This window comes from Rhizobium sp. NLR8a (genome assembly GCF_019685235.1).
In the GTDB taxonomy this organism is placed as follows: domain Bacteria; phylum Pseudomonadota; class Alphaproteobacteria; order Rhizobiales; family Rhizobiaceae; genus Rhizobium.
The window spans coordinates 56,090-111,067 of record NZ_JABDWI010000008.1 but is presented as its reverse complement, the minus strand read 5'-3'; the positions used below and the strand labels follow the sequence as shown (position 1 = coordinate 111,067).

Sequence of the window (54,978 nt, the reverse complement as noted above, 5' to 3'; positions counted from 1 at the left end):
GGATGTTCCAGCGCGACATTGATGGCGCGGATCCGGTCCGATCGCTCCGGATGGCCGGCGGGCGTCACATGTTCGAGGAAGATCGGGTGTTCATAAAGACGGGTGCTCATGGAGACACTCTATCGGCCGCTTCTGTCATGATCCACAGCAGATGGGGCATTGCCCGCCGATTTCAACAAGTGCTCCCGCGGCGGTTTCGCACGCTATCGGACGCGAACCGTTCAGCCCATTGTTTGCACCGGTCGCATCGTCGCACCGGCGCGCCTTCAACAACCTGCAAGCCAGGCTCTAACGCTTTGAATCAAATCTGTTTCGATCCAATCAATTATGCAGTAATGTCGGTTTGGGGGAATGTTGTAAGGCAGTATTGTTGATGAGTGAGTCAAAGCGTCCTGGGGTGACGGAAATACGCGTGCCGTTTCGCGATGTCGATATGAACGGCAAGATGTTCCTGGCCTCCTATATTTCTTACGCTGAATCCGTTATTGCGAGCTTCTGGTCGGCACGGCCCGATGTAGACGACGAACCGCTCTATAGCGCCAGCAAGATCTCCTGCATGCTTCACCGCCCGCTGCACCATGACGAGCCGGCAATCTTCACCGCCGCCATCGACAAGATCGGCGTGCGTTCCATCGGCTTCCTCGTTTCGATCGACACCGGCGAGGAGCGCGCCGCCGAAGTCGAGATCATCTGGCAGGCCCGCAACAGAGAGGACGAGCAGCCGGCCTCCCTGCCGGAGGAAACGCGCGACTGGCTGTATGGGTTTTTGGATTAGGGGCGTTGCGGCGGGTAGCGATGAAGGACGAGCGAGAGACCGGTCGGTGGGACGCCGACGACGTCGTGACGTTCATGTATGGAACACAGAGAGCCGCGCAGCTTCTGGCGCTGCGGGATTTCTGGAAAGCACTTCTCTCGGCCTGGCCCAATAAGAAAAACATTTTCGTTTCCCCGCATCGCGGAGATGAACCTCAAGAGTAAGAGCCCGGTGCTTGCGGTTTTTACGCAGATGGTTTCCTTGATCTCCGCGATGCGCCTCGGCTTTCCGCCGGCTGAAATTTGGGCCTCTCGTCATCTCGACGCCATGCTGGCCACCAGATCGCTGAACCTCTCGCCCTGAATGCCGACATGCGTTCGCAGCAGGCGGCGGGCGGCATCTCCATCTCCGGCAAAGATCGCGTCGACGATGGCGCAATGTTCAGCGAAGGACGTCGAGAGCCGATTGCGTACGCGCAGCTGCAGACGGCGATAGGGTCGCAGGCGTCGATGCAATTGCTGGCATTGCTCCTCAAGGAAATCGCTGCGGCTTGCCGCGTAGATCGCCTTATGGAATTCCTCATTGTCGTAATAATAGGCATCGCTGTCGCCGGCGCCGGCCGATTGTTCGCAGCGGCTGTGGGTGGCGGTGATCGCTTCACGGGAGGCCTTGTCCAGCCGGCGTGCGGCGAGCGATCCCGCCAGGCCTTCGAGTTCCGCCATCACCTCGAACATCTCATAGATCCGGTGCGGCCCGGGATCTATCACGATCGCACCGCGGCGCGGGCGGATTTCGATCAGCCCGATGGCGTCAAGCTGCATCAACGCCTCGCGCACCGGCGTTCGCGATACGCCGAACCGATTGGCAAGCACCGTTTCATCAAGCCGTTCACCGGGGGCGAACTCGTAGGAAAGTATCGCGTTTTCAATCTCATCCCGAAGCCACCGACCGGCATTCTCTGACATTTGTCTCGCATCCTTCATACACAAGCGCCATTCTTGTATACACGAATGTTGACGCCGTGTACGAAAGATGACACTCTACATACTACCGATGAAGCCCGACGATGGGAAGCAGATCGTCTGAATGGCCGCACAATACGGCTGGTCTTCGGAAGAGAGGAGAATGGCATGCCCGAGGCGTCTTTCTTCACCGACATGCTGCAAAGCATCACGGATCACGGTCGCCAGCTTTTGTTTTCCGGCTCACGCAACACGCAGGCCGCCGCCAAAGCCGATCTTCAGACCCTCTGTGAAATGCTGCTGTCGAGCCGGGGCGAAGCATCCGGCATGGCCCTTGCGGCCGAGATACTCGATCGCTGGGAGGCCCTCGACAGCGAGGGCGCGCAGACATTCCTCCAGATGCTTCACGAAAAATTCGGACCTGATGCGAGCAAGCTCGACCAGGCGATTGAACGCTACCGCACCGACAAGAGTTCGGCCGCCGTTATTGCGCTCCACCAGGCAGCCGAGCCGCGGCGGCAGGAGCTTCTGCGCCGGTTGAATCACGCGCCGAACGGTACCGCCACGCTCGTTCGCATGCGTCAGCAGCTGCTTGCTTCCAAAGACCGATCAGAAGCCTATGACGCGCTTGATGCCGACTTCACGCATCTGTTCGGCTCCTGGTTCAATCGCGGCTTCCTGACGCTGCGACCCATCGACTGGTCGACGCCGGCAAACATCCTGGAGAAGATCATCAAATACGAGGCCGTGCATGAGATCGCCAGCTGGGAGGAGTTGCGCCGTCGCTTGGCGCCGGCCGACCGTCGATGCTTTGCCTTTTTCCATCCGCGACTGGCCGACGAGCCGCTCGTCTTCGTTGAGGTGGCGCTTACCCGATCCGTGCCGAAGGCGATCGCCGATGTGCTCGATGAGGGCAGGGAGCAGATCAATGCCGACGAGGCGACGACGGCCGTCTTCTATTCGATCTCCAACTGCCAGGATGGCTTGCGCGGGATCTCCTTCGGCAATTTCCTGATCAAGCAGGTGGTGGAAGACCTGCGCCGGGACCTGCCCGACCTGAAGAATTTCGTCACACTCTCGCCGGTCCCGGGCTTTGCCCGTTGGCTTGCCAAGGTGCGCGCCGCGGCAGACGGCTTGGTTCTATCCGAAGCGGTCCTGAAAATGCTGGCCTTGCTCGACGATCCGAACTGGCCCGGCAAGGAGAACGGCGCGGCCGAAGTGGAGCGCATATTGCTGCCGCTTGCGGCGCGCTACTTCCTGACCGAGCGGACGCCGGAGGGCCGTCCCGTCGATCCCGTTGCCCGCTTCCATCTCGGCAATGGCGCGCGGCTTGAACGATTGAATTTCCTCGGCGACCGCTCGCCCAAGGCTATCCAGCAGGCGCACGGTCTGATGGTCAATTACCTCTACAAGCTCGACGACATCGTCGCCAACCACGAGGCGCTGGCGCAGCGCGGCGAAGTGATCGCCTCGCCCGCCGTCAAAAACCTGCTCAGCCAGAGCGATGACGGCCGCCGCGGCGGCCATGGCCAGCAGGGCTCTCGAGCATTCGTACAACTGATGAATTCCACGCTTGGAGGAGGGCGAAAGTGAGCAACCATCTTTTCGACGCCATGCGGGCCGCCGCGCCCGGCGACGCAGCGTTCATCCGGATCGATAGCACCCGCCTATGGACCTATGACGACGCCTTCGCTCTTTCCGGCCGCATCGCCGGCGCGATGGACACGCTCGGCATCCGTCCCGGCGACCGGGTTGCGGTGCAGGTCGAAAAAAGCGTCGAGGCGCTCATCCTCTATCTCGCCTGTCTTCGCAGCGGTGCCGTCTACCTGCCGCTCAACACCGCCTATACGCTGGCCGAGCTCGATTATTTCATCGGTGATGCGGAGCCGCGTCTGGTGGTCGTCGCCCCGGCCGCACGGGAAGGCGTGGAGACCATCGCCAAACGCCACGGCGCGATCGTCGAAACCCTCGACTCCGACGGTAGCGGCTCTTTGCTCGATCTTGCGCGCGACGAGCCGGCCGACTTTGTCGATGCCTCGCGCGCCGCCGATGATCTGGCCGCGATCCTCTACACCTCGGGAACAACGGGCCGTTCGAAGGGAGCGATGCTCACCCATGGAAATCTGCTCTCCAACGCCCTGACCCTGCGGGACTACTGGCGCGTCACATCAGATGACCGGCTGATTCATGCCCTGCCGATCTTCCACACGCACGGGCTCTTCGTCGCCACCAACGTCACGCTGCTCGCCGGCGCCTCGATGTTCCTGCTGCCGAAGTTCGACGCCGATGAGGTCGTTTCGCTGATGCCGCAGGCAACGATGCTGATGGGCGTGCCGACCTTCTACGTGCGTCTCCTGCAAAGCCCGCGCTTCGACAAACAGGCGGCGGCCAACATTCGCCTGTTCATCTCAGGCTCGGCGCCGCTGCTGGCAGAGACGCATACCGCGTTCCAGGCGCGGACAGGCCACGCGATTCTCGAGCGCTACGGCATGACCGAAACCAATATGAACACGTCGAACCCCTATGACGGAAAGAGGATTGCCGGGACGGTGGGCTTGCCGCTGCCTGACGTGACGGTGCGGGTGACCGATCCCGCCACCGGACAGGTGCTGCCGCCTGAAGAAACCGGCATGATCGAAATCAAGGGGCCGAACGTCTTCAAGGGCTATTGGCGCATGCCGGAGAAAACCGCGGCCGAATTCACCGCCGACGGCTTCTTCATCAGCGGCGATCTCGGCAAGATTGATCGGGACGGCTATGTCCACATCGTCGGCCGCGGCAAGGATCTGGTGATTTCGGGCGGCTACAACATCTATCCGAAAGAGGTCGAGAGCGAGATCGACCAGATCGACGGTGTGGTCGAAAGCGCTGTGATCGGCGTGCCGCATCCCGATTTCGGCGAAGGCGTCACCGCCGTCGTCGTGTGCAAGCCTGGCGCCGTCCTGGATGAAAAGAGCATTGTCAGCGCCCTCCAAGACCGCCTCGCGCGCTACAAGCAACCCAAACGCATCATCTTCGCCGACGACCTGCCGCGCAACACGATGGGCAAGGTTCAGAAGAACATCCTGCGGCAGCAATACGCCGATCTTTACACCAGGACGTAAGGCGACCGCCCTTTGGGAGGAGGCGTGTCGGCATCCGCATCAAACTTGAACGCAACAGCTACGGCGCTGGAGGCGCCGGAGGGAGGGGAATCATGGGTATTGAAATACTGGCCATAGGCCTGCTGGTCGCGATGTTCATCATTGCGACGATCCAGCCGATCAACATGGGCGCGCTCGCTTTTGCCGGCGCCTTCGTCCTCGGCTCCATGACAATCGGCATGAAGACCGGCGATATTTTTGCCGGCTTCCCGAGCGATCTGTTCCTGACGCTCGTCGCCGTCACCTACCTCTTCGCCATCGCGCAGATCAACGGCACCATCGACTGGCTGGTCGAATGCGCCGTCCGCCTGGTGCGTGGACGCATCGGTCTGATCCCCTGGGTTATGTTCCTCGTCGCCGCCGTCATCACCGGTTTCGGCGCGCTTGGGCCGGCCGCAGTGGCCATTCTCGCCCCTGTGGCCCTGAGCTTTGCCATTCAGTACCGCATTCACCCGGTGATGATGGGTCTCATGGTGATCCACGGCGCCCAGGCAGGCGGCTTTTCACCGATCAGCATCTATGGCGGCATCACCAACCAGATCGTCGCGAAGGCCGGCCTGCCTTTCGCTCCGACGTCGTTGTTTCTCTCGAGCTTTTTCTTCAACCTGGCGATATCAGTGCTGGTGTTCTTCGCCTTCGGCGGCGCAAAGGTCATGAAGCACGCGCCGGCAACATCACCTGGCCCCTTGCCCGAACTGCATCCCGAGGGCGTGTCGGCCTCGATCAGGGGCCACGGCGGCACGCCGGCAAAGCCGATCCGGGACCATGCCTACGGCACTGCGGCCGATACGGCGGCGACGCTGCGTCTGAACAATGAGAGAATCACCACCCTGATCGGCCTGACGGCGCTCGGCATCGGCGCCCTGGTTTTCAAGTTCAATGTCGGTCTGGTCGCCATGACCGTCGCCGTTGCGCTGGCGCTGCTGTCCCCGAAGACCCAGAAGGCGGCCATCGACAAGGTCAGCTGGTCGACCGTGCTTTTGATTGCCGGCATCATCACCTATGTCGGCGTCATGGAGAAGGCCGGTACGGTCGACTATGTCGCGAACGGCATATCCAGTCTCGGCATGCCGCTGCTGGTGGCGCTCCTGCTTTGCTTTACCGGCGCCATCGTCTCGGCCTTTGCATCCTCGACCGCGCTGCTCGGCGCCATCATCCCGCTTGCGGTTCCGTTCCTCATGCAGGGACATGTCAGCGCCATAGGCGTGGTCGCGGCCATCGCGATTTCGACGACGATCGTCGATACCAGCCCCTTTTCCACCAATGGCGCTCTTGTGGTCGCCAATGCGCCGGATGACAGGCGAGAGCAGGTCCTCAAGCAGTTGCTGATCTATAGCGCGCTGATTGCCATTATCGGCCCGATCGTCGCCTGGTTGGTGTTCGTCGTGCCGGGGCTGGTTTGACGGCCACCGCCGAACCCATCGCTTTCCGCCCCGGCCCATCGCCCGCGGCGGCGAAAAAACCTGAACGGCGTGGTGTGCGGTATTGGTCGCGGGGCGGGGCGGCCGGCTCAGTATTCCGAACCGCTTCTATTGCTTAGATCGTGACGTTCCGTGCCATTCAATGGTGGATTGAAGACGCTGACGAGGATGAGATCCTCATCCTTGCCACCCCGCAAATAGTGCCGATCGTGTTTGTCGAGAACGTAGATATCGCCGGCGCGGATGGGGAAGACATTGCCGTCCATATCCTCGACCTCGCCTGCTCCCTGGATGCAGTAGCAGGCCTCCAGATGGTTGCGGTACTGCAGCAGGGCTTCGGTGTTGGCGCGAACAACGGTGTGGCAGACGGTAAACCCCATCCCGTCATCCCTGGTCAGCAGACGATGGCTTGTGCCATTGCCCCAATCGACGAAACGCTCGGTCTGCTCGACTTCTCTCAGGCTTCTCACAAACATGTTCGTCTCCTCGCGAATGGCTGAGATGTGTTGATCTCCGTGATCCATTAGGCACTGCAGCCGCGACTCTTTCAAATGATCTAATTTGAGAGACTTGTTAGAATATTCTACACATAATCTGGCGCGGGCCGAGGGCGATCGGATATTCTCCGGCACGTTCGAAGCGATACTAAAAGATTTGACATATCGGGCGGCCAATGGATCCTGCTGCTTATGTGAGGAATTCGAACATATGCAATTGCCGCCGCTGAACGCATTGAGAGCCTTCGAAGCAACCGCCCGGCTCATGAGTCTTTCAAAGGCCGGAGACGAACTGCACGTGACCCATGCCGCGATCAGTCACCAGGTCAAACATCTGGAGACATGGATGGGACGCAAGCTGCTGCAAAAATCCGGACGCGGCGTTGCACTGACGCCGGCGGGCGCCGAATATTATCTGGCCGTCTCGGGCTCGCTGGCCGCCATCGCCCACGCCACCGGCAACATGCGCAGAGACCACAATATGCGTTCGATAACCGTGGGATGCATTCCTTCGATCGCGTCGCGCTGGCTGGTTCCGGCACTTCCATCTTTCCGGGAGAGCGATCCTGATCTTGATGTCAGGATCGTCTATGCAAAAGCGGAAGAGCGCTTCGATGACGAAAGCCTGGATGTTCTCATTACCATGGGAGAAGACGTGTCAGGGGGACGGGAGAGCCGCCTGCTTTTCTCCAGGCGCAACCAGCCGGTGGCCAGCATTCATTATCTGGCAAAGCGAAACTGGACGGCCGACGGCGTTCCCTTTGCGGCAGCCGAGCTGCTGCACGATGAATCCATGGACGGCTGGAAAGAATGGTTCCGAAAGGCTGATATAACGGCGCCCGACCCGCTTCGCGGGCCGATATTCCAGGACTTCAACATTCTTGCCACGGCGGTAATCGCTGGGCATGGCGTCGCACTATGCCCTGTCGAAGTGTTCCGGCGAGAGATCGATCGCGGCGACCTCGTTGTGCTCTCGGACATCTCGACGGCAGAGACTCAAGGCTATTACCTGATCACCAGCTCCTGGGCGAAGAAGCCGGTTCGCCGCTTTGCGGAATGGTTCACGGCGGAGTGTCGATCCGGCGGCCCGCCGACCATGGAATAGGCTGGAAACCACGGGCACGGTTCGTTTTGACCCGAGCTGAAATGTCATGAAAGTTTCATATTGGTGCTATTGCGGCGCTTGAAAAATAATCTACACTTTTGATCAGGAAACGCGATTTCCTGAAGCAAACGAAAGGAAACTGATTGGATTCATATCTTCTGACGACCATGCTCGTTGCAGGCCTCCTCGCTTTCGCCGTAACCGCGGTAAAAGCCGGAACAACTGCCCAGACCACCGAAAATACCAGGCGCAGTCCCGATTCGGGTGGCGATGGCGGAATTGGGTTCGAGGCCTCTGATGACGGGGGCTGCGATGGCGGCGACGGTGGAGGAGGAGACTAGATCAACGGAAATCGATAGAACGCCCGACCGCCTCAAGGCGGTTTTTTGTTGCCCGAACAAGACTCTGTTCCAGCCCGGCAAAACAGGCCGCAATCTCAGACGCGCGGGGGTTGCAGAACTGATCCGACGGGCCTAGACGAACGCATCACGCAATGCATTTTTGGGTCGTCGCAGGAAATGTGCGCCCTATCTCAGTCGAGGCGGTGCCGGGGCATAAGTGTTGGAGACAATCAATATGGCAAAATCTGAAGCTGGAAGCCCGTATATTTACGGGATCGACGCACTGCGATTTGTATGCGCGCTGATGGTGACCGTATTTCATCTTGGATTTGCTTCCTGGGCTTCGCCTTTATATCTCCGACCGTATCCAATGCCCGAGATCGAGAACATCGCCCAACCCGGCTGGGTTGGCGTCGAATTGTTCTTCGTCGTATCGGGCTTCGTCATCGTTAACTCCGCAGCTTCCGCCAGCGCCTTGTCCTTTCTCAAGGGGCGCATTCTGCGGCTCTACCCAGCGGTATGGATCTGCGCATCGCTGACGCTGATCATCATCGCGACGCAAGACGTCAACAGACGCATCCTCTGGAATTATCTGCGCTCGATCACGCTCTATCCCGGCGGGCCCTGGATAGACGGCCAATATTGGACGCTGGCATGTGAGATCTGTTTCTACGCCATCGTCTTCATCATGTGCGCGGCTAGGCAAAAGACGAGGATGCCCGCCCTGGCGCTAGGCCTGTCGCTGTCCAGCACGGCATTCATTGCACTGTTATACGCCTTTCCCGATGCAGCCATCCCGTCGATATTCACCGAGACGGCCTGGCGGGCCATTCCCTTCTATTATGGCTGCCAATTCGCTATCGGCATCTACATATGGCTGCTCTCTCAGGGTCGGATGAACCGAATTTCCTGGCTGGGTTTCCTCTGCGCCCTGGCGACGGGGGCTGTTCAGATCTACATGGCAGGCGAGAACACCAGCAATCGTACGCTCGCCGCTGCGGGCCATGGCTTCTCGTCGTTTCCCGCAATCGCTATCTGGGCGGCCGGGCTGGCGTCGATCGTTGCAAGCGTCGGCTACAGCAAGCGGATCAGTCACCTGCCGGCCTCCTTCCTTCAATCGGTGAAGACCCTCGGCTCGATGACCTATCCGCTCTATCTCCTGCATTTCGCCATCGGCGTCCAGCTTCTCGACTGGTTGACTGCTCTGGGATTGGCGCCGCTCCTGGCAATGGTTCTAGCCGTCGCGATCGTCTGCGCAATGTCGCTTGCGGTGTGCAAATGGGGAGAGCCGCCGATCCGGAGGATCTTGCGAGGGTTCCTCGACCGGCTTGGGCAGCGCGCTGCCGAATTTCAGGCGAAGGAGTCTCGGGCTTAGGTGTGAAATCGAGGAGGCCGGGCGCGCAATGACGTCCGATTTCCCCGTCTCGGTTCTTGCCTTGGGGTTTACCCCACTCTCCGTCCTGCTCGGGCTTGACCCGAGCATCCATGTGGCCTCTTGCAGCACGAGGAATGGATTCCAGGCTCAAGGCCTGGAATGACGGAGGTTGAGGAGAGCGATCGGCAGGCCCCCCGCTCAAGGCCCCTGCCGCAGAGCTCACTCCACCCTTGCTCCTGCTCAGGCTTGACGCGCGCATCCACGCGACTTCCTTCAACGCACAGTGGCCGCATTCGGCGGAAGGCGGCCATTGTCGGAATGCTCAGCAGGTATCGGCCGTTACGCGGCTCAAGCGCGCGCCGGCAGCAGGGGATAGCCGACCATGACGGCGCGGCCGAGGAGGGCAGCGACGACGGCCTTGATCACATCGCCCGGGATGAAGGCCATCGAGCCGACGAAGGCTTTCGTGAAGCCGAGGCCTGCGACGGTTGCGAGATAGGTGATGCCGAAGGCGTAGAGCACGATGATCCCGCCGATCATGGCGGCGAGGAAGAAGCTCACCGTCTGGACCAGGCCGGACTGCTTGTCGTTGACCAGCCGTTCGCTGAGATAGCCGGTCACGAAGGCGGCAAAGATCCAGCCGACGAGAAAACCGGCTGTCGGCGAGGCGAAGATCGCGAGGCCGCCGCGGCCGCCGGAAAGCACCGGCAGGCCAATCGCGACGAGCAGCAGCACGATCAGAACGGCGATCGCGCCGCGCCGGGCGCCGAGAACGACGCCGGCCATCATGACGCCGAGCGACTGGGCGGTGATCGGCACCGGAATGAAGCCGAGCGAGATCGGCGGCAGCAGGCCGAGCGCCACGATGATCGCGGCAAAGAGGGCGGTAAGGACGAGGTCGCGGGTGCTCATCATGAACTCCGTATTAAAAAATCGTTAACTTCCATGCCGCCGAATGCGGCGCGCGTCAATCGCAGCGGCGACATTATCCGCGTCCTTCAGCGTCAGAATGATCAGCGGCGCGAGCAGGCTCGTCGGCCGGACCTTCAGCCCCCGAGCCCTGTGCGCCTCACGGATCGCCTGGTAACGGTTGACGATCTCAGGCACGAAGCGCAGCACCAGGCCGAGAGCGAGGCCGATATCGTCGGCCTGAACCCGGCCGGTGCGTTCGAGCGGGCGGGCGAGCGCCGTCACCTCGTCGATGAACTCGGTAATGGTCGTCGTCGCCGTCACGCTGGCGGCGAGAAGCATCAGCGCCGTCAGCCGCAGCACGGGCACGAGCGCTGCCTGCCATGGGTTGAAGATGAGGTTGAAAAGGGCGACGACCGCAATCGTCAGGAAGATCGGCCGCAGCCGTCGCAGCGCCTCGCCGAGCGGCAGGCCGACCGTGCCGTAGAGGACCGCCGCCACCAGCACGGCGCCCGAGAGCAGAAGGAGATTGTGGTTGATGAACAGCAGGATGGCGAAGGTCGTCAGCGACAGGAGCTTTGCCCGCGGCGAGAGCCGGTGCATGCGGCTGTTGCCTTCGACGTAGAGCGATTGCATCAGGCGGCGATCTCCCTGTAGCGCGCGATGGCTTCGGCCGCCGGCGCATCGGCGGCAAGCCGCCCTTGGTGAAACAGCAGAACCCGCTCGAACCCGGCGATCAGTTCGAGGTCGTGGGTGATGACGATGGCGCTTTCCGGCAGTCCGGCGATGATGCTCTCGACCAGTGCCCGGTTTTTGAGGTCGAGCTGGTTGGTCGGCTCGTCGAGGATGAGAATGCCGGGGCCGGTCGCCAGCACCGAGCAGAGTGCGGCCACCTGCAGTTCGCCGCCTGAAAGCTCGTGCGCGCGGCGATCGGCCAGCGCCTCGGCGCCGAAGCGGGCAAGCACGCCCTCGACCTTTGCCTCGATCTCCGCTTTGCTGAAGCCGCGCCGCTTCAGCCCGAAAGCGATGTCGTCCTTGACGATCGGCAGGATGATCTGGTTCTGCGGCGACTGGAAGATGAAGCCGACATCGGCGACAACAGTCTTCTCGTCGGCCGTGTCGCGGCCGTTGACCATGACGCGGCCACTGGTCGGCTTGGTCAGCCCGTTGATCAGCCGCGCAAAGGTGGTCTTGCCCGAGCCGTTCAGCCCGATGACGCCGATGCGTTTGCCGCGGATGCCGAGCGTCAGCGGCTCCAGCGCCACCCGTGCCCCGAAACTGACCCCGGCATTTTCGAATTGTATGTCCAAACCAGTCCCTCGCATTTTTCACGACAGGGTGATTGCCGACACCAGCCCCTCATCCGGCTACCGCCACCGTCTCCGCGCTTTCGGGGAGACGGGACAAGCCGCGAGCTCTCAGTTCCCATATGCCTATCGTATGGCACGTCCCCTCTCCCCGCGAGCGAGGAGAGGGTTAGGGTGAGGGGCAGCCGCTGGCGCCAACCTGATAGCAGTGCTTCTACAAAGAGCAAATCTCCCTGTCGATATCGGGTGGCTAGGAAGATTTTCCGGATTATGATGCGGCCATGACGAATCTGCTGTCCAATTCCGATGCCCGCCGCGTCTTTCTTGCCAAGCAGGGCCTCAGCGCCCCACCGAACCGCGCCTTGACCAAGGCCGGCCTGCTGCAACTCATCCACGATCTCGGCTTCGTCCAGGTCGACAGCATCCAGACGGTGGAGCGGGCGCATCACCAGATCCTGTTTTCCCGCAACCAGACCTATCGGCGCGAGCATCTGAAGGCGCTGCTGGAGAAGGAACGTGCGCTGTTCGAGCACTGGACGCACGATGCCTCGATCCTGCCCAGCGCCTTCTTCGTCTATTGGAAGCACAAGTTCCGCCACCAGGAGAAGGTCCTCGTCGAGCGCTGGCGCAAGTGGCGCGGCGAGGGTTTCGAGGCGGCTTTCGAGGAGACTTATGAGCGTGTGCGGCGCGACGGCGCGATGCTGGCGCGCGACGTCAAGGCCGATGGCCATGTCTCCGGCGGCTGGTGGAACTGGCATCCGAACAAGACGGCGCTCGAATATTTCTGGCACACCGGCAAGTTCGCCATCGCCGGCCGCTCGAATTTCCAGAAGATCTATGATCTGACCGAGCGTGTCATCCCGGCCGAATTCCGCGAGCCGGAGGTGAGCCGCGAAGATTTTGTCGACTGGGCCTGCCGCAGCGCGCTTGCCCGCCTCGGTTTTGCCACCCACGGCGAGATCGCCGCCTTCTGGAACCTGGTCTCGCCCGACGAGGCCAAGGCCTGGGTATCGGCCCATCGCGACGAGCTGACCGAAGTGCTGATCGAACCGGCGCTCGACGACAAGGCGCGGCCGTCCTGGGCCCTTGCCGATTTCCTCTCGACGCTCGACAGCCATCCCGATGCCCCGCCGCGCATCCGCGTGCTCAGCCCCTTCGACCCGATGATCCGCGATCGCAACCGAACCGAACGCCTGTTCGGCTTCTTCTACCGCATCGAGGTCTTCGTGCCGGAAGCCAAGCGCGAGTATGGCTATTACGTCTTCCCGCTGCTCGAAGGCGACCGCCTGATCGGCCGCATCGACATGAAGGCCGACCGCAAGAAATCAACGCTCGACGTCAGGCGGCTCTGGCTGGAACCGGGCGTGAGGGCGTCGGCCGGGCGGCTGGAGCGGCTGGAGGCGGAGCTCGAGCGGGTGGCGAGGTTTGCGGGGGTGGAGAAGGTGGTGCTTTTGGAGGGGTGGAGAGGGTAGTCGAATTACTCTCTGCCTGTCTCTCGCCTTTACAAGGGAGGCCGTCATGAGAGCCGGCCGAATGAAGGCGTTTCTGTGCGCCGACGGCGGTTTTGGCAACAACGCCAACCACACTCTCCGTCATCCCAGGCCTTGAGCCTGGGATCCATGCGACTGCTGCTGATGGATGCGGCGTGGATGCTCGGCTCAAGGCCGAGCATGACGGAGTGTGGGGTGCACACGAGGAACCCATTCACCGCGCAGAGGCCTGTTGCCAACGCCATCTGCTAGCGAAATCAGATAGCCAGTCGTGGCTTTGATGAGGGAGGAGAGGGCCTGGCCTCAGCAGATCTCCGTCTTGCTGATCTTGATCCCGAAACCTTCCAGGCCGACATAGTGGCGCTCGCGGCTGGTGAGCAGCCTGATCGAGCTGACGCCGAGATCCTTGAGGATCTGGGCGCCGAGGCCGATTTCCAGCCATTCACTCTCGCGCGTCTGCGCCTCGGCATGGGCTTCGCGGCCCTGGTTGCGGGCCTTGCGGCCGTTGTCGTAATGGCCAACGCCGACGGAGCCCTCTCGCAGGTAGACGATGACGCCGCGGCCTTCCGCAGCGATCTTCTCCATGTAGAAATCGACTGGGCTCTTCCTGCCGAAAAGGTCCTCGGCGACATTTTCCGGATGCAGGCGCACCGGAATGTCGACGCCGTCGCGGATGTCGCCGAAGACGACGGCAAGATGCTGCATCGGGTCCCAGGGCAGGGCATAGGTATGGGCCTTGGCCTTGCCGAACGGCGTGTCGATGTCGAAGCTCGCGCCGTGCTCAACCAGCGTTTCCTTCCGCTGGCGATAGGCGATGAGATCGGCGACGGAGACAAGCTTCAGCCCGTGCTTCTCGGCGAAATCGACCACCTGCGGACCGCGGGTGACGGTGCCGTCGTCATTGACCAGTTCGGAGATGACGCCGATCGGCGGCAGGCCGGCGAGCCGGCAGAGGTCGACGGCCGCTTCCGTATGGCCGGAGCGCATCAGCACGCCGCCTTCACGCGATATCAGCGGAAAGATATGGCCCGGACGGACAAAATCGGCGGCCCCGACATTCGGATTGGCGAGGTTGCGCACCGTCAGCGTCCGGTCGTCGGCCGAGATGCCGGTCGTCGTGCCGTGCTTGAAGTCGACCGAGACGGTGAAGGCCGTCGTATGGGCCGAATCGTTCTCGGCCACCATGGCGTTGAGGTTGAGGCGCTTGGCCTCCTCCTTCGGCATCGGCGCGCAGACGATGCCTGAGGTGTGGCGGACGATGAAGGCCATCTTCTCCGGCGTGGTATGCACGGCGGCAACGATCAGGTCGCCCTCGTTCTCGCGGTCATTGTCGTCCATGACGACGACAATTTCGCCGGCCTCGAAGGCCCTGATGGCGTCGACGACGCGTTTCTGATCGTAAGACATGGACGCTCCTATTTCAGACGGCCGGTCTGGCCGCGATCCCGAAGATAATGATCGGCAATGGCGCAGGCGACCATCGCTTCGCCGATGGGTACGGCGCGGATGCCGACGCAGGGGTCGTGCCGGCCCTTGGTGCGCACGTCGACATTCTTGCCATCGGCGTCGATCGACTGGCGTTCGGTCAGGATCGACGAGGTCGGCTTGACGGCGAAACGCGCGACGATCGGCTGTCCGGTCGAGATCCCGCCCAGAATACCGCCGGCATTGTTGGAAAGGAAGATCGGCGTGCCGTCATTGCCCATGCGCATTTCGTCGGCATTGTCTTCGCCGGAGGTTTCGGCGGCGGCAAAACCATTGCCGATCTCCACGCCCTTGACGGCATTGATCGACATCAGCAGCGAGGCGATGTCCTGGTCGAGCTTCGAATAGATCGGCGCGCCGAGGCCGGCGGGCACGCCTTCGGCGATCACTTCGACGACCGCGCCGATCGAGGAGCCGGCCTTGCGAATGCCGTCGAGATATTCCTCCCAGACCGGGACGATCGCCGCATCCGGCGAGAAGAACGGGTTCTGCCCGATCTGGTCCCAGTCCCAGTTGCGGCGGTCGATCTTGTGCTTGCCGATCTGCACCAGCGCGCCACGCACGGTCACGCCTGGCACGACGAGGCGGGCGATGCCGCCGGCCGCAACCCTTGCTGCGGTTTCGCGCGCCGAGGAGCGGCCGCCGCCGCGATGGTCGCGAATGCCGTATTTGAGGTCATAGGTGTAATCGGCATGGCCGGGGCGGTATTGCCGGGCGATCTCGCCGTAATCCTTGGAACGCTGGTCGGTGTTCTCGATCAGCATGGAGATCGGCGTGCCTGTCGTCGTCATCGTCTCGCCGTCGGCATCGAGCATCACGCCCGACAGCACCTTCACCAGGTCGTCCTCGCGCCGCTGCGTGACGAAGCGGGATTGCCCCGGCTTGCGCTTGTCGAGCCAGACCTGCAGGTCTTCGAGCTTGAAGCGCAGACCTGGAGGGCAGCCGTCGACGACGCAGCCGAGCGCCGGACCGTGGCTTTCGCCCCAGGTGGTTACGCGGAAGAGGTGACCGAATGTATTGTGCGACATGTGTTCCCACGGCGGCGCGCCAAAGCCGATCGCGCCATTGCTTGAAAAGGCGTGCCACTCATAGGCCAAAAAACCGCCGAGGCAAAAGCCTTTCTTTGCGTCAAACCGGCAGCGGCGGAAATGCTGTTTCGCTCCTTTGCCGAGGCATCGCCATCACGAAGCCAACCGCCATCCGGTTGCGGCCGCCTCAGCGGCGAAATCGTCGAAGGAGAGGGCCGGCGAGAAGGCATAACCCTGCAGCAGGTCGCAGCCGAGATCGCGCAGCAGCGTGGCATGGGCTGCCGTCTCCACTCCTTCGGCCACCGTCTCGACGCCGAGCGAGCGGGCGATGTCGATGATCGAGGTGACCAGCGCTCGCTCCTGCGACGCGCCGATGATCGGCTGCACCAGCTGGCGGTCGATCTTTAGCCGCTTCGGCTTCAGCTTCAACAGGCTGACGATCGAGGTGTGGCCGGTGCCGAAATCGTCGATCTCGATATCAATGCCGAGCGCCTTGATGCGTTCCAGATTGTGCGAGACCACGTCCTCGCTCTCGTCGAGGAAGATCGATTCCACCAGTTCGAAGGAGATCTCGCCGGGGCGGATATTGAGGCCGGCGAGGGATTCCATCAGGCTGCCGTCATGCAGCCGTCTGGCTGAAACATTGACCGCGACCTTGGGAACGACAATGCCCAGCGCCAACAAGCGGGCCTTGTCGCGCAGCGCCGTTTCCAGCACGATCCGGTCGAGCGTCTGCACGACATTGATCTCGTCGGCAATGCGCAGGAACTTGTCTGGCGTCAGCAGCCCCCTGGAGGGATGCTTCCAGCGCACCAGCGCTTCGACGCCGGTCAGCTCCATCGTCCGGGCGCAGAATTGCGGCTGATACCAGGCGGCAAATTCGCCATTATCGATGCCGGCGAGGATTTCATCGGCCGTGCGCTTGGTGTTGATGATATCGGCCTGAAGAGTGTGATTGAAGAATTCGAAGCGGTTACGGCCCGTGCTCTTTGCGCGGTAGAGGGCGATATCGGCATTGATCAGCACCTTGCGCGCGTCGACATGGATGCCGTTGGCGAGTGCGACGCCGATCGACACGCCGCAGCGGCAGGCAAAGCCCTGGAAATCGATCGGCTGGCGCATCTCCTCGATGATCCGCGTCGCAAGCTCCGCCATCTCCTTATCGCCGACATCGCAGGCGAGGATGACGAATTCGTCACCGCCGATGCGCGCCACGAGGTCGCTGCCGCGGACATTCCTGGCGAGCACCTTCGAAGCATGCACCAGCATCGCATCACCGGCGGCATGGCCGAGCGTATCGTTGATGTCCTTGAAGCGGTCGAGGTCGATGTGCAGGATGGAGAATTTCTGCCGCTGCCGGCGCCCGTCATTGGTCAGGCTTTCCAGCGCGATGTCGAGTTTGCGGCGGTTGGCGAGCGCGGTCAGTGGATCGTGCAGCGAATTGTGCTCGATCCTGTTCTTGGCAAGTTCGAGCTCGATATTCTTGGCGACGGCCTCGTCCTTGGCCGCCTTCAGCCGGATCGTCATCAGCATGTCCTCGGTGGCGTCGAAGGCGATGCCCATGATCTTCATTTCGCCGGTCCCGGTCTGGTAGACCTTGCCGACCGAGCGCACATAACGCACCGAGCCGTCGTCGGCGAGCGCCCGGCAGACGAGCGTATGCGTATCGCCGCTTCGCTTGAAGTGGCGCGCGCTTTCGAGCGCCAGCCCGCGATCCTCGGGGTGGATGCGGGAAAGCCAGGTCTCCTCGGTCATGAAGCCATTGCGCGGCGCCAGCCCGTATAGCTCGTGCATCCGTTCATTCCAGATCGAGCCGCCTCTATCCGGCCGCGCCTCCCATATGCCGCACTGATAGGAATTGAGCGCCAGGTCGAGCCGGCTCGAAAGCTCGGCGAGCTGACCCTCGCGGCTTGAAAGCTCTTCAAGCGCCAGCTCGAGCTCGGCATTCTTGACCTCACTGACATCCCTGGCCTTGCGCAGCGCCTCGGTGGCCTCCGCATCGGCGGTGACGTCCCAGACGATGCCGATCGTCTTGCCGGCGCCACCGACATCTCTGTAGAGGGCGCCGACAGAGCGCAGGTGCCGGATGCCGCCATCGGCAAGCATGATCCGGTACTGCGCCGTGCAGGCGGCGCCGGCGATGCTGCAGCTGAAGAAATGCACCTCGGCGGTCTCACGATCCGCCGGCAGGATCGCCGCCAGCCATTCGTCGAGCGGCCGGCTTCCTTCCTCCGCCGGCTTGCCGTGCAGTGCAGCGGCGCGTGCGTCCCAAAGGAGGCTGCTCGAATGATCCTGCAGCTCCCAAATGCCGATAGTGGACGATTCGAGCGCAAGGTTCAGCCGCTGCGACAGTTCCATGAGCTTTGCTTCGCGCGTCTCCAGTTCGGCAATGTTGCGGTTGCGTTCGCCGAGCAGCAGTGTGGCGAGGAAGATCGGGACGATGATGATGCATCCCGCGGCAACGACGATCAGCCGCAGCTCGCTCCGGTTTTCCGGTATTGCAGCCCAGCCGCCTTTGGGGACGGCGGAAAGCTCCCATTTGCCGCCGGCAAAGCTGATTTCGCGGCGGATCGGATCCTTGTCGTCGATGTCGGCCGAACCGAAGAACGGCGCGGAAAGCGCGGCGTTCCCGGTTGACCGGCCAATATCCCGCACCGCGATGGAAAGATGGTCGAGATTGGGATAGCGCTCCTGGTTTTCGCGGTCGCGCGCCGCCACCAGGCCGGTCGCCTCGTAAAAGCTTTTCCGGTCGATGGCGACCTCCACGGCGCCCCAGAGGCGCCGCTGGCCGCTCTCCTTGACGAAAACCGGGAAGAAGACGGCGAAGGCGTCCCGGCCGTCAACGCTGATCGGGCCGTAGAAGCGCGCCGTCTGGTCGCCGGCGGCCCAGGTCGTCGCTTGCTGCGAGATGGAGGTTTCGCGCACATCGCGGCCGATCCGCCCGCTGCCGGGGCGTTGCGGATAGAGGTCGCTGACGATGAAATCAGGCGCGACGGCGATATGGATGAAAGCCGGGTTCTGGATCAGCAGCCAGTTGATCTGGCGCTCCGTTTCCTCCCGGCTTGCAGCGTTGTTGACGGAGGTCAGATTTGCAAGATCGCGGACCATGGTGAGGCTCATATTGATCTCGGCCTTCACCCTGGCGCGCAACAGGTTCGTCTCGTTCTCGGTGCGGATGTGAAGTTCGCGCATATGAGCGGCAGTATTGGCGCGATCGAGCGCGAAGCCGACCATGGTGACGACGAGGGCGACAAACGCGGAAACCAGAAACGAGAGGCGGCTATTCTTCAAAACGCGTCGCAACCGCTTGCTGTCGCCCAGCCTGGATAGCAAAATGAGACCCCCATATTCGCGGTAACTCTAAAAGGCAGGGGTTAATTTACGATTGCCTGTTGTCGATGTTGAAAACCCGGCAGGCCGGACGGGCGTGGTTAACGCAGCGTCTTGATTATGTTTAAAATGCTATTCATCAATTAGGCGGGAAAAGCCATTCTTACGGGCAATTTTCGCCATATTCAGGAGATTATCTGTGGCAAGTGTTCTCGTGCAGCGTTTCAAGAGGATTGTTGCCATGCGTTTCGTCGTCGCCACGCTTTTGGCCACAGCAAGTTTCCTGTCGCCGATGAGCGGTTTTGCCGAGAGCGCCGATGTCGAGGCGACGATCAAGAAGGTCGACACGGCCAATCTCGTGCTGACGCTCGACGACGGCAAGACCTATCAGGCGCCGGAGGAATTCAATTTCGACGGCCTCGAAGCCGGCGTGAAGGTCATCGTCTTCTACACCGAGGTCGACGGCAAACGCGTCATCAACGATCTCGATATCGTCAAGTAAGCAGACTTCAAGAGAATGACTGGATGAGGTTTGCGCCCAATGGCTGCCCCTCACCCTCTCCCCGTAAAAGCGGGGCGAGGGGACATGTCCACGAGAGCTCAGCGGGGAACGGAGAGTTCGCTGCTTGTCCCTTCTCCCCACAGGCGGGAAGATGCCGGCAGGCGGATGAGGGGTAAAGCCAGTCGATCCCTTACAGCCAGACGATCGTCCGCTCGCTCGTATCGATCCTGACAATCCGGTCCTGCGGAATGCCGCCTTCGGCGGCGGTGCTCTTCGGCAGGTCGGCAATCGCCTGGAACAGCGTGCGGATAACGCCGCCATGGGTGACGCAGACGGTCGGACGCTCGACGGAGCGCAGCCATGCGCCGGTACGCCAGGAGAGGATTTCGTAGCTTTCGGCATCGTCGCCGGGCGGGATGAAATCCCATTTGGAGACGTTGCGTTCGGCCACCCGCTCGCGCTGCGTCGCCTTCAGCTCCTTGATCGTCGAGCCTTCCCAGTCGCCGAAGGAAATCTCCACCAGCCGCGGATCGGTGCGATAGGCAAGCGGCGGGAGGCCCATTGCGGCGCGCATGATTTCCATCGTTGCGCGTGTGCGTCCGAGCGGGCTTGCGACGAAATCGAATTCGCCGACCGTCTCACCGAGGATCTCGGCCAGTGCGATGCCGTTCTGCCGGGCCTGTTCCTGGCCCGTGGCATTCATCGGAACGTCTTTCTGGCCCTGCAGGCGACGCTCGGCATTCCAGTCGGTCTGACCGTGTCTGATCACGTAGATGAGCACGGTCTCGACTCCGGGGAACTTAGTCCTTGACGACCGAAATATCCGGCGCGTCGACCGCCTTCATGCCGATGACATGATAGCCGCTGTCGGCATGGTGCACCTCGCCGGTGACCGAGCGCGACAGGTCGGACAAGAGATAGAGGCCGACATCGCCGACTTCCTCGATGGTAACCGTACGGCGCAGCGGAGCGTTATACTCGTTCCACTTCAGAATATAGCGGAAATCGCCGATGCCGGAGGCGGCAAGTGTCTTGATCGGCCCGGCCGAAACGGCGTTGACGCGGATGTTCTGCGGCCCGAGGTCGACAGCGAGATATTTGACGCTCGCTTCGAGCGCGGCCTTGGCGACGCCCATGACATTATAGTTCGGCATCACCTTTTCGGCGCCGTAATAGGTCAGAGTCAGCATCGAACCGCCTTCCGTCATCAGCTTCTCGGCGCGGCGTGCGACCGAGGTGAAGGAGTAGACGGAAATCTGCATCGTCTTGGTGAAATTATCGGGCGAGGTGTCGATGTAGCGGCCGGTCAGCTCGTCCTTGTCGGAAAAGCCGATCGCATGCACGAGGAAATCGATCTTGCCCCACAGCTTTGCGACATTTTCGAAAACGGCGTCGATGGTGGATTCGTCGGCGACATCGCAGTGGCCGACGAGGGTCGCGTCGATTTCGGCTGCAAGCGGCTCGACACGCTTCTTCAGCGCATCGCCCTGATAGGTGAGCGCAACTTCTCCGCCCTGCGCATGAATGGCCTTGGCAATACCCCACGCAATCGAACGATTGTTGGCGACACCCATGATGACGCCGCGTTTGCCTGCCATGAGGCCGGATGCTTGAGCCATATTTCGCTCCCTAGGATTCTGATCGATCCTGCCTATGGCATAGGCCGTTAATCGGTTCAAGCTTGGCCTGGATCATCAACTGTTAGGGATCGTAACAAAGGGTGCGAATGTCATAAAAATTTCACAGGAACAGGCCTTCGCGCATGCTCCGCATCAGATCGGTGATCTTGTCGTCGGGTTTTTCCCACAGGATGATGCGCAATTCGACGACGAGATCGCCTCTGCTGCCGTCTTCCCGCGGCAATCCCTGGCCGGTAATCGCGATCGTCTTGTCCGAGCCCGACCATGCGGGAACGGTGATGTTCAACGGCCCGGCCGGGCCGTCGATGCGTGCCTCGGTGCCGAGCACGGCATTTTCGATGCTGATCGGGAGCACGGCGTGCAGGTCGAAACCATCGACGGTGAAGCGCGGGTCGGGGGCGATGCGGATATTGACGACGGCATCGCCGCGCTGCATGCCCGGCAGCTTGAAGCCCTGTCCCTTGAGCCTGATCTCGTGACCATCCGTGGTGCCGGCCGGCAGCGCGAAGCCGATTTCGCGGCCTTCCGGCAGCGACGCGGTGATCCAGCCGCTCTTCAGCACGTCGTCGATCGTCACCGTCGCCGTCGTCACCTCGTCGGGCGCTTTCTCGAGGCCCGCATCCTTGGCGCCGGTGAAACGGCGCACCAGCGATGTCAGAATACTGAGCGGCAGTGGCAGGTTGGCGCCGGCACTAGTTGGCGTTTCGCCGAGTTCCTCGCTGGCTTCGGTGGTCTCGCCATCCGCACGTCTGCCCTCTTCGGACTGGCCCTGGCCCTGCGTCTGCTGATTATGGGCCTGCTGGGCGCGGCCTTGCGCCTGGCCCCCCGCCGCAGCGCGCGCTTGCGCGCCGAAAATGCGCTCCACCATCTCCTCGGCGCCTTCGCTGGCGCCGGCCTGCTGTCTCTGACCGTCGGCCGCGGCCTTCTGGGCAGCCCGGGCAAGTTCTTCCATCACCCGCTCGGCATTGGCCTGCGCCGCCTTGGCGCGGGCCGCCGCCTCACGCGCGGCCTGGCGCTGCTGCATGATCGTCTGTTCCTGTTTCCTGGCTTCCGCCATCCGCACGGCATTGTCGAACAGGCTGCGCTTGCGCGGATCCCGCAGCGTTTCATAGGCGCGGCCGATCTCGGCGAACCGGGCCGTCGCCGTCGGATCGTCCTGATTGTGATCGGGATGGGCTGCTTTGGCCAAGTTGCGCCAGGCCGCCTTGATCTCGTCTGCCGCCGCGTCGCGCTTGACGCCCAGAATTTTGTAAGGATCGCGCATGTCAAAACCGCCGGTGTTGCGATGCGGGCGCCTGTCCTTGCCCGGCATCCCCGCCCAATATCGAAGTCCAATATCAACATCTGAGGCACCACCGCCCAAAGGCAGGGAGAGCCACTCTCGACACCGATCGTGCGGCCGAGTTGCTAATCACTTCTTATTTCTGTGGGGGGATAGGGAGTGTTTTGCCGTAAATGGTTAGCTCTTTGCTAAGCATTCGGCGGAAAACCGGTGGCCGTTAACCTGTCGCGCGCCGGATCGGTTCCGGCAGATCAAATTTCGGGCGCGATCAGGTTTTCCCGGATCAACTTTCCCGCCGGAACTGGCTTTCCCGCCGGAATTAACTTTCCCGCCGGAATTAACTTTCCGGCTGAAAGCTCAGCAGCTGCCAATTGCCGCCGCCGACGAGGCAGGTCTTGCCGTAGAATTTGGCGATTCCGACATAGGAATGCCGTGTCGTGCGGAACTGCCGGCAGACCTGGCCTGATTCGTTGTTTTCGACGATCGTATCGATGACACCGGCGCTGCCGGTCGATGCATTCGCCCAGGGAAGCGGCTGGCCTTCAAGCTTGTGCACATCGGCCGAAGTCACGGCATTGCGCACTGTCATCTCGTCCGAGAGCGTGTCGGTGCTCGGCGGCGTCTGCGGCACGGTGCCGGTGGCCACCGACCGGTCGACCTTGGCCTCGCTCAAGAAATCCATCCCGCCCGCAAGGCAGCCGGAAAGCGACAGCATTGCGGCGCCGACAACCAGGAAGGCGCTGCTGCGTTGCCGCAGGCCCTTTGTATGGCGATATGACTTTGCTATGACTTCCACCCTGCGTCCTGTCCAGTTATCAAAAGCTGGGCGAGTTTTGAATAATCCGGGGCATTTGAACCAATATGTCGGCAAACGAGTTAACAAGCGGTGACTTTACCGAAAGTGGCGAGCCCTTCAAGCTCTTTGCCGAATGGCTGAAGGAAGCGGAGGCCTCAGAACCGAACGATCCCAATGCCGTGGCGCTGGCAACGGTCGACGAAGATGGTCTTCCCAATGTCCGCATGGTTCTCCTGAAGGGATTCGACGATGACGGTTTCGTCTTCTACACCAATTTCGAGAGCCAGAAAGGTCGCGAAATCTTGGGGCAGAAGAAGGCCGCCATGTGTTTCCACTGGAAAAGCCTGCGCCGGCAGGTGCGGTTGCGCGGGCCTGTCGAGATCGTGAGCGACGCCGAGGCCGATGCCTATTTCAAGACGCGGGCGCGCGGCAGCCGCATCGGCGCCTGGGCCTCCAAACAATCGCGTCCGCTCGAAAGCCGATTCGCGCTGGAGAAGGCGGTGGCGGAATACACCGCCCGCTACGCGATTGGCGAGATACCCCGGCCTCCCTATTGGTCGGGCTTCCGCATCCGGCCGACGTCGATCGAATTCTGGAAGGATCAGCAGTTCCGCCTGCATGACCGCATCGAATTTCGCCGCCCGTCCCCAGTCGGGGCTTGGGAAAAGGTGCGGATGTATCCGTGAGCCGCTAGCGGCCCATGATTTTCAGCGGAATGCCGGAGGCAAGCGCCGAGATATAGCGCTGCTTCTGGTAGAAACCGTTCAGCGACATGCGCGGAAGATAGCCGGGCTTGCCCGCCGCCGGCAGCCCCGGCTGCGTCGTGACGGCGACCGAAAAGCCCAGCCGGCGGACAAGCGCTGCCTCGCGGGCGCTTGCCGCCTCCGGCGTGCCGTAGGGATAGGCGATCGTGGCGGGACGGATGCCGGTCAAGGCCTCGACGTAATCAGCCGAAACTTCCATCTCGATTCGCGCTTCGGCCTCCGGCAGGCGGGCAAGGGCGCGATGGCTGATCGTGTGGGCGCCGAGCGCTGCAAGCGGATGTCGGGCAAGCTGCTGCAATTGTGCCGGCCCCATCACCAGGTCGCGCACGATATCGGTCGGCTCGATGCCGTTTTCCCGCGCCAGCGTGTCGATCGCGGCGACGGCGCGGGCCTCGTCGAAGCTGTGGATATACCGGGTGAAGCGGTCGAAGGCATCCCATTGCTGCCGCGGGTCGGCGAGCGCCAGCCGCTCGCTGCCGCGGCCGAAATCGAAGCGGATGTCCTTTGCCTGGCGCAACAGGACGGCGAGCGTTTCCCACCAGATGCTGTGGGAACCTTCGGCAAAACCCTTGGTGACGAACACCGTGAAAGGCGCCCGATGCCGCTCGAACACCGGCAGCGCATGCTCCATGTTGTTGGCGTAGCCGTCGTCGAGCGTAAAAGCCGCAAACGGTCTGCCGCCCTCCGGCTCTGCCAACAGCGCCGGCAGCTCGTTAAGCGGCACGAAGCGATAGCCGTCGCGTGTCAGCCGCCTGAGCGCCGCATCGAGAAAATGCGGGGTGATTTCGAGATGCGCGTTCGGGGCAAAGGCCCGGGCTGCGTGCGGGCGAACATGATGCAGCGTGAAGATGACACCGCGCCCGCGCGCCTGCCGCATCAGGCCGGCCGCGGCGATCAGAAAGGACGCCTCGAGCCCGGCGCCGATCGCCGCCCGTTTTGCCAGTCGCTTCAATTGCCCCGCCATGCGCCGCCCATTGCCTTTTGCGGCAACCTAGCAACCGCAGCTTAAGCCTTGCTGAATCCCGGTTTCGCACAGCTTCTTTCGTTTTCTGTTAACCAAGACGATGAAAAGACTAGAAAAATGGTAGGCGTTGCCGCAAAGTCGCGCCAAACTTGCGGCTTCTGTCACATTGCGAGACATGGCCGGCCCGATCGAGAGCCAGCGCATCAGGGGGAACTCCATGAGAAAGCTTTTGGCGGCTGTTTTGACCGTGACGCTTGCCGTTTCGGCGCCGCTTGCGGCTCTTGCCGGCAGCGCCTCGCTGATCCTTGATGCCCGCACCGGCAAGGTACTGGCGTCCGAAAACGCCGACACGCTCAACCATCCGGCCTCGCTGACGAAGATGATGACGCTCTATCTCACCTTCGAGGCGCTGAAACGCGGCAAGATCGCCTGGGATACGCCGATCAAAATGTCGAGATACGCTGCCGCGCGGCCGCCGACCAAGCTCGGCGTCAAGGCGGGCGGCACCATCACGGTGCGCGAGGCGGTCTACGGCATGATCGTCAAATCCGCCAATGACGCCGCTGCCGCGATCGGCGAGACGCTCGGCGGCTCGGAGAGCGGCTTTGCCCGGATGATGACGGCCAAGGCCCGCCAGCTCGGCATGAGCCGGACCGTCTTCGTCAACGCATCGGGCCTGCCGAACAGCCGCCAGGTGACGACGGCGCGCGACATGTCGACGCTCGCCGTGGCGCTGATGAAGAATTACCCCAACGAATACCGCCTGTTCTCGATGGCAAGCTTCAGTTTCCGCGGCAAGACCGTGCGCGGCCACAACAATCTCATGTACCGCTACCAGGGCATGGACGGCATCAAGACCGGTTATACCAACGCCTCCGGCTTCAACCTCGTCAGCGCCGTCAGAGACGGCAACCGCCGCGTCGTCGGCGTGGTGCTCGGCGGCCGCACCGCCCGCAGCCGCGACGCCAGGATGGAAGCGCTGCTCGACCGCTATCTCGGCCGCGCTTCGTCGTCAGGCGGCGCAAGGCTGGTGGCGAGCGTCGGCGCCAGGGAGCCGGTCGAAGTGGCTTCCGCCGCCGATTCTTCCGACGTTCCGGTGCCGGCGAACGCGCCGCGTCCGGCCGACGATCTCGCGGCAAAGAGCCTGGCTTATGCCGATGACGCCGTCGTGCCGCTGGAGCGCCCGGTCGCGATGGACGAAATCCTGAACGCCGGCAAGACATCGAAGACCGCGGCGAAAAAGGCCGACGGCGACTGGCAGATCCAGATCTCGGCCGCCCCGAGCGCCGATGCGGCGCGGGCGCTTCTTGCCCAGGCGCAGTCGGAAGGCGGCGCGCCGCTCGTTTCCGCCTCGCCCTATACCGAAGCGGTCGGGCAGGGGGCCAACAGGATCTATCGCGCCCGCTTCGTCGGCTTCGCCAGCAGGGAGGACGCCGCCTCAGCCTGCGATGCGCTGAAGCAGCGCTCCTATGACTGCATGCTGCTCCCGGACCGCGGCTGATCGCAACGCCCCACTGAGGCAGTGCGCTCTGGACAAGCAGCGGGAATCAGCGTCTCCTCCATAAACAAAAGGAGAACATTGATGCTGCGCCGTCTTGCCGACCAGTTCGAAGCCGCTTCCTCCGCCCATGTCGCCGAGAGCGGCATCGAGCGCGACGCCGACTGGTTTCTGTTGAAGCTGCAGGAGGAGATGGGTGAACTGACCCAGGCATGGAACCGCCTGACCGGCCGCGGCCGTGCCAAGGGCCGCTCCCCTGAGGACATCAGGCGCGAGCTCGCCGACGAGACGGCCGACCTGCTTGGTCACCTCATGCTGTTTGCTCGCCGTAACGACATCGACCTCGCCGCCGCGATCGAACGGAAGTGGCGGTTTCAGCCGAGCTGGTAAGAAATCGGGAGCGACATCAGAAGATTTTGCTCAAGCCGGTCACCAGCCAGAACGAAACTGCCGAAATCATTGCCGCTGCCGGCAGGGTGATGATCCATGCGATGACGATGTTGCCGGCTAGCCCCCACCTGACGGCGGACACGCGCCGGGCGGCGCCGACGCCGATGATGGCGCCGGTAATGGTATGGGTGGTCGAGACGGGGATACCGAGCCAGGTGGCGCCGAACAGCGTCAAGGCGCCGCCCGTTTCGGCGCAGAATCCCTGCATCGGATTGAGCCTGGTGATCTTCGAGCCCATCGTATGGACGATGCGCCAGCCGCCGAACAAGGTGCCGAGCGCCATCGCTGCCTGGCATGAGATCACCACCCAGAGCGGCACGTGGAAGCTGCCGCCGAGGTAACCCTGCGAATAGAGAAGCACGGCAATGATGCCCATGGTCTTCTGGGCGTCATTGCCGCCGTGGCCGAGCGAATAGAGCGACGCCGACACGAATTGCAGGAAACGGAAGGATCGGTCGACGGCAAAAGGCGTCTGCCGGATGAAGGTCCAGGTCACCGCCAGGATGAGGAACAGTGCCAGGAGAAAACCGATCATCGGCGACATGACGATGGCGGAGACGGTCTTGAGAAGACCGCTCCAGACGATCGAGCTCAACCCCGTTTTGGCAAGGCCCGCACCGACCAGCCCGCCGACCAGAGCATGGGATGAACTGGAGGGAATGCCGAAGACCCAGGTCACGACATTCCAGACGATGGCGCCGATCAGGGCCGCGAAAATCACCTGCGGCGTGACGATCGCCGGGTCGATGATGCCGGTCCCGAGCGTCTCGGCCACATGCAGGCCGAAGAACAGGAAGGCGATGAAATTGAAGAATGCCGCCCAGAAGACCGCATATTGCGGCCTCAGGACCCGTGTCGAGACGATTGTCGCGATCGAGTTGGCCGCATCATGCAGGCCATTGAGAAAATCGAACAGCAGTGCGACGCCGATCAGGCCGACAAGAAGCGGAAGAGCGAGGGCGGCTTCCATCAGACATTCTCGATCACGATGCCGCTGATCTCGTTGGCGACGTCCTCGAAACGGTCGACCACCTTCTCCAGCTCGCCGTAGATCTCGCTGCCGATCATATAGGCCATCGCATTGCCGGCGCCGTGCCGGCGAAACAGATCCTTGAGCCCCTGCTCGTGCAACTCGTCGGAGCGCCCTTCCACCTGCGTGACCTGCTCGACGATGGCAGAAAGCCGCGGCGCATTGGCGCTGATGCGATCAAGCAAGGGAATGGCCTCGGCAATGAGATTGGCAGCTTCCACAACGGTCTTGCCCATTTCCTGCATCCGTGGATCGAAGCTGGTCTGCTCGAAGAGCCGGATGGTTTTGACGGTTTTGTGCATCATGTCGATCGCATCATCCATGGATTGGATGAGATCCTTGATGTCGCCACGATCGAAAGGTGTGATGAAACTCCGCCGGACGGCCAGCATGACTTCGCGCGTTATATCGTCGGCCTGATCTTCCAACCGCACGATCGTTTCGCATTGATGCTCGATCTCTATTCCCGACAGCAACCTGTCCAGAGCCTGTGCGGCGTCGACGATCGTTCTGGAATGTTGTTCGAAAAGGACGAAGAACCGGTCTTCGCGCGGCATCAACTTTCGAAACCAACCCAGCATGAACACCTCGCAATCCTGGTCTGCGCTATGAACGACGAGCCGTCCTAAACCCTATCCCGTTGAAGAGATAGGGCCGAATTTCGGTTTGTGACAGATTTATGACAGTTGTGCCGCGGCAGGGACATGGCCGTTGCCGGCAGCTGAACCCTTTCCGCCATCGGCGGTCAGCCGACCTTGTACCGGTAAAACTTGCTGTCCACCGCCATCAGCGGGAAGGAGCGGGGCAGGGCGCTCTTGGCAATTTCGGTAAAGCCGTTCTTTTCGTAGAAGCGCTGGGCGGCGACGAACTTGTCCGTCGTGCCGAGGAAGATGTCGGTGAGGCCGGCATCTCTGGCGTGGTCGAACAGGCGCTCGAGAAGCCGCGCCGCCACGCCGTGCTCGCGGCCGCGCACCTCGGCGGCGACGAACATCTTGCGCAGCGCCGCCTGATTGTTGCCGATGTCCTTCAGCCCAAGGGTGCCGACGATGGCGCCGTCCTTGACGGCGACCCAGAACTGACCTTTGCCGGACTGGTAGAAATCCGGGATGACCCGGAGATCGGGCTGCGCATCGGCAGTGATATCGATGCCGAACTCCTCGCGCTGGATCGGCAGGATCACCGACAGCACGTCATCGGCATCGCCTTCGGCAAAGGCTCTGATTTCGATCTCTCCCATCAGATCCTCCCGCCTCAGGCCTGGGTGCCGCCGACGGTGACCTGATCCATGCGCAGATGCGGCTGGCCGACGCCGACCGGAACCCATTGGCCGGCCTTGCCGCAATTGCCGATGCCGGTATCGAGCTTCATGTCGTTGCCGATCATCGACACCCGCTTCATCGCATCCGGGCCGTTGCCGATCAGCATCGCCCCCTTGATCGGCGCGCCGATCTTGCCGTTTTCGATCAGATAGGCCTCGGTGCAACCGAAGACGAATTTGCCGGAGGTGATGTCGACCTGGCCGCCGCCAAAGGAGACGGCATAGACGCCCTTCTTCACCGAGGCGATGATTTCTTCCGGAGTCTTGTCGCCGCCGAGCATATAGGTGTTGGTCATGCGCGGCATCGGCACGTGGGCATAGCCCTGGCGGCGGCCGTTGCCGGTGGGCGCCATGCCCATCAGCCGGGCGTTCTGCCGGTCCTGCATATAGCCGACGAGCTTGCCGTTCTCGATCAGCACGTTGTAGCCCGACGGTGTACCCTCGTCGTCGATGGTGATCGAGCCGCGGCGGTTGTCGATCGTGCCGTCGTCGACGACGGTGACGCCGGGCGCGGCAACGATCTGGCCGAGAAGCCCTGAAAAGGCCGAGGTCTTCTTGCGGTTGAAATCCCCTTCCAGCCCGTGGCCGACCGCCTCGTGCAGCATGACGCCCGGCCAGCCGGAGCCGAGAACGACATCCATCGTGCCGGCGGGCGCGTCGATCGCTTCCAGATTGACGAGCGCCTGGCGCAGCGCCTCGTCGGCGCCGTACTGCCAGCTGCCCTCGGCAATGAAATCGCCGAAGCCGATGCGCCCGCCGCTGCCGTAGGAACCGCTCTCCTGCCGCTCGCCTTCACCGACCACGACGGAAATGTTGATGCGGGTCATCGGTCTTATGTCGCGCACGCGGTGGCCGTCGGCGCGCAGGATGTCGACCACCTGCCAGCTCGCGGCGACCGAGGCGGTGACCTGCCGGACCTTGTCGTCCTTGCCTCTGAGATAGGCGTCGATGTCCTGCAGGACCTTGACCTTCTCCTCGAAGCTCGGCTGGCCGATCGGGTTCTGGTCGCCGTAGAATTTCTTGTTGGTGCCCTGGGGAGCGGCGGCGTAGGTGCCGGAATAGCCGCGCGTCACCGCGCCGACCGCATCGGCCGCCCGCTTCAGCGCCGCCACCGAGAGATCGCCGGCATGGGCATAACCCACCGCTTCGCCGGCAACGGCGCGAAGCCCGAAACCCTGTTCGGTGTTGAAACTGCCGCCCTTCAGCCGGCCATTGTCGAAGGTCAGCGCTTCGGCCTGCGCATGCTCGATGAACAGTTCGCCGTCATCGGCGCCGGCGAGCGCCTCGGCGACAAGGCCGCGCATCGTGGCTTCGTCGGCATCGAAAAGCGTCAGGAGATCGGTGGTCATGGTCTGGCTCCAATGGGCATGTTCGGGAATGCGCTTATCCCCTAGATAGGGCTCCATATAACAAGGAGTGAAGCCCTCGCGGCGAATATTCTTTGTCTCGGGAGGTGGGACGCGCCTCGAAGAGATGCAAACGGTTGATCGCTTTGCGCGGGGTAGACAACGCTGACCACCCGTCGGGGCGTCGAGCGATTTTTTGTCGTCAATGTGCGACTTGCGAAGCTGCCGACATCAATTCCCGGGAATTCGGAGCCTTGAACGTTTGCAGCCCGGCCTCCAGAACTTCAGTGAAGCTCCAGCGGACGATGCCCTCGCGGTCGATCAGGAACTGACCGACAAGCTGCCCATGGTCGGCGGTCATCATCTGCTGATCGGCTTCCGTAATTTGATATCCTTCCTTCTTGTTGAGAAAATCGTCCATCGCCATCACGCCCATAGGCTCTGGCAATTCGCCCGGCAGATCGATTCGTATCGCCATGACCGTGTCGATCCCGACCTCGCGTAAGCCGAAGGCTCGGTGCGAAGCCCGTATCGGGTCGGAAGCCGCAAGAATACCGGGGATCGGATGGTAACGGAAATACAGCCGCGCGCGTTCGACCGGGGTGTTTACCACTGCCAGCGATTGGACGCCTTTCTCACGCAGCATCGGGTTGAGATATGCCATGGCCGCGACATGGCGCCGGCAGAAGGGACAATGCAGGCCTCGAAACAAACCGATCAACAATGGGCTGCGGCCGCGAAAATCATCAAGCGCGATCTTCCCTTCGCGCGAGACTGCATCAAACACAACGTTCGGCACCCGGTCGCCCGGTTTTAGCGGATGGTCGACATAGCGCGTGGACATGGACAACCTCCTCGCTCGGGATCAGTCGAGAAAAGGCGCCACGTTAAGTGTTTCGAGGTCGAGACTGAGCGTTGCGAGGCCCGACCTCTTGTCTTACCGCACCGCCAGGATCCGATCCAAGAATGGTCCCACATTGGCCCGCGGGCAAGCGGTAAACGGCGTATCGTGACCGGAAAAGTCCGTTTTCTCAAAATTCAGCCTTTCACCAGAGCGGGCCGCTGGCGGAAGTGAAGCTGGATTGAGCGGATGAGGGGCGGACCCGCGACAGGCCGCAGCCGCCCTCAAGGCAGCGCGTCAAAACCTTCGGCGAAACCCTTGAGATCAACAGGGATGCCGATCCCTTCTTCCGGCGTCTGGAAGACGATGAAGGTGGCCTGGGCGCCGCTGCGGAAGGTCTTGAGCAGTTCGTCCTCGAGCACGACTTCGGCATAACAGCCGTCGGCGAAGCAGCGGACGAAGTAGGCGCGGCCGATATCCTTGCCGTCGACATTCAGTCCGAGACCGTTCGGCAGGAGCACGCCGAGCGGCGCCAGCACGCGCAGGATCTTCGATTTGCGGTCGGCCGTCTTCAAGACGACGACGGAAAGCCCGACCTCCGGCCGGTCCTCGGCGATGACGTTCTGCATCAGCGCGCATTGTTCCGTCGCCGCACCGGCCGGCTTGTCGCAAACAACCGACCATGCGCCGTGGTTGGATTTCACGGTGCCGGGCGCCTGCGGCTGCGTCTGGCCGGGCGTTACCTGGATATTCGGGTTGGCAGCCGGGGGCTGCTGCGCCGGGGCAGGGGCGGCCGGTGCCGGTGTGGTGGGTTGGGCGGGGGAAGGGGCGGGTTGCTGTGCGAAGACGGGCGTCGTCGCTGCGGCCGCGATGCTGGCAGTCACGAGAAGCGACCGCGCGAGGGAACGGAAACCCATGGAAACCTCTGGATATCGAATCATTGCGGCTATTGTTGAAGCTGCCCACCGGAAATGAAAAGCCCCACCCCGTGAAAACCGGGGGACTGCGGCAGAAATTGGACCTCTGTCAAATAATGTGCGGTGGTCGGATCGGCCGGAAATGGCATTTTTCATATGCTGATGAAAAACTTGGGATGTTTTGCCGTTCGGCCTGCCTGTGCTTTAAGCAAAAATGCCGCATAGACAATTGCTCCTGCCTGTTGCGGCAAATGCCAAACTGTGGTTTGAAGCGCTGAAGATGGCAAGGATTCTGCGTTCGATTTAGCAGGTCAAGCGCTCGAGGGAGATAATAAGGTGATGAAGAAGGCTTATGCAGCTCTGACCGCGCTGGTCTGTCTGCTTTTTGCTTCCGGCACATATGCCGACCAGCCGACGCCGTGGCAGGCGACGCTGCAGCCGGCGGCGACGCCGATTATGCGGGAAATTCATTGGTTCGAACAATATACCCTGTGGTTTATCGTTCCGATCACGCTCTTCGTTCTGATCCTGCTCATCGTCGTCTGCTTCAAGTTCCGCGCCAGCGCCAATCCGGTTCCGTCGCGCACGAGCCACAATACGCTGATCGAGGTCATCTGGACCGTGGGGCCGGTCCTGGTGCTGCTCTTCCTCGCCATTCCCTCGTTCAATCTTCTGACGGCGCAGCTGACGCTGCCCGAAAATCCTGACGTGACGATCAAGGCGACCGCCACCCAGTGGCAATGGAATTATGAATATGAAGGTTCGGGCGACAGCCCGCTCGCCTTCGATTCCTACCTCTTGAAGGATCAGGATCGCGCGGCCGCCGGCAAGGAAGACAAGTCGGTCTATCCGAGACTGCTCGCCGTCGACAACGAACTGGTGCTGCCGGTCAACAAGACGGTGCGCGTTCTCGTGACCGCGGCACCCACCGACGTCATCCACGCTTTCGCCATGCCGTCCTTCGGCATCAAGATCGACGCCGTACCGGGCCGCCTGAACGAGACCTGGTTCAGGGCCGAGCGCGAAGGCCTGTTTTATGGCCAGTGTTCCGAGCTCTGCGGCAAGGACCATGCGTTCATGCCGATTGCCATCCGCGTCGTCTCCGAGGACAAGTACAAGCAGTGGCTGACCGCGGCCGCCAGCGACCTGCCCGGCGCCTACAAGACACTCATGGCCGCAACCGATGGTCCCGCAAAGACCGTCGACGTTGCCGAAGCACAGTAATTAAGGGGATCGGGACAATGGCTGGACCTTCCGCTCACGACGATCATTCTCACGCCCACCACGACCATGCGCATGATGATCACGATCACCATGATCACGGGCACAAGCCGAGCTTTGTCAATCGCTGGCTGTTCTCGACCAACCACAAGGACATCGGCACGCTCTACCTGATCTTCGCGATCATCGCCGGCATCATCGGCGGCGCGCTGTCGGTGGCCATGCGCATGGAGCTGCAGGAGCCGGGCATCCAGATCTTCCACGGCCTGGCCTCGATGGTCTACGGCTATGAAGGCGATGCCGCGATCGACGGCGCCAAGCAGATGTTCAACATGTTCACGACGGCGCACGCGCTGATCATGATCTTCTTCATGGTCATGCCGGCGATGATCGGCGGTTTTGCCAACTGGATGGTGCCGATCATGATCGGCGCGCCCGACATGGCCTTCCCGCGGCTGAACAACATCTCCTTCTGGCTGATCGTCCCGGCCTTCGCGCTGCTCTTGCTGTCGATGTTCGTCGAAGGCCCGGCAGGCGCTTACGGTACGGGCGGCGGCTGGACTATGTATCCGCCGCTGGCAACGAGCGGCACGCCGGGACCGGCGGTCGATCTGGCGATCTTCGCGCTGCACATTGCCGGCGCCTCGTCGATCCTCGGTGCGATCAACTTCATCACCACGATCCTCAACATGCGCGCCCCCGGCATGACGCTGCACAAGATGCCGCTCTTCGCCTGGTCGGTGCTGATCACCGCCTTCCTGCTCTTGCTGTCGCTGCCAGTTCTGGCAGGCGGCATCACCATGCTGCTGACTGACCGCAACTTCGGCACCTCCTTCTTCTCTCCGGAAGGCGGCGGCGACCCGATCCTCTACCAGCACCTGTTCTGGTTCTTCGGTCACCCCGAGGTCTACATCCTCATCCTGCCGGGCTTCGGCATGATCAGCCACATCATCTCGACCTTCTCGAAGAAGCCGATCTTCGGCTATCTCGGCATGGCCTACGCAATGGTTGCGATCGGCGCCGTCGGCTTCGTCGTCTGGGCCCACCACATGTACACGGTCGGTCTGTCGCTCGATGCGCAGCGTTACTTCGTCTTCGCCACGATGGTCATCGCCGTTCCGACAGGCGTGAAGATCTTCTCCTGGATCGCGACGATGTGGGGCGGCTCGATCTCGTTCCGCACGCCGATGATCTGGGCGATCGGCTTCATCTTCCTGTTCACGGTCGGCGGCGTCACCGGCGTCCAGCTTGCCAATGCCGGTCTCGACCGCTCGCTGCATGACACCTATTACGTCGTGGCTCACTTCCACTACGTTCTGTCGCTCGGCGCCGTCTTCGCGATCTTTGCCGGCTGGTATTACTGGTTCCCGAAGATGACCGGCTACATGTACAACGAGTTCGTCGGCAAGCTGCATTTCTGGGTCATGTTCATCGGCGTCAACCTGGTGTTCTTCCCGCAGCACTTCCTCGGTCTCGCCGGCATGCCGCGCCGCTACATCGATTATCCGGATGCCTTTGCCGGCTGGAACTATGTTTCCTCGATCGGCTCCTACATCTCGGCCTTCGGCGTGCTGATCTTCCTCTTCTCGGTCTTCGAGGCCTTCGCCAAGAAGCGCATCGCCGGCGAGAATCCGTGGGGCGAGGGTGCGACGACGCTGGAGTGGCAGCTGCCTTCGCCGCCGCCCTATCACCAGTGGGAACAGCTGCCGCGCATCAAGTAAAGCGCTTGGAAAACCGGACGCCGCATTCGAAACGGCGTCCGGCATAGTAAATTCAGGACGGAATGATGACGGTTATCGACAATCACGAGGCGCTTGCAGAGGACGGCGAAATGTCGGAAGCGAGCGCGCGCGATTATTTCGAGCTCTTGAAGCCGCGGGTGATGTCGCTCGTGGTCTTCACCGCCTTTGCCGGCCTGGTGCTGGCCCCGGGCCACATCAACCCCGTCCTCGGCCTGATCGCCATCCTCTGCATCGCCGTCGGCGCCGGCGCCTCGGGCGCGCTGAACATGTGGTACGACGCCGATATCGACGCCGTCATGAGCCGCACGGCCAAGCGCCCGATCCCGGCCGGCCGCGTCGCGCCGTCGGAGGCGCTCGCCTTCGGTCTGGTGCTGTCGGGCTTTTCCGTCGTCATTCTCGGCCTTGCCGTCAATTGGCTGTCGGCCGGCATCCTTGCCTTCACCATCTTCTTCTACGCCGTCATCTACACCATGTGGCTGAAGCGTTCGACGCCGCAGAATATCGTCATCGGCGGTGCCGCCGGCGCCTTCCCGCCGATGATCGGCTGGGCCTGCGTGACGAATACGGTGACGATCGAGAGCACCGTTCTCTTCCTGATCATCTTCCTCTGGACGCCGGCGCATTTCTGGGCGCTTGCCCTCTTCAAGATGCGCGATTACGAGGCCGTCGGCGTGCCGATGCTGCCGAACGTCGCCGGCGAGCGGGTGACCAAGCATCAGATCGTCGCCTATGCGGTGCTGACCGCCATCTGCGCGGTGCTGCCGTCCGTCCTCGGCTTCGCGAGCTTCGGCTACGGCCTCGTCGCCGCCGTGCTCGGTACGATCTTCATCACCTGTTCCATCGCCGTCTGGCGCATGCCCGACGGCGATCTGAAGATGGTGCCGGCAAAGAAGCTCTTCGCCTTCTCGATCTTCTATCTCTTCGCTGTATTCTCCGCTTTGATGATCGACCGGCTGGCCGCCATGCTGGTTTCGCAAGTGGGAGGCTCGCTCTGATGGATCTCGTCAAGCTCACCGAAAAGCAGATGAAGTCGCGCCGCAACCGCAACATCGCCCTTGGGCTGGTGCTGGCCGGTCTCGTCGTCCTCTTCTATGCGATCACGATCGTCAAGATCGGCGGGGGGATGGCCGGATGAGCGAAAAAGCCGCCGCACCGAGGAAGCAAGGCCGCAACAACGGCGCCGTCGTGCTGATGTGCCTGAGTTTCGTCTTCGGCATGGGTGCGATGAGCTATGCCGCCGTGCCGCTCTACCGCATCTTCTGCCAGGTGACCGGCTATAACGGCACGACCCAGCGCGTCGAGCAGATGTCGAGCATCGTGCTGGACCGCAAGATGCGCGTCACCTTCGACGCCAATGTCGCCCCCGGCCTGCAATGGAATTTCAAGCCGGTCGAGCGCGAGGTCAGTCCGAAGATCGGCGAAACCATCCAGGTCAATTTCGTCGCCGAGAACCGCTCGAACGAGACCCAGCGCGGCCAGGCGGTGTTCAACGTCACGCCGGGCGAAGCGGGCGCCTATTTCAATAAGGTGCAATGTTTCTGCTTTACCGAAACGGACCTGAAGCCGGGCGAGAAGCTGGAAATGCCGGTCGTGTTCTATATCGACCCTGAAATCGTCAAGGCGGTGGAATCGAAAGATATCCACACGGTGACGCTGTCATATACGTTCTACCCGAAAGAGGGTCCGAAGCCTGTCGCTTCGAATGAGGGTGGAACGGTAAAGATTGAAAAGAAACTTTGATCAAGGCTCGTTTCCGGCTATGCCGGGAGCGAAGTGAGGAAGACATCCGGGGATAGCCACATGGCCGATGCGCATCAGAAGAACCACGACTACCACATCATCGATCCGAGCCCGTGGCCGATTCTCGCCTCGCTCGGCGCCTTCATCATGGCGATCGGCGGCGTCTGCTATATGCGTTACCTGAACGGCGGCTCCTTCAAGCTCGCTGGCGCTGAACTCGCCAATCCCTGGCTCTTCTTTATCGGCCTCGTGCTGGTTCTTTACGTCATGTACGGCTGGTGGGCCGATACGGTGAAGGAAGCCCATGAGGGCTCTCACACCCGCGTCGTCTCGCTGCACCTGCGTTACGGCATGATCATGTTCATCGCTTCGGAAGTGATGTTCTTCGTCGCCTGGTTCTGGGCTTATTTCGACGCCAGCCTGTTTCCGAACGAGGCGATCCAGGCCTCGCGCATGGCCTATACCGGCGGCGTCTGGCCGCCGAAGGGCATCGAAGTCCTCGATCCCTGGCACCTGCCGATCTACAACACCGTCATCCTGCTGCTCTCCGGCACGACGGTCACCTGGGCGCACCATGCGCTGCTGCACAATGACCGCAAGGGCCTCGTTCAGGGCCTGACGCTGACCGTGCTGCTCGGCATCCTGTTCTCCAGCGTGCAGGCCTACGAATATGCCCACGCCCCGTTCGACTTCAAGAATTCGATCTACGGCGCGACCTTCTTCATGGCGACCGGCTTCCACGGTTTCCACGTCCTCGTCGGCACGATCTTCCTGCTGGTCTGCCTGCTGCGCGCGCTGCGCGGCGATTTCACCCCGAAGCAGCATTTCGGCTTCGAGGCAGCCGCCTGGTACTGGCACTTCGTCGACGTCGTCTGGCTGTTCCTGTTCTTCTGCATCTATGTCTGGGGCGGCTGGGGCGCACCCGTCGCAGCCGGCTGATCGGAAGCGATGTTCAAGCGAAAGGCGGGCCTCGGTCCGCCTTTTCTGTTTTGGCTCCACGCACCGTGATCGCAGGGCTTAATCCACGGCGCGGCCCCTGACGTCCCGCTACGATTGAGTGAGAATCACCAAGGTCTCCGGCAATACTCCGTCATACTCCATCGCATCCGCAGCTTGCTTGGACTTCATAAATTCCTCCAGGCGGCCCATGTCGGGAACGTCCATGACGAGGCCAACGCGATTGGACGCCTGTGGATCGACAAACGTACGAATGTTTGTGCAGCCGAGGGGCTCGAAGACCTCTTTGCGGCGCGGTGAAGTGAGCCAATGTTTGACGTCCTTGACGTCGTGGTAGGCCAATATGGTAGGCATAGCATCCTCCTCTCAAAGCCAAGTGGAACACTACGCCGCGATCGATCACATTGATATTACCCGGATGGGCGGGGCGCATCGTCGTCGGCAAATGGCAAAGATGTCGATGTTCTCGTCGATTCCTGCCCCAGCTTCGCACCTGGAAGCGATCATGGTGGCATTTGCCGCCGAACTCGGCGTCGATGCTCGCGTCAAGTCGGTCAAGCCTGAGCCTAATGGAGAGTGGGACGTACGATTGGCATCAACGTCCGCCAGCGATCCTTTCGAAGGCCGAAGGTCCGGGGATGCCGAGATCGAGGCGTTGGCGGATTGCCTCGGCGCATTCGTCGGCGGTCAGCACCGAGGTATCGACCTCCATGTCGTAGATGCCTGGCCGGTGCACCTCGTCCTGCCAGCGCTGCACCGGTTCGGGAACCGGCATGTCCGCAGTGGCGCGGAGATACAGCGTCTCGCGGCCGTCTTGTTCAATGTCTCGCCGCTGCATGATCGTCTCGAGCGGACAGCGCACGCCGACGAACAGCACGGAAAATCCATCGAGACGCCGGGCGCAGTCGGGAAGTATGCCGAGTGGGTGCGAATAGCTGTCGTGATGGCCGAGATCGGCGACGACGTTGAGGCCCAATCCGGCATGGATGGCGATCGACTCGTAAAGGGCGGCATAGAGGAAAGGTATCAGCTCTTCGAGCTCCGGCCGCTCGCCGCCGGGCCTGAGCCCGATGCCGGGCAAATAGCGCTGCGGCGTCATCGCATTGTAGCTGTCGACGCCGAGGTTGATCCACGGTCCCTCGAATTCGTCCTGGATCGCCCGGGCAATGCTGGATTTGCCGCTGCGCGGCGCGCCGTTCAGGATAATGATCTGTCCGGCATGGCTGTCATTGGTCATCAGTCTTCTTCTTCTTCTGTTTGGCGCGAATCGGTGAGGCGAAATCGCGCAGGCATTTCCATTCGGGATGCGAATACTTTATGGGAGAGTTAAGGCAGCATCGAAAAGCCGCGGTCGCAAGTGGCCGCGCAAAGGAACAGCATGAGCGAGGACAGCGCGCAATTTCCCCCTCTCGATCCGGTGAAAACCGGTATCAAGGGCTGCTGCCCGCGCTGCGGTCATGGCAAGCTGTTCGATGGCCTGCTCGGCCTGAAGCCGCGTTGCGCCTCCTGCGGCCTCGATTATTCCTTCGCCGATTCCGGTGATGGCCCGGCCGTCTTCGTCATCCTCATCGTCGGCTTCATTATCATTGGCATGGTGCTGTGGCTGCAGGTCAATTATGGGCCGCCGATCTGGGTGCACATCCTTATTTTCGCGCCGCTGACGATCATCCTGTCGCTCCTGACGCTGCGCTGGTTCAAGGGCATCCTGATTGCCATGCAGTACCGTCATAATGCCCGCGAAGGACGTCTGAGTGACTGATGTCGATCACGCCGGGCCGCGCCGCCGGCTGCCTGTCATATCCGGCTTTCTGGTGCTGGTTGCCCTTGCCATTCTGGTTTCGCTCGGCACCTGGCAGCTGCAGCGCCTCACCTGGAAGCAAGGCCTGCTCGCCGACATCGCCGCGCGCCAGGCTGCCGCGCCGGTGCCGCTCGCCGGCATCGAGGCGATGGCGGCTTCCGGCGGCGACATCGAATACCGCAAGGTTACCGCCACCGGCCGCTACATCAACAACAAGGAGCGGCACTTCTTCGCCACTTGGCGCGGCCAGACCGGCTTTTACGTCTATACCCCGCTCGAGCTTGCCGACGGGCGCATCCTCTTCGTCAACCGCGGCTTCGTTCCCTATGAGAACAAGGAGCCGGAAATGCGCATGCAGGGCCAGCTGACTGATCAGCAGACGGTCACGGGCCTCGCGCGCGCCAAACTTGCCGGCAAGCCCTCCTGGCTGGTGCCCGATAACGACGTCGCCAAGAACATCTTCTACTGGAAGGACCTCGACGTCATGGCTGACAGCGTCGGCCTGGAGAAGGCGCGCGTCATCCCGTTCTTCGTCGACGCCGATTCCACGCCCAACCCGGCCGGCCTGCCGATCGGCGGCGTCACCCAGGTCGATCTGCCGAACGATCATCTGCAGTATGCCCTGACCTGGTACGGGCTTGCCGCCGTGCTCGTCACCGTGGTGGCGATCTCCTGGTTCCGAAAACCCGGCAGGGCACCTCGGCAATAGTATCGCTTCAATTCCCGGCCATATTGGGCTAGAGGTCCCTTACTCCTATCGGACGGAATTTTGACGGAACGGACATGAATATTGCGGCGAAACCTCCCTTGACGATCAGGCTCTGCGGGCCGCGCGGCTTCTGCGCCGGCGTCGACCGCGCCATCCAGATCGTCGTGCTGGCGCTGAAATCCTATGGCGCGCCGGTCTATGTGCGCCACGAGATCGTCCACAATCGTTATGTCGTCGAGGGGCTGGAGGCCAAGGGCGCCGTCTTCGTCGAGGAACTGGACGAGATCCCGCCCGAGCATCGGGCCCAGCCGGTGGTCTTCTCGGCCCATGGCGTGCCGAAATCGGTGCCTGAGGATGCCGCGAGCCGCAACCTTTTCTATCTCGACGCCACCTGTCCGCTGGTCTCCAAGGTCCACAAGCAGGCAATGCGCCACAATCGACTTGGCCGCCACGTCGTCCTCATCGGCCACGCCGGCCACCCGGAAGTGATCGGCACGATGGGGCAGTTGCCGGAAGGCGCGGTTTCGCTGATCGAGACGATCGAGGATGCCGACGCCTACGCCCCGGCCGACCCCGACAATCTCGGTTATGTCACCCAGACGACGCTGTCGGTCGACGATACCGCCGGCGTCATCGCCCGCCTCCAGGAGCGATTTCCCAACCTGACTGCGCCGGCGGCGGATTCGATCTGTTATGCGACGACCAACCGCCAGGAAGTGGTGAAGCAGGCGGCCCCCGGCTGCGATCTTTTCATCATTGTCGGCGCACCGAATTCCTCCAATTCCAAGCGCCTCGTGGAAGTGGCGCTGAGGGCAGGGGCGAAGAAATCGATCCTCGTCCAGCGCGCCGCAGAGCTCGACTGGGAGGAGATCGGCGCGATTTCGACGCTTGGCCTTTCCGCCGGCGCCTCGGCGCCGGAGGTGATCGTCAACGAAATCATCGAAGCCTTCCGCGCCCGCTTCGATGCCCGCGTCGAACTGGCCGAGACGGTGCAGGAAACCGAAAACTTCCTGGTCAACCGCGAATTGCGCAGCATCGAGCTGACCGCGGCCGACATGGCGTTCGTCAACGGCTAGGCCGCGATCGCGTCCCAGGTCATCCATCCATCATACAGAGACGAGACTTCACTTGGCAGTCTACACCGATATCGCCGAAGACGATCTGAAATGGTTCCTGACGGAATATGATGCAGGCACGCTGCTCTCCTACAAGGGCATCGCCGAAGGCGTCGAAAACTCCAATTTCCTGCTGCATACCTCCAAGGCGCCGCTGATTCTGACGCTTTATGAGAAGCGCGTGGAAAAGAGTGACCTGCCTTTCTTCCTCGGCTTGATGCAGCATCTCTCGGCCCGCGGCCTGTCCTGTCCATTGCCATTGCCGCGCCGCGACGGCGCGCTGCTCGGCTCGCTCTCCGGCCGCCCGGCCGCGCTGATTTCCTTCCTCGAAGGCATGTGGCTGAGAAAGCCGGAGGCAAAGCATTGCCGCGAGGTCGGCCGGGCGCTGGCCGAAATGCACGTGGCCGGCGAGGGCTTCGAGTTGAAACGGCCGAACGCCCTGTCGCTCGATGGCTGGCGGGGGCTCTGGGAGAAGTCCGAGGCGCGTGCCGACGAGGTCGAACCCGGCCTGCAGGGCGAGATCCGCAAGGAGCTTGATTTTCTCGCCGCCGCCTGGCCGAAGTGCCTGCCGTCCGGCGTCATCCATGCCGACCTCTTCCCCGACAACGTCTTCTTCCTCGGCGACGAGCTCTCCGGCCTGATCGATTTCTATTTCGCCTGCAACGACCTGCTCGCCTATGACGTCTCGATCTGCCTGAACGCCTGGTGCTTCGAGAAGGACGGCGCCTACAACATCACCAAGGGCATGGCGATGCTCGAGGGTTATCAGAGCGTCAGGCCGTTGAGCGGTGAAGAAATCGCCGCCCTGCCGGTGCTCGCGCGCGGCTCGGCGCTGCGCTTCTTCCTGACCCGGCTCTATGACTGGCTGATGACGCCGGAGGGCGCCATGGTCACCAAGAAGGACCCGCTCGAATATCTGCGCAAGCTGCGCTTCCACCGCCAGATCGGCTCGGCCGCCGAATACGGATTGAGCCTATGAAACACGTCGATATCTTCACCGACGGCGCATGTTCCGGCAATCCCGGTCCCGGCGGCTGGGGCGCAGTGTTGCGTTATGGCGAGGTCGAAAAGGAGCTTTGCGGCGGCGAGGCGGAGACGACCAACAATCGCATGGAGCTGATGGCGGCGATCTCGGCGTTGCAGGCGCTGAAGAGCCCTTGCGAAGTCGACCTCTATACCGACAGCGCCTACGTCAAGGACGGCATCTCCAAGTGGATCTTCGGCTGGAAGAAAAACGGCTGGAAGACATCGGACAAGAAGCCGGTGAAGAATGCCGAACTCTGGCAGGCGCTTGAGGAAGCCCGTAACCGCCACAAGGTGACGCTGCACTGGGTCAAGGGCCACGCCGGCCACCCGGAAAACGAACGCGCGGATGAACTTGCGCGCCGGGGCATGGAGCCGTTCAAGAAGGGCAAGGCGATTTCGTTTTAAGTGTGGGAGGTTTTGCCGTTACGCACCTCTCTCAATAAAGCACTGGCGGCGTGAATGTGCCCGTCGGTTCAACCCAATCTCCGTCATGCTCGGGCTTGACCTGCTCGAGGCCGAGGATGACGGAATATCTGGTGTCGTCCCAGCCAATTCGTCCCCGAAAGCCGACAATGGGCGGACTCATCCGATGACGAGCACTTTTCATCTCAATGCTGCGACGCCGTCGCCGCCCCCTGGATCAGCCGATGCAGATATTCGAGCTTGGCCACAACAGGCGAGGAGAGCACGAAGGGATAGGAGTCGGGCTGGCCCATGCTGCGCTGGATGGCGTTGATTGCGAGGCTGAGCGGCACCCAGGCGCTGACGAGCTGCTCGGCGCTCTGTGCCCGATAGGGAAGAAAATCGACCTCGCCTGCGATTTCCTCGTGGCCGCGCGGATCGATGGCGATGCCGAAGGCGCGGGCCGTCTCCAGCGTATCGACGATATGGAGGTAATGCGCGAAGCATTCGGCGAAATCCTCCCAGGGATGTGACGAAGCATAGGCGCTGATGAAATTATCCTGCCATCCCAAGGGCGGGCCGGCGGCATAGTGTTTCTGGAGGGCCGCCGCATAATCCTGCCGCTCGTCGCCGAAGACGGCGCGGAAATCATCGAGGCCGTTCTGATCGCGCACCAGCTTGTTCCAGATGAAATGGCCGGTCTCGTGGCGGAAATGGCCGAGCAGCGTGCGGTAAGGTTCGTTCATCGAGCTGCGCGCTTGTTCGCGGGTGGCGTCGTCGGCTTCGGCGGCGCGGATGGTGATCAGGCCTTCCTCATGGCCGGTCATGGCCGGCACGACATTGCCGTTGCCCTGCAGGGAATCCTCGAGGAAATCGAAGACCAGGCCGCCATGCGGATCTTCGCCGCGATCGGGATGCGGCAGCCTCCAGCGCAGCAGCGAATAGAAGAGATGACGCTGCGCCTGACCGATGCGCCGCCAGCGGTCGATGCCGTTCTGGGTATCGGTGTTCGGAACCAGCCGGTTGTGGCGGCAGGCGGCGCAGAATTCACTGTCGCTCTCGTCCTCCACCAGCCAGTTGCAGATGTCGAGGCCGGCATTGGCGCAGAAGCCCACGTGCCGGTCGGGATCGGAAACGAGCTGCCAGGCCGTCTCATCGCGCGGCTCCAGCGCATGCATCGCGAGGTCGCCGGGCAGGAAGCCGAGGCGATGGTTGCAGCGCACGCAGTGACGATTGTCGAAGTGGACGACCTGGTCGCAATTGTCGCAGGCAAAGAGTTTCATCGTACTGATCTCTGCAAGGCGGGGGGCGGATTAAAAATGCCCGCTGCGCGCGTGCGCAGCAGGCATGGTTTATCCGGGCTGCTGTGGTTCAGAGCCGGTCGACGGCGCCCTTGAGCTTGTCCTTGACCTTGCCGGCTGCGACCTGCCCCTTGCCCTTGGCTTCCTGGACGTCGCCCTTGGCCTGCATGTCGCGATCGCCTATGGCCTTGCCGGCGGCCTGCTTGGTCTTGCCGGCAATTTCGTTTGCCTTGCCTGAAATCTTGTCGCTGGTGCTACCCATCTGTGATGTCTCCATTCTCGGCGACGGACCTCTCGTCCGCGCGGGAAGGGAACGTCACTCGCGCCTATTCGTTCCCGCGACCGTCAGGTGAGCCGCGACCGTCAGGTGAGCCGCGACCGTCAGGCGTGGCCGGCTTCAGCCGAAAGCATGGCGGCGTTGATGCCCATGCCGGCGAGCGCCCGCTCGTATTTGTCGTCGAGATTGCGGTCGAAGATCAGTTCCTCATTGGCAGGGCAGGTGAGCCAGCCATTGTTGGCGACCTCGTTTTCCAGCTGGCCGGCCGCCCAGGAGGAATAGCCGAGCAGCATCGTCGCGCGCTTCGGCCCCGCGCCCTTGGAGATGGCGCGCACGATGTCGAGCGTTGCCGTCAGGCAGATGTCGTCGCTGACCGGGATCGAGGAGTCGCTGGCATAATCGTCCGAATGCAGCACGAAGCCGCGGCCGCTCTCCACCGGGCCGCCCGTCTGGATCGGGAAATCGCGCGCCCGCTGCGGCAGCACGATCGGTTCTTCCTGCTTGATCATGTCGAGATGCTGGAGCACGTCGGTGAAGGTGAGGCTCTGCGGCCGGTTGATGACGAAGCCCATGGCGCCGGCATCCGAATGCGCGCAGATGTAAATCACCGTGCGCGCAAAATTGCGGTCTTCCATGCCGGGCATGGCGATGAGGAACTGGCCATCGAAGAAGCCACGTTCCCGTCTGTTCTTCAGCGTCGATAAGGACATCGTTCCTCCTGCTGCCAGACCGCACCAAGGCCCCGACAAGAGAAAGATGGGCCAATGTCACAAATCAATCAACCGAAAATGAAGATTTAAATGGCCGCGGCTTCTGGCGGCCAGAGAGCACTTTCGGTAAACCGTTGTTCCATGATGATTATTTTCATGGCCCCGCGACGGCTTTTGATGGCGGTCATTTCCGTGGCCGCGGCCCTCGTCCCCTTTTGTTCCGCAAAAGCGGAGATGAGCGCCTGGGCCGAGGCCGAGGGCGGCCGCATGCGCCTGGTGGCGCTGGCGCCCGATGCCGGCGGCAAAATCCGCGCCGGCCTGCAGATCGAACCGAAACCCGGCTGGATCACCTATTGGCGCGAGCCCGGCAACAGCGGCATTCCGCCTCAGGTCACCATCGCGCCGGCCAGCGGTGTGACCCTCGATGCCATTGCCTATCCCGTCCCGAAGCATTTTTTCAAAGGCGGGATCGAGGATATCGCCTATGACGCGCCGGTGACGCTGCCGCTATCCTTGACGGCGGCTGGCAAAGGCGGAGTCGAGATCGACGCCACGGCTTTCATCGGCATCTGCAGGGATATCTGCGTTCCCTTCCAGGCGAATTTGAGCCTGAAGCTCGGCCGCGCCATGCAGTCGCACCCGGAGGAAGAGGCGATCCTGGCGGCCGCTGACGCGACGCTGCCGAAGCCGCCGTCGGATGATTTCAAGGTGACGGCGCATGCGATCTCAGCTGATCGGAAGACGCTGTCGCTGACGCTCGCTCTGCCGGGTGACGGCAAGGGGACCCCCGATATCATCGTCACCGGCCCGAGCGGTTATGCCTTCACCAAGCAGAGCGGCGGCAAACGCGATGGCGCCACCTTCAAGACCGATATGATGATCGGCAGGCTGCCCAGGGATTACGACATGTCAGGCAAGCGCTGGGGCGTGCTTGTCATCGATGGCGACAGGGCGATGGAGACCACGCTTGCCTTTGAGTGACCGGCACTTATAGTCGCCCTATTCCCAGGCGGCGCCCGCCGCAGAGCACGAACCCAACAAGCCAAACCCGAGGAGAAAACCATGACCATCGCGATCGGCGACAAGCTTCCGGCCGCCACCTTCAAGGAAAAGACCACCGACGGCCCGGTCGAAATCACCACCGAGCAGCTCTTTGCCGGCAAGCGCGTCGTGCTCTTTGCCGTGCCGGGCGCCTTCACGCCCACCTGCTCGCTGAACCACCTGCCGGGCTATCTCGAAAACCGCGATACCATTCTTGGCAAGGGCGTCGACGACATCGCCGTTCTCGCCGTCAACGACTGGCATGTGATGGGCGCCTGGGCGCAATCCTCGGGCGGGCTCGGCAAGATCCACTTCCTCGCCGATTGGGACGCCGCCTTCACCAAGGCCGTCGGCCTCGAAGCCGACCTCTCCGCCGGCGGCCTCGGCCTGCGATCCAAGCGCTATTCGATGCTGGTCGAAGACGGCGTCGTCAAAGCCCTCAACGTCGAGGAAAGCCCCGGCCAGGCGACGGTTTCCGGTGCAGCGGCGATGCTGGAACTGCTTTGAGTTTTCATTCCGAGAGATAAAGGGGCGGCCATTCGGTCGCCCTTTTCAATTGTTGCCGCGCCGCTCGTGTGCTGGCGAATTGGCGGAGACGCCCTCCTTCTTCCCAGGCCACGGCTGCTCTGTCATGCGGAGTAGCTGCCCCTCACCCTAACCCTGTCCCGGTAAACGGGGAGAGCGGACCTGCCAAGCGAGAGTCTACCGGGGAACGGAGAGGTCGCGGCGTGTCCCTTCGCCCCGCAAGCGGGCAGAAGGTGCGGGCAGGCGGATGAGGGGCAGCCGCCATCTCCTGGGCCGAGATGAAGGGGCCGACGCCAAGAAAGGGCATGGCGTTCGCGCCCTTTTCAATTCCACGATAGTCCAAGCCTCAATCTTGCCGCAATCGTTATAACATTACAGCAGTAATGTTATTACATTTTAGGATCAGCCATGCCGCGAAACCCCGATCGCCTTCCCATCAGCCTCATGGGACAATCGGCCTTATCGAGGGCAGTCGGCATCACACTGGTCATTGCCGTCCTCTGGCTCGCCATCCGCTGGGCGGTTCTGCTGCCATGACGCCGCTGATCCGCCTCGACGATCTGACCATCGCCTATAACAGGCATCCAGCCGTCCATCATGTCTCCGGCGCCTTTGCGCCGGGCAGCCTGACGGCGATTGCCGGGCCGAACGGGGCGGGCAAGTCGACGCTGCTGAAGGCGATCATGGGTGAGCTTCGTCCGGCCGAGGGCCGGGTCGAGCACCGGCTCGGCCGGGCGGAATTCGGCTATCTCCCGCAGGCGGCCGAGATCGATCGCCGCTTTCCGATCTCGGTCATCGACACCGTCATGCTCGGCGTCTGGAAGGCGAGGGGAGCCTTCGGCCGTGTCGGCCCCCTCGACCTGAAGAGAGCAGGCGAGGCGCTTGCCGCCGTCGGCCTCGACGGCTTTGCCAGTCGCCATGTCGGGTCGCTCTCGGCCGGCCAGTTCCAGCGTGTGCTCTTTGCCCGCCTGCTGCTGCAGGATGCCGGCGTCATTCTGCTCGACGAGCCTTTTACCGCAATCGATGCCCGCACGACCCGGGATCTCGTCGAACTCGTCATCCGCTGGCACGGCGAGGGCCGCACTGTCATCGCCGTGCTGCACGATTTCGAGCTCGTCCGGGCGCATTTCCCGCAAACCTTGCTGCTTGCCCGCGAGCTTGTCGGATGGGGCTCGACCGCCGAGGTCATGTCCTCCGCCAATCTGATGAGGGCGCGCGCCATGTCCGAGCGCTGGGACGAGGACGCCGCGGCCTGCTCACCGCGAGAGGCGCCGGCGGCATGACGGCCTACGATCTCTTCCTGGCGCCCTTTGCCGATTTCGGTTTCATGCGGCGTGCCCTCGTCGCCTGCCTCTGCCTCGGGCTCGGCTCGGGGCCGATCGGCGTCTTCCTGATGCTGAGACGCATGAGCCTGATGGGCGACGCCATGAGCCATGCGGTGCTGCCGGGGGCGGCGATCGGCTATCTCCTCGCCGGCTCGTTGTCGCTGACGGCGATGGGCCTGGGCGGCCTTGTCGCCGGCCTTTCGGTGGCGCTGCTTTCGGGTGCCGTCAGCCGCATGACCGTGCTGCGGGAGGATGCGAGCTTTGCCAGCTTCTATCTCGCATCGCTGGCGCTCGGCGTGCTGATCGTCTCGCTGCGCGGCTCGAACATCGATCTGCTGCATGTGCTGTTCGGCACCATCCTGGCGATCGATGCGCCCGCTCTCTATCAGATCGGCGCGATCACTTCGCTGACGCTCGTCGTCCTCGCCGCCATCTACCGGCCGCTGGTGGCCGAATGCTTCGATCCGGGTTTCCTGCGCGCCGTCGGCGGCCGCGGCCCGGCCTATCATGTCCTCTTCCTGCTGCTGGTGGTGCTGAACCTCGTCGCCAGCTTCCAGGCGCTCGGCACGCTGATGGCGGTCGGCCTGATGATGCTGCCGGCCGCCGTCGCCCAGCTCTGGTCGCGCAGCCTGCCCGCCATGATGCTGATTGCCACCGCCAGCGCCGCCGCCTCCGGCTATCTTGGCCTGATCGCCTCCTACCATCTCGAACTCGCCTCCGGCCCGACGATCATCATGACGGCAGCCCTGATCTACGCCTTCTCAATCCTTTTCGCGCCATCCGGCATCGCCCGGCGCCTCTTTCCCCGCCCGCATCTGAAGGGCTGACCCCAAGGAGACTTCGATGACCTCACGCAGACTGCTTCTCTCCGCCGCCGCACTGCCCTCCCTGATGGCGCTCTCGGCCGCACCCGCCTCGGCCGAAACGCTGAAAATCGTTGCCTCCTTCACCGTGCTTGCCGATGTCGTCAAAGAGGTCGGCGGCGATCATGTGAAGGTGACGAGCCTCGTCGGCCCGAACGGCGATCCGCACGAATTCGAACCGTCACCCGCCGATGCTAAGAATTTGAAGGCGGCGCAGGTCACCTTCGTCAGCGGCGAAGGGCTGGAAGGCTGGATGGACCGGCTGATCACCGCCTCCGGCTACAAGGGCAAGCCGGTGACGGTCTCCGAAGGCATCGCCACCCGCACGATGGAAGAGGATGGTTCTGAGATCACCGACCCGCATGTCTGGAACAGTCCCGTCAACGTCAAGGTCTGGGTTGCCAATATCGAAAAGGCGCTGTCGGCGGCCGATCCGGCCGATGCCGCTGCCTTCAAGGCCAATGCCGAGAAATATTCAAAGACGCTCGACGAGCTCAACACATACGCCCATTCGAAATTCGACAAGATCGCCGACGACCGCCGCAAGGTGCTGACCAGCCATGATGCCTTCGGCTATTTCGGCCGCGAATATAATGTCAGCTTCCTCGCGCCGCTCGGTCTTTCCACCGAGAGCGAGGCTTCCGCCGCCGACGTCGCCAAGCTGATCGAGCAGATCAAGAGCGAGCATGTGAAGGCCTATTTCTTCGAGAATTCCAACGATCCGCGCCTCGTCAAGCAGGTCGCCAAGGCAACCGGCGCCGAGCCCGGCGGCGAGCTCTTTGTCGAATCGCTCTCCGACGCCGAGGGCCCGGCGCCGACCTATGAGAAGATGTTCCGCTACAATGTCGACCAGCTCGCCGCCGCCATGGCGAAATCGAGCTAAAGGCTGGCCGCTCTGAAAGCGCGTCGCATGAGGCTTTGATTCAAGCGGCGCGCTTTAGACGCTAAAGATTGAGGTCGAAGACCAGGATGCCGGCAAGGCCGCCGTCCGTCGAGGCGACGATACGTTCGCCGACGGCAACATGGGCGGGATGGACGAGATAGGCATCCCGCGCTTCAGCGCTTTCGAAGGTCACGGCAAAGCCATCGACGAAGCCGGCATGCAGGCCCTCGGGCGAAACATTCGGCCCGTACTTGATATCCAAAATGCCGGGGATGACCTGTTTCAGCGCGACGATCGCCTCGAACAGCGATTGCTTGTCGTCCATCGTCAGCGCCGTCTTCAGCCGCAGGAACACGCAGTGCAGGATCATTATGGTCCTCCCGATTTTCTGTGTCGGCAGCATAGCTGCGAAAGCCGGGACGGCAACGGGATTTATTTTTCGCGCCAGCCGTTGCCGAGAACCGGAGGAGGCCAGGCTACATCTGGTCGGTCGCCGCCATGTCACGATTGTAGATCTTGCGGACGAGCTCGCCGGCGTGAGCACGGGCTTCGTCCTTCTGAGCCGGCGTCATCGGCCGGCAGGTGTTCCTGAGGTTGGACCGGTCGAGCACGGTGGCCGCAGCCGAATTGGTGATGACGAGGTGCCAGCTGCAGGAGGCAACCTTGTCGACGTTCACCGCGCCATGGCATCCGGAAGACAAGCAGAAAGCCACGGTCTGCTGTGCGGCATGATCGCCCTTCTGTGCCAGCGCCAGCGCCGTCTGGAATTCCTGAGTCCATCGTTCACAATGCTTCACCCCAGGCACGCAGGCCTTCATGACGGGAGGGACGTCACCGGCCTGAAGCGGCGAAACGAAAAAGACGCCGATCGACAGGGCGAGCAGAAGTTTGAGCATCGCAAATTCCTTATGTGATAAGGGAGTGGCGCATATTGCCGGCCGCCGGTCAATCGCCATTTCTAGGGAGGTCGTCGCCGGTGATCACGCCCGTTTCGTCAGCGGAAACCGGTCACGAAGCAGCCGCAGCACCGAGTCCGAGGGCATCGGCGGGCCGAACAGATAGCTCTGCCCGTAGCTGCAGCCCATCTTGGCAAGCTCGATCGCGTCCTCGTTGGATTCGATTCCCTCGGCCACCACCTTCATCTCCAGCTCGCGCGCCATTGATATCACCGATCGGAGCACGGTCGCCTTCTTGTCGCTGCTGTCGCGCACCAGCGCCTTGTCGAGCTTGATCGTATCGAAGGGGAAGCGGGTGAGATAGGCAAGCGAGGAATAGCCGGTGCCGAAATCGTCGAGCGCCAGGCCGATGCCGGCTTCCTTCAGCTTCTGCAGCACGAGGCGGGCCTGTTCCGGATTCTCCATCACCATGGATTCCGTCAGTTCCAGTTTCAGCCGCGAAGGCGGGCAATGCGTCTTGGCGAGAACCGAACGCACGTCGTCATAGAGCTCGTTGTTGAGCAGCTGCACGCTCGACAGGTTGATCGACACGAAGATCGGCAATTCGCCGGTCTGGCTCTGCCAGCTCATCAGGTCGTTGGTCGCCTGTTCGAGCGCGAACATGCCGAGCGCCCCGATGATGTCGGAGGACTCGGCAAGCGGGATGAATTCCGACGGCGGGATATTGCCGCGCTTCGGATGTTCCCAGCGCATCAGCGCCTCGAAGCCGGCGACCTCGACGTCCTCGAGCCGGGCGATCGGCTGGTAGACCATCGACAATTCCTTGCGCTCGATGGCCCGGCGCAGATCGGTTTCGAGCTGCAGCCGGTCGGTGCCGAAATCGCGGAAGGCCGGCTGGAACGGTTCGACGCGGTTGCCGCCGGCCCGTTTTGCCCGATACATCGCAAGCTCGGCGTCGCTCAGCAGCCCGCTGGCGCTCTCCTGCCGGTCGACCCAGGAAGCGAGCCCGATCGAGGCCGTCAGGATGATCTCACGACTGGCGAAGTTGATTGGCACCATGATCGCCTTGCTGACTGCATCGGCAAAATCGGCGACCTTGGCCGGATTGTGCTCGGAGACCAGGATGAGGCCGAACTGGTCGCCGGCAAGCCGCGCCAGCGTGTCCTGTGGCTTCATCAGACGCCGCAGGCGCCGCGTCAGGGCAATCAGGATATTGTCGCCGGCGGCCACTCCAAGCGAATCATTGACCAGCTTGTAGCGGTCGATATCGATCACCATGACAGTCGGACGCAGCGTCTCGCCGGCCGGCGCCAACGCCAGCACAGACTGCAGCCGGTCGAGGAAGACCTGCCGGTTCGGCAGGCCGGTCAGATTGTCGTGCAGCGCATCGTGCAGCAGCCGCTCGACGGAGTTCTTCGGCTCGGTCACGTCGACAATCGTGCCGACGCAGCGGATGATTTCGCCGTTGGAGCCGAGCACCGGCCGGGCGCGGATCAGCAGCCAGTGGAAATGCCCGTCCTCGGCGCGAATGCGGAACTCGTGATTGAGCCGGCCGCGCCGGTGTTCGAGCAGCACGTCGAGCGTGGCGCGGAAGCGGTCGCGGTCGTCGGGGTGCAGCCGCGGCAGCCAGTTGCGCGCTGCCCCATGCATGGTGCCGGGGGAGAGGCCGAGCTTGACTGAGACGTCGGGGATGGTGACGACGCGGTCGCGCGCCACATCCCAGTCCCACACCATGTCGCCGGAGCCGGTCAAGGCCAGAGACTGCCGCTCGAGGTCGGAAAACAGCCCCTGCTGGAAGGCACCACCGGCAAAGGCGTGCTGCATGACGGTAAAGCCGATCAGCAGCACGATCAGCACCAGGCCGCCGCCGAGTGCCGGCTGGATGATGTCGTTGTCGAGCCGGCCGGTGACCGTCAGCCATGCGCCGAACAGCCAGACAAGCGTCAGCGCCCAGGCCGGCACCAGCAGAATGGCGCGGTCGTAGCGGTTGAAGCCGAGATAGATGATGAGCAGCAGGCCGGTCGCCGCCGTCAGCGCAAAGGAAAGCCGGGCAATGCCGGCGGCGATCGACGGATCGTAGATCGCCACGCCGAAGAGCAGGGCCAGGCCGAGCACCCAGGCGAGCGTGGCGTAGCCGAGATGCGCGTGCCAGCGGTTGAGGTTCAGATAGGTGAAGAGGAAGATGACGAAACTCGAGGCCAGCGCCACCTCCGCGCAGGCCCGCCATATTCGCTGGTCGGCCGAGGCGACGCTGATCAGCTTGCCGAGAAAACCGAAGTCGACGCAGATATAGCCGAGCACCGCCCAGGCAAGGGCGGCGGTTGCCGGCAGCATCGACGTGCCCTTGACGACGAAGAGGATGGTCAGGAACACGGCGAGCAGGCCAGCAATGCCGAGCACGATGCCGCGATAGAGCGTGAAAGCGTTGATCGTATCCTTGTAGGCGTTCGGTTCCCAGAGATAGATCTGCGGCAGTTCCGGCGTCGACAGCTCAGCGACGAAGGTGATGACGGCGCCGGGGTTCAGCGTGATGCGGAAGACGTCGGCCTCGTCGCTCGGCTGCCGGTCGAGCGCAAAACCTTCGCTCGGCGTGATGGCGCTGATGCGCTGCGAGCCGAGATCCGGCCAGAACAGCTTGGAATTGACCAGACGGAAATGCGGGGCGACGATGACGCGCTCCAGCTGTTCCTCCGAGACGTTGGCGAGCGCAAACACCGCCCAGTCGCCCTGATGGTTTTCCGAGCTCGCCCGGACCTCGATGCGCCGGCGGATGCCGTCGGCGCCGGCGGCCGTCGACACCTGGAAGGCCTCGCCCTGGTTGGCATAGATCTCGGTCGTCGCGGTGAGATCGAGCGCGGTATCGTCACGGGAAATCTTCACCGGTTCGGCCGCCTGGGCAACGCCCGCCGAAAGGGCGAAGACCGCCAGGAAAAGGGCTGCGATCACCGCGATCACTCGTCCGGACGGTGACTTGGGCAGCATGCTGTTTCTGGTCATCGGCTGTCGGTTTTCCTGCCTTTATCCGTATCGGTGGCGAGCCGTGAGAACATCACGTGGTCGTGCCACTGACCGTTGATCTTCAAATATCCGCGCAGATAACCTTCCCGCTGAAACCCGGCCTTTTCAAGCAGACGCATGCTGCGCGCGTTATCTGGAATACAGGCTGCTTCAATACGGTGCAACTCAAGCCCGGAGAAGATGTAAGGAATAACCAACTGAAGGGCCGCATACATATGCCCCTGGCCGGCATGGCGTTCGCCCATCCAGTAGCCGATCATGCAGCTTTGTGCCGCACCGCGCCTGATATAGCCGATGGTGATGCCGCCGACGAGCGTGCGGTTTTCCTTGAGGAAGATGAACAGCGGGATCGACTGTCCCGAGGCATATTCCTGCTTGCCGCGGATGACGCGCGCGCGGTAGGCGCCCTCCGTCAGCTCGTCGCGCCGCCAGGTCGGCTCCCAGGGTTCGAGGAATTTGCGGCTTTCGGCGCGCAGCCGGTGCCACTGGGTGAAATCCTGGTAGCGCGGCAGGCGCAAGAGGTATTTCTCATTCTCCAGCTCCACCGCATCCGGCTGCCGCGACAGGAACCGAAACACCGATTTTGGCATCGATCACTCCCGGCAGACGGACGTCGGCTCAGCTGGCCTGCATCGTCTTCGGCGCCGGGACCGAAAGCGAGGCGATGATGTCTTCCATCGGCGCGAGCTGTTCCAGCGGCCCGATTGCCGAAAGCGTCGGCACCGTATCGTAGAACAGCCGGCCGGCGAGGTCGGTCAGCCGCTCGATGGTGATGCCCTCCAGCCGTTCCATCATCTCCGGATTGGAGATCGGCCGGCCGTAGAGCATCATCTGCCGTGCGATCTGGCCGGCGCGGGCGGCCGGGCTCTCCTGGCCCATCAGCAGCTGGGCGCGGATCTGGGCGCGGGCGCGTTCGATCTCCTTCTGGTGGATC

Annotated in this window: 58 protein-coding genes (2 of these 58 only partly in view); 28 read left to right on the top strand and 30 right to left on the bottom strand. The window is 62.4% G+C overall.

The window, feature by feature from the left end:
- Positions 1–110, bottom strand: the 5' portion of a protein-coding gene (locus HJC04_RS16725; protein WP_221146673.1) for a histone deacetylase family protein. 826 nt of this gene lie to the left of the window's left edge; the window shows 110 of its 936 coding nt (coding positions 1–110); its start codon is at positions 108–110; the stop codon falls past the left edge of the window.
- Between the two features lie 263 nt (positions 111–373).
- Between HJC04_RS16725 and HJC04_RS16720 the strand changes: the two genes are divergently transcribed.
- Complete coding sequence (locus tag HJC04_RS16720; RefSeq protein WP_085777184.1) at positions 374–775, top strand: thioesterase family protein; 402 nt, start codon at positions 374–376, stop codon at positions 773–775.
- Between the two features lie 20 nt (positions 776–795).
- Positions 796–978: a hypothetical protein gene (locus tag HJC04_RS16715; protein ID WP_221146672.1), complete on the top strand. Its 183-nt coding sequence runs from the start codon at positions 796–798 to the stop codon at positions 976–978.
- Positions 979–1,068: 90 nt separating this feature from the next.
- Here HJC04_RS16715 and HJC04_RS16710 read toward each other — a convergent pair whose 3' ends face one another.
- On the bottom strand, positions 1,069–1,719 hold the full coding sequence (locus HJC04_RS16710) for a GntR family transcriptional regulator (protein ID WP_221146671.1): 651 nt from the start codon (positions 1,717–1,719) through the stop codon (positions 1,069–1,071).
- Between the two features lie 165 nt (positions 1,720–1,884).
- On the opposite strand from HJC04_RS16710, the gene HJC04_RS16705 reads away from it, so the two are divergent.
- The 3 genes from HJC04_RS16705 to HJC04_RS16695 all read left to right on the top strand — a co-directional run bounded on the left by HJC04_RS16705 (position 1,885) and on the right by HJC04_RS16695 (position 6,262).
- On the top strand, positions 1,885–3,309 hold the full coding sequence (locus HJC04_RS16705; protein ID WP_221146670.1) for a malonyl-CoA decarboxylase: 1,425 nt from the start codon (positions 1,885–1,887) through the stop codon (positions 3,307–3,309).
- Positions 3,306–4,820: a malonyl-CoA synthase gene (locus tag HJC04_RS16700; RefSeq protein WP_221146669.1), complete on the top strand. Its 1,515-nt coding sequence runs from the start codon at positions 3,306–3,308 to the stop codon at positions 4,818–4,820. The genes HJC04_RS16705 and HJC04_RS16700 overlap by 4 nt, the downstream gene beginning before the upstream one ends.
- A 92-nt stretch (positions 4,821–4,912) precedes the next feature.
- On the top strand, positions 4,913–6,262 hold the full coding sequence (locus HJC04_RS16695) for an SLC13 family permease (RefSeq protein WP_221146668.1): 1,350 nt from the start codon (positions 4,913–4,915) through the stop codon (positions 6,260–6,262).
- 107 nt (positions 6,263–6,369) lie between these two features.
- Here HJC04_RS16695 and HJC04_RS16690 read toward each other — a convergent pair whose 3' ends face one another.
- Positions 6,370–6,756 (bottom strand): ectoine synthase, encoded by a 387-nt coding sequence (locus HJC04_RS16690; protein ID WP_085779980.1) that lies wholly within the window; start codon positions 6,754–6,756, stop codon positions 6,370–6,372.
- Positions 6,757–6,988: 232 nt separating this feature from the next.
- Between HJC04_RS16690 and HJC04_RS16685 the strand changes: the two genes are divergently transcribed.
- Both HJC04_RS16685 and HJC04_RS16680 read left to right on the top strand, forming a co-directional pair.
- Positions 6,989–7,882, top strand: coding sequence for a LysR substrate-binding domain-containing protein (locus tag HJC04_RS16685; protein WP_221146667.1), 894 nt, complete (start codon positions 6,989–6,991; stop codon positions 7,880–7,882).
- A 576-nt stretch (positions 7,883–8,458) separates the two neighbouring features.
- On the top strand, positions 8,459–9,598 hold the full coding sequence (locus HJC04_RS16680) for an acyltransferase (protein ID WP_221146666.1): 1,140 nt from the start codon (positions 8,459–8,461) through the stop codon (positions 9,596–9,598).
- 348 nt (positions 9,599–9,946) lie between these two features.
- Here HJC04_RS16680 and HJC04_RS16675 read toward each other — a convergent pair whose 3' ends face one another.
- Genes HJC04_RS16675 through HJC04_RS16665 form a run of 3 tightly spaced genes read right to left on the bottom strand, consistent with a single transcriptional unit; the run spans position 9,947 to position 11,817 of the window.
- On the bottom strand, positions 9,947–10,510 hold the full coding sequence (locus HJC04_RS16675) for a biotin transporter BioY (RefSeq protein WP_210628949.1): 564 nt from the start codon (positions 10,508–10,510) through the stop codon (positions 9,947–9,949).
- A 24-nt stretch (positions 10,511–10,534) separates the two neighbouring features.
- Entirely contained in the window at positions 10,535–11,143 is a 609-nt protein-coding gene (locus HJC04_RS16670) for an energy-coupling factor transporter transmembrane protein EcfT (RefSeq protein ID WP_210628948.1), read from the bottom strand.
- On the bottom strand, positions 11,143–11,817 hold the full coding sequence (locus tag HJC04_RS16665; RefSeq protein WP_210628947.1) for an energy-coupling factor ABC transporter ATP-binding protein: 675 nt from the start codon (positions 11,815–11,817) through the stop codon (positions 11,143–11,145). The genes HJC04_RS16670 and HJC04_RS16665 overlap by 1 nt, the downstream gene beginning before the upstream one ends.
- Before the next feature lie 278 nt (positions 11,818–12,095).
- Here HJC04_RS16665 and HJC04_RS16660 point away from each other — a divergent pair, with 278 nt between their 5' ends.
- Complete coding sequence (locus HJC04_RS16660) at positions 12,096–13,286, top strand: winged helix-turn-helix domain-containing protein (RefSeq protein ID WP_221146665.1); 1,191 nt, start codon at positions 12,096–12,098, stop codon at positions 13,284–13,286.
- Between the two features lie 321 nt (positions 13,287–13,607).
- Here the strand turns inward: HJC04_RS16660 and ribB are convergent, their stop codons facing one another.
- From ribB to HJC04_RS16645, 3 genes are all read right to left on the bottom strand, one after another.
- The gene (gene ribB, locus HJC04_RS16655) at positions 13,608–14,711 is read right to left on the bottom strand and encodes a 3,4-dihydroxy-2-butanone-4-phosphate synthase (RefSeq protein ID WP_210628945.1); all 1,104 of its coding nucleotides are present in this window, start codon (positions 14,709–14,711) and stop codon (positions 13,608–13,610) included.
- 8 nt (positions 14,712–14,719) lie between these two features.
- Positions 14,720–15,817 carry a chorismate synthase gene (gene aroC / locus HJC04_RS16650; RefSeq protein ID WP_210628944.1) on the bottom strand — a complete coding sequence of 366 codons (1,098 nt, stop codon included), beginning with the start codon at positions 15,815–15,817 and terminating at the stop codon, positions 14,720–14,722.
- A 153-nt stretch (positions 15,818–15,970) separates the two neighbouring features.
- Positions 15,971–19,150: an EAL domain-containing protein gene (locus HJC04_RS16645; protein WP_221146664.1), complete on the bottom strand. Its 3,180-nt coding sequence runs from the start codon at positions 19,148–19,150 to the stop codon at positions 15,971–15,973.
- A gap of 238 nt (positions 19,151–19,388) precedes the next feature.
- Between HJC04_RS16645 and HJC04_RS16640 the strand changes: the two genes are divergently transcribed.
- On the top strand, positions 19,389–19,649 hold the full coding sequence (locus HJC04_RS16640) for a DUF1344 domain-containing protein (RefSeq protein WP_003569889.1): 261 nt from the start codon (positions 19,389–19,391) through the stop codon (positions 19,647–19,649).
- Positions 19,650–19,839: 190 nt separating this feature from the next.
- Here the strand turns inward: HJC04_RS16640 and HJC04_RS16635 are convergent, their stop codons facing one another.
- The 4 genes from HJC04_RS16635 to HJC04_RS16620 form a co-directional block, all read right to left on the bottom strand.
- The gene (locus HJC04_RS16635) at positions 19,840–20,430 is read right to left on the bottom strand and encodes a histidine phosphatase family protein (RefSeq protein WP_210628942.1); all 591 of its coding nucleotides are present in this window, start codon (positions 20,428–20,430) and stop codon (positions 19,840–19,842) included.
- A 19-nt stretch (positions 20,431–20,449) separates the two neighbouring features.
- Complete coding sequence (fabI, locus tag HJC04_RS16630) at positions 20,450–21,268, bottom strand: enoyl-ACP reductase FabI (protein WP_210628941.1); 819 nt, start codon at positions 21,266–21,268, stop codon at positions 20,450–20,452.
- 121 nt (positions 21,269–21,389) lie between these two features.
- A complete protein-coding gene (locus HJC04_RS16625) occupies positions 21,390–22,553 on the bottom strand; it encodes a DnaJ C-terminal domain-containing protein (protein ID WP_221146663.1) in 1,164 nt (387 codons plus the stop codon).
- A gap of 355 nt (positions 22,554–22,908) precedes the next feature.
- Entirely contained in the window at positions 22,909–23,367 is a 459-nt protein-coding gene (locus HJC04_RS16620) for an RT0821/Lpp0805 family surface protein (protein ID WP_210628939.1), read from the bottom strand.
- Positions 23,368–23,432: 65 nt separating this feature from the next.
- Here HJC04_RS16620 and pdxH point away from each other — a divergent pair, with 65 nt between their 5' ends.
- On the top strand, positions 23,433–24,053 hold the full coding sequence (gene pdxH / locus HJC04_RS16615; RefSeq protein ID WP_210628938.1) for a pyridoxamine 5'-phosphate oxidase: 621 nt from the start codon (positions 23,433–23,435) through the stop codon (positions 24,051–24,053).
- Between the two features lie 4 nt (positions 24,054–24,057).
- Here the strand turns inward: pdxH and HJC04_RS16610 are convergent, their stop codons facing one another.
- Positions 24,058–25,095: a polysaccharide deacetylase family protein gene (locus tag HJC04_RS16610; RefSeq protein ID WP_221146662.1), complete on the bottom strand. Its 1,038-nt coding sequence runs from the start codon at positions 25,093–25,095 to the stop codon at positions 24,058–24,060.
- Between the two features lie 217 nt (positions 25,096–25,312).
- Here HJC04_RS16610 and HJC04_RS16605 point away from each other — a divergent pair, with 217 nt between their 5' ends.
- The gene (locus HJC04_RS16605) at positions 25,313–26,596 is read left to right on the top strand and encodes a D-alanyl-D-alanine carboxypeptidase family protein (RefSeq protein WP_221146661.1); all 1,284 of its coding nucleotides are present in this window, start codon (positions 25,313–25,315) and stop codon (positions 26,594–26,596) included.
- Positions 26,597–26,677: 81 nt separating this feature from the next.
- Positions 26,678–26,983 (top strand): pyrophosphatase, encoded by a 306-nt coding sequence (locus tag HJC04_RS16600; protein ID WP_210628935.1) that lies wholly within the window; start codon positions 26,678–26,680, stop codon positions 26,981–26,983.
- A 16-nt stretch (positions 26,984–26,999) separates the two neighbouring features.
- Here the strand turns inward: HJC04_RS16600 and HJC04_RS16595 are convergent, their stop codons facing one another.
- From HJC04_RS16595 to HJC04_RS16570, 6 genes are all read right to left on the bottom strand, one after another.
- On the bottom strand, positions 27,000–28,013 hold the full coding sequence (locus HJC04_RS16595) for an inorganic phosphate transporter (protein WP_210628934.1): 1,014 nt from the start codon (positions 28,011–28,013) through the stop codon (positions 27,000–27,002).
- The gene (locus HJC04_RS16590) at positions 28,013–28,654 is read right to left on the bottom strand and encodes a DUF47 family protein (protein ID WP_221146660.1); all 642 of its coding nucleotides are present in this window, start codon (positions 28,652–28,654) and stop codon (positions 28,013–28,015) included. The genes HJC04_RS16595 and HJC04_RS16590 overlap by 1 nt, the downstream gene beginning before the upstream one ends.
- Before the next feature lie 164 nt (positions 28,655–28,818).
- Positions 28,819–29,310 (bottom strand): GNAT family N-acetyltransferase, encoded by a 492-nt coding sequence (locus HJC04_RS16585; RefSeq protein WP_210628932.1) that lies wholly within the window; start codon positions 29,308–29,310, stop codon positions 28,819–28,821.
- 14 nt (positions 29,311–29,324) lie between these two features.
- Positions 29,325–30,740, bottom strand: coding sequence for a metalloprotease TldD (tldD, locus tag HJC04_RS16580; protein WP_221146659.1), 1,416 nt, complete (start codon positions 30,738–30,740; stop codon positions 29,325–29,327).
- 199 nt (positions 30,741–30,939) lie between these two features.
- Positions 30,940–31,581 carry a peroxiredoxin-like family protein gene (locus HJC04_RS16575; RefSeq protein ID WP_210628930.1) on the bottom strand — a complete coding sequence of 214 codons (642 nt, stop codon included), beginning with the start codon at positions 31,579–31,581 and terminating at the stop codon, positions 30,940–30,942.
- Positions 31,582–31,862: 281 nt separating this feature from the next.
- The gene (locus tag HJC04_RS16570) at positions 31,863–32,519 is read right to left on the bottom strand and encodes an invasion associated locus B family protein (RefSeq protein ID WP_210628929.1); all 657 of its coding nucleotides are present in this window, start codon (positions 32,517–32,519) and stop codon (positions 31,863–31,865) included.
- A 315-nt stretch (positions 32,520–32,834) separates the two neighbouring features.
- On the opposite strand from HJC04_RS16570, the gene coxB reads away from it, so the two are divergent.
- The 6 genes from coxB (at position 32,835) to HJC04_RS16540 (ending at position 38,137) form a co-directional block, all read left to right on the top strand.
- Positions 32,835–33,719, top strand: a complete 885-nt coding sequence (gene coxB / locus HJC04_RS16565) for a cytochrome c oxidase subunit II (protein WP_210628928.1) — start codon at positions 32,835–32,837, stop codon at positions 33,717–33,719.
- Between the two features lie 17 nt (positions 33,720–33,736).
- Positions 33,737–35,437, top strand: a complete 1,701-nt coding sequence (gene ctaD, locus HJC04_RS16560) for a cytochrome c oxidase subunit I (RefSeq protein WP_210628927.1) — start codon at positions 33,737–33,739, stop codon at positions 35,435–35,437.
- A 65-nt stretch (positions 35,438–35,502) separates the two neighbouring features.
- Positions 35,503–36,453, top strand: a complete 951-nt coding sequence (locus tag HJC04_RS16555; protein ID WP_210628926.1) for a heme o synthase — start codon at positions 35,503–35,505, stop codon at positions 36,451–36,453.
- Positions 36,453–36,593: a hypothetical protein gene (locus HJC04_RS16550; protein ID WP_004672998.1), complete on the top strand. Its 141-nt coding sequence runs from the start codon at positions 36,453–36,455 to the stop codon at positions 36,591–36,593. Before HJC04_RS16555 ends, HJC04_RS16550 begins: the two co-directional genes overlap by 1 nt.
- The gene (locus HJC04_RS16545) at positions 36,590–37,198 is read left to right on the top strand and encodes a cytochrome c oxidase assembly protein (protein ID WP_221146658.1); all 609 of its coding nucleotides are present in this window, start codon (positions 36,590–36,592) and stop codon (positions 37,196–37,198) included. The genes HJC04_RS16550 and HJC04_RS16545 overlap by 4 nt, the downstream gene beginning before the upstream one ends.
- A 60-nt stretch (positions 37,199–37,258) precedes the next feature.
- The gene (locus HJC04_RS16540) at positions 37,259–38,137 is read left to right on the top strand and encodes a cytochrome c oxidase subunit 3 (RefSeq protein ID WP_064800923.1); all 879 of its coding nucleotides are present in this window, start codon (positions 37,259–37,261) and stop codon (positions 38,135–38,137) included.
- A 108-nt stretch (positions 38,138–38,245) separates the two neighbouring features.
- Here the strand turns inward: HJC04_RS16540 and HJC04_RS16535 are convergent, their stop codons facing one another.
- Together HJC04_RS16535 and HJC04_RS16530 are read right to left on the bottom strand one after the other, a co-directional pair.
- The gene (locus HJC04_RS16535; RefSeq protein ID WP_097597707.1) at positions 38,246–38,509 is read right to left on the bottom strand and encodes a hypothetical protein; all 264 of its coding nucleotides are present in this window, start codon (positions 38,507–38,509) and stop codon (positions 38,246–38,248) included.
- Between the two features lie 241 nt (positions 38,510–38,750).
- A complete protein-coding gene (locus HJC04_RS16530) occupies positions 38,751–39,392 on the bottom strand; it encodes a chloramphenicol phosphotransferase CPT family protein (protein ID WP_210628924.1) in 642 nt (213 codons plus the stop codon).
- A gap of 141 nt (positions 39,393–39,533) precedes the next feature.
- Here HJC04_RS16530 and HJC04_RS16525 point away from each other — a divergent pair, with 141 nt between their 5' ends.
- From HJC04_RS16525 to rnhA, 5 genes are all read left to right on the top strand, one after another.
- On the top strand, positions 39,534–39,914 hold the full coding sequence (locus tag HJC04_RS16525; protein WP_210628923.1) for a DUF983 domain-containing protein: 381 nt from the start codon (positions 39,534–39,536) through the stop codon (positions 39,912–39,914).
- Entirely contained in the window at positions 39,907–40,662 is a 756-nt protein-coding gene (locus HJC04_RS16520; protein WP_210628922.1) for an SURF1 family protein, read from the top strand. Before HJC04_RS16525 ends, HJC04_RS16520 begins: the two co-directional genes overlap by 8 nt.
- Before the next feature lie 74 nt (positions 40,663–40,736).
- Entirely contained in the window at positions 40,737–41,738 is a 1,002-nt protein-coding gene (ispH, locus tag HJC04_RS16515; protein WP_210628921.1) for a 4-hydroxy-3-methylbut-2-enyl diphosphate reductase, read from the top strand.
- 52 nt (positions 41,739–41,790) lie between these two features.
- Positions 41,791–42,756 (top strand): homoserine kinase, encoded by a 966-nt coding sequence (locus tag HJC04_RS16510; RefSeq protein WP_210628920.1) that lies wholly within the window; start codon positions 41,791–41,793, stop codon positions 42,754–42,756.
- Positions 42,753–43,208, top strand: coding sequence for a ribonuclease HI (rnhA, locus tag HJC04_RS16505; protein WP_210628919.1), 456 nt, complete (start codon positions 42,753–42,755; stop codon positions 43,206–43,208). The genes HJC04_RS16510 and rnhA overlap by 4 nt, the downstream gene beginning before the upstream one ends.
- Positions 43,209–43,411: 203 nt before the next feature.
- On the opposite strand, the gene HJC04_RS16500 is transcribed toward rnhA, so the two are convergent.
- From HJC04_RS16500 to HJC04_RS16490, 3 genes are all read right to left on the bottom strand, one after another.
- On the bottom strand, positions 43,412–44,488 hold the full coding sequence (locus tag HJC04_RS16500; protein ID WP_221122523.1) for a putative zinc-binding metallopeptidase: 1,077 nt from the start codon (positions 44,486–44,488) through the stop codon (positions 43,412–43,414).
- An 88-nt stretch (positions 44,489–44,576) separates the two neighbouring features.
- Positions 44,577–44,768: a CsbD family protein gene (locus HJC04_RS16495; protein WP_221122524.1), complete on the bottom strand. Its 192-nt coding sequence runs from the start codon at positions 44,766–44,768 to the stop codon at positions 44,577–44,579.
- A 119-nt stretch (positions 44,769–44,887) separates the two neighbouring features.
- Positions 44,888–45,493, bottom strand: a complete 606-nt coding sequence (locus tag HJC04_RS16490; protein ID WP_088396070.1) for a YqgE/AlgH family protein — start codon at positions 45,491–45,493, stop codon at positions 44,888–44,890.
- A gap of 141 nt (positions 45,494–45,634) precedes the next feature.
- Between HJC04_RS16490 and HJC04_RS16485 the strand changes: the two genes are divergently transcribed.
- The 5 genes from HJC04_RS16485 to HJC04_RS16465 all read left to right on the top strand — a co-directional run bounded on the left by HJC04_RS16485 (position 45,635) and on the right by HJC04_RS16465 (position 50,130).
- The gene (locus HJC04_RS16485; protein ID WP_221122525.1) at positions 45,635–46,474 is read left to right on the top strand and encodes a protein-disulfide reductase DsbD domain-containing protein; all 840 of its coding nucleotides are present in this window, start codon (positions 45,635–45,637) and stop codon (positions 46,472–46,474) included.
- A gap of 81 nt (positions 46,475–46,555) precedes the next feature.
- Entirely contained in the window at positions 46,556–47,041 is a 486-nt protein-coding gene (locus HJC04_RS16480) for a peroxiredoxin (protein ID WP_210628915.1), read from the top strand.
- 551 nt (positions 47,042–47,592) lie between these two features.
- Positions 47,593–48,342, top strand: a complete 750-nt coding sequence (locus tag HJC04_RS16475) for a metal ABC transporter ATP-binding protein (RefSeq protein ID WP_221122526.1) — start codon at positions 47,593–47,595, stop codon at positions 48,340–48,342.
- Positions 48,339–49,211, top strand: a complete 873-nt coding sequence (locus tag HJC04_RS16470; RefSeq protein ID WP_221122527.1) for a metal ABC transporter permease — start codon at positions 48,339–48,341, stop codon at positions 49,209–49,211. Before HJC04_RS16475 ends, HJC04_RS16470 begins: the two co-directional genes overlap by 4 nt.
- Positions 49,212–49,227: 16 nt before the next feature.
- Positions 49,228–50,130: a metal ABC transporter solute-binding protein, Zn/Mn family gene (locus HJC04_RS16465; RefSeq protein WP_221146657.1), complete on the top strand. Its 903-nt coding sequence runs from the start codon at positions 49,228–49,230 to the stop codon at positions 50,128–50,130.
- 61 nt (positions 50,131–50,191) lie between these two features.
- Here HJC04_RS16465 and HJC04_RS16460 read toward each other — a convergent pair whose 3' ends face one another.
- The 5 genes from HJC04_RS16460 to HJC04_RS16440 all read right to left on the bottom strand — a co-directional run.
- Complete coding sequence (locus HJC04_RS16460; protein ID WP_210628911.1) at positions 50,192–50,500, bottom strand: Dabb family protein; 309 nt, start codon at positions 50,498–50,500, stop codon at positions 50,192–50,194.
- Positions 50,501–50,606: 106 nt separating this feature from the next.
- The gene (locus HJC04_RS16455) at positions 50,607–51,026 is read right to left on the bottom strand and encodes a hypothetical protein (RefSeq protein ID WP_210628910.1); all 420 of its coding nucleotides are present in this window, start codon (positions 51,024–51,026) and stop codon (positions 50,607–50,609) included.
- Between the two features lie 84 nt (positions 51,027–51,110).
- On the bottom strand, positions 51,111–54,023 hold the full coding sequence (locus HJC04_RS16450) for a sensor domain-containing phosphodiesterase (protein ID WP_210628909.1): 2,913 nt from the start codon (positions 54,021–54,023) through the stop codon (positions 51,111–51,113).
- A complete protein-coding gene (locus HJC04_RS16445) occupies positions 54,020–54,634 on the bottom strand; it encodes a GNAT family N-acetyltransferase (RefSeq protein WP_210628908.1) in 615 nt (204 codons plus the stop codon). The genes HJC04_RS16450 and HJC04_RS16445 overlap by 4 nt, the downstream gene beginning before the upstream one ends.
- A gap of 28 nt (positions 54,635–54,662) precedes the next feature.
- On the bottom strand, positions 54,663–54,978 hold the final stretch of the coding sequence (locus HJC04_RS16440; RefSeq protein WP_210628907.1) for a pitrilysin family protein. 980 nt of this gene lie beyond the right edge of the window; only the last 316 of its 1,296 coding nucleotides appear in the window; its start codon lies beyond the right edge, outside the window; it ends in the stop codon at positions 54,663–54,665.

Bases quoted from the DNA above. Each gene is read 5' to 3' on its own strand.
- HJC04_RS16720 (WP_085777184.1), top strand. From the start codon at position 374: ATGAGTGAGTCAAAGCGTCCTGGGGTGACGGAAATACGCGTGCCGTTT.
- HJC04_RS16715 (WP_221146672.1), top strand. From the start codon at position 796: ATGAAGGACGAGCGAGAGACCGGTCGGTGGGACGCCGACGACGTCGTG.
- HJC04_RS16710 (WP_221146671.1), bottom strand. From the start codon at position 1,719: ATGTCAGAGAATGCCGGTCGGTGGCTTCGGGATGAGATTGAAAACGCG.
- HJC04_RS16705 (WP_221146670.1), top strand. From the start codon at position 1,885: ATGCCCGAGGCGTCTTTCTTCACCGACATGCTGCAAAGCATCACGGAT.
- HJC04_RS16695 (WP_221146668.1), top strand. From the start codon at position 4,913: ATGGGTATTGAAATACTGGCCATAGGCCTGCTGGTCGCGATGTTCATC.
- HJC04_RS16690 (WP_085779980.1), bottom strand. From the start codon at position 6,756: ATGTTTGTGAGAAGCCTGAGAGAAGTCGAGCAGACCGAGCGTTTCGTC.
- HJC04_RS16685 (WP_221146667.1), top strand. From the start codon at position 6,989: ATGCAATTGCCGCCGCTGAACGCATTGAGAGCCTTCGAAGCAACCGCC.
- HJC04_RS16680 (WP_221146666.1), top strand. From the start codon at position 8,459: ATGGCAAAATCTGAAGCTGGAAGCCCGTATATTTACGGGATCGACGCA.
- HJC04_RS16675 (WP_210628949.1), bottom strand. From the start codon at position 10,510: ATGAGCACCCGCGACCTCGTCCTTACCGCCCTCTTTGCCGCGATCATC.
- HJC04_RS16670 (WP_210628948.1), bottom strand. From the start codon at position 11,143: ATGCAATCGCTCTACGTCGAAGGCAACAGCCGCATGCACCGGCTCTCG.
- HJC04_RS16660 (WP_221146665.1), top strand. From the start codon at position 12,096: ATGACGAATCTGCTGTCCAATTCCGATGCCCGCCGCGTCTTTCTTGCC.
- ribB (WP_210628945.1), bottom strand. From the start codon at position 14,711: ATGTCTTACGATCAGAAACGCGTCGTCGACGCCATCAGGGCCTTCGAG.
- aroC (WP_210628944.1), bottom strand. From the start codon at position 15,817: ATGTCGCACAATACATTCGGTCACCTCTTCCGCGTAACCACCTGGGGC.
- HJC04_RS16640 (WP_003569889.1), top strand. From the start codon at position 19,389: ATGCGTTTCGTCGTCGCCACGCTTTTGGCCACAGCAAGTTTCCTGTCG.
- fabI (WP_210628941.1), bottom strand. From the start codon at position 21,268: ATGGCTCAAGCATCCGGCCTCATGGCAGGCAAACGCGGCGTCATCATG.
- HJC04_RS16625 (WP_221146663.1), bottom strand. From the start codon at position 22,553: ATGCGCGATCCTTACAAAATTCTGGGCGTCAAGCGCGACGCGGCGGCA.
- pdxH (WP_210628938.1), top strand. From the start codon at position 23,433: ATGTCGGCAAACGAGTTAACAAGCGGTGACTTTACCGAAAGTGGCGAG.
- HJC04_RS16610 (WP_221146662.1), bottom strand. From the start codon at position 25,095: ATGGCGGGGCAATTGAAGCGACTGGCAAAACGGGCGGCGATCGGCGCC.
- HJC04_RS16605 (WP_221146661.1), top strand. From the start codon at position 25,313: ATGAGAAAGCTTTTGGCGGCTGTTTTGACCGTGACGCTTGCCGTTTCG.
- HJC04_RS16600 (WP_210628935.1), top strand. From the start codon at position 26,678: ATGCTGCGCCGTCTTGCCGACCAGTTCGAAGCCGCTTCCTCCGCCCAT.
- HJC04_RS16595 (WP_210628934.1), bottom strand. From the start codon at position 28,013: ATGGAAGCCGCCCTCGCTCTTCCGCTTCTTGTCGGCCTGATCGGCGTC.
- HJC04_RS16590 (WP_221146660.1), bottom strand. From the start codon at position 28,654: ATGCTGGGTTGGTTTCGAAAGTTGATGCCGCGCGAAGACCGGTTCTTC.
- HJC04_RS16585 (WP_210628932.1), bottom strand. From the start codon at position 29,310: ATGGGAGAGATCGAAATCAGAGCCTTTGCCGAAGGCGATGCCGATGAC.
- tldD (WP_221146659.1), bottom strand. From the start codon at position 30,740: ATGACCACCGATCTCCTGACGCTTTTCGATGCCGACGAAGCCACGATG.
- HJC04_RS16575 (WP_210628930.1), bottom strand. From the start codon at position 31,581: ATGTCCACGCGCTATGTCGACCATCCGCTAAAACCGGGCGACCGGGTG.
- HJC04_RS16570 (WP_210628929.1), bottom strand. From the start codon at position 32,519: ATGATTCGATATCCAGAGGTTTCCATGGGTTTCCGTTCCCTCGCGCGG.
- coxB (WP_210628928.1), top strand. From the start codon at position 32,835: ATGAAGAAGGCTTATGCAGCTCTGACCGCGCTGGTCTGTCTGCTTTTT.
- ctaD (WP_210628927.1), top strand. From the start codon at position 33,737: ATGGCTGGACCTTCCGCTCACGACGATCATTCTCACGCCCACCACGAC.
- HJC04_RS16555 (WP_210628926.1), top strand. From the start codon at position 35,503: ATGACGGTTATCGACAATCACGAGGCGCTTGCAGAGGACGGCGAAATG.
- HJC04_RS16550 (WP_004672998.1), top strand. From the start codon at position 36,453: ATGGATCTCGTCAAGCTCACCGAAAAGCAGATGAAGTCGCGCCGCAAC.
- HJC04_RS16545 (WP_221146658.1), top strand. From the start codon at position 36,590: ATGAGCGAAAAAGCCGCCGCACCGAGGAAGCAAGGCCGCAACAACGGC.
- HJC04_RS16540 (WP_064800923.1), top strand. From the start codon at position 37,259: ATGGCCGATGCGCATCAGAAGAACCACGACTACCACATCATCGATCCG.
- HJC04_RS16535 (WP_097597707.1), bottom strand. From the start codon at position 38,509: ATGCCTACCATATTGGCCTACCACGACGTCAAGGACGTCAAACATTGG.
- HJC04_RS16530 (WP_210628924.1), bottom strand. From the start codon at position 39,392: ATGACCAATGACAGCCATGCCGGACAGATCATTATCCTGAACGGCGCG.
- HJC04_RS16525 (WP_210628923.1), top strand. From the start codon at position 39,534: ATGAGCGAGGACAGCGCGCAATTTCCCCCTCTCGATCCGGTGAAAACC.
- ispH (WP_210628921.1), top strand. From the start codon at position 40,737: ATGAATATTGCGGCGAAACCTCCCTTGACGATCAGGCTCTGCGGGCCG.
- rnhA (WP_210628919.1), top strand. From the start codon at position 42,753: ATGAAACACGTCGATATCTTCACCGACGGCGCATGTTCCGGCAATCCC.
- HJC04_RS16500 (WP_221122523.1), bottom strand. From the start codon at position 44,488: ATGAAACTCTTTGCCTGCGACAATTGCGACCAGGTCGTCCACTTCGAC.
- HJC04_RS16495 (WP_221122524.1), bottom strand. From the start codon at position 44,768: ATGGGTAGCACCAGCGACAAGATTTCAGGCAAGGCAAACGAAATTGCC.
- HJC04_RS16490 (WP_088396070.1), bottom strand. From the start codon at position 45,493: ATGTCCTTATCGACGCTGAAGAACAGACGGGAACGTGGCTTCTTCGAT.
- HJC04_RS16485 (WP_221122525.1), top strand. From the start codon at position 45,635: ATGATGATTATTTTCATGGCCCCGCGACGGCTTTTGATGGCGGTCATT.
- HJC04_RS16480 (WP_210628915.1), top strand. From the start codon at position 46,556: ATGACCATCGCGATCGGCGACAAGCTTCCGGCCGCCACCTTCAAGGAA.
- HJC04_RS16475 (WP_221122526.1), top strand. From the start codon at position 47,593: ATGACGCCGCTGATCCGCCTCGACGATCTGACCATCGCCTATAACAGG.
- HJC04_RS16470 (WP_221122527.1), top strand. From the start codon at position 48,339: ATGACGGCCTACGATCTCTTCCTGGCGCCCTTTGCCGATTTCGGTTTC.
- HJC04_RS16465 (WP_221146657.1), top strand. From the start codon at position 49,228: ATGACCTCACGCAGACTGCTTCTCTCCGCCGCCGCACTGCCCTCCCTG.
- HJC04_RS16460 (WP_210628911.1), bottom strand. From the start codon at position 50,500: ATGATCCTGCACTGCGTGTTCCTGCGGCTGAAGACGGCGCTGACGATG.
- HJC04_RS16455 (WP_210628910.1), bottom strand. From the start codon at position 51,026: ATGCTCAAACTTCTGCTCGCCCTGTCGATCGGCGTCTTTTTCGTTTCG.
- HJC04_RS16450 (WP_210628909.1), bottom strand. From the start codon at position 54,023: ATGACCAGAAACAGCATGCTGCCCAAGTCACCGTCCGGACGAGTGATC.
- HJC04_RS16445 (WP_210628908.1), bottom strand. From the start codon at position 54,634: ATGCCAAAATCGGTGTTTCGGTTCCTGTCGCGGCAGCCGGATGCGGTG.